The following is a 57,671-nucleotide window of genomic DNA, read 5'->3' as shown; positions in this document are numbered from 1 at the left end:
CCCGTCGACGACGTGGTCGGCGATCGCGTGCAGCACCGCCGAGGGGCCCTTGGAGAGCAGCTCGGGGTCGTCCTGGAGCCGGTGCCGCAGCGCGCGCAGCGAGCCCTGCCCGCCGTGCCGGACGGTGATGAAGAAGTCCCCTCCGGTGAAGCACATCACCTCACCGGTCTCGACGATCTCGCTGGTCGCGGTGAGCCGGTCGTGCTCGACGTAGTGGATGGTCTTGAACACGGTGAACAGGGAGTCGTCGTAGCGCTCCAGCTTGGGGCGCTGGTGGGCCTGGACGGCGTCCTCGACGGCCAGCGGGTGCAGGCCGAACTCCCGGGCGATACCGGCGAATTCGTCCTCGGTGGGCTCGTGCAGGCCGATCCACACGAACCCGCCGTCGCGGCGCACCTGGCGCATCGCCTCGTGCGGGGTGAGCGGCGTGCGCGTCTCGACGCGGGCACCGTCGCGGTAGACGGCGCAGTCGACCACGGCCGACGGGGTCCCGGGGTCACGGGTGGTGTCGTACGAGCCACTGTCCTTGCGCAGCGTGGGACGGGGGCGGACCGCGGCGCGCAGGTCACGGATCATCGACATGGCAGGCTCCTTTTCGCAACGGAGGCGGCCTGCGACGGTTGGAACTACCCGGAATGGGGACGTCCTGACTGCGGATGTTTGGCACGTCCACAAAGCGGGGAGCACCGCACCGTCGCGGTGGCAGCTTCGCTACTGATTCAGATCGGACAGATCAGGGGTTCAGATCGGACAGATCAGGCGGAAACGAAGCGCTCTTCCGTGGTGCACCGGGCAACGCTGACACGTATGCACACGATTGCCTGAGACGGCGGCCGGCGGGAGTGAAGAACCAGCGGGACCAGCTACGGACTCAGCGACAGGAAGAGCGGGTGGTACTGCACGATCGACTTCGATCCATTGCAGCCCCACCTCCTCCGGTCGGTCCCCCGTGAGGGACGAGCCATCCCCCGAAGGGGAGTCTGTCTCCCTCCGAAGGGGAGTCAGATCAGTCTCAGTGCGTCGGAGCCTTCGGAGCCAACTCCCGCAGCGCCATGAGGGCATGAGGGGTGCGTCCGATACCAGCTGCTCCGACCAGCGGCCAAGACTATCAGCGCCCCCATGTGTCAAGACGCCGCTTTGCGCGTTGTTGACCACGGGGTGCGGTGCCCGCCCTGGTGGGCGGCCCCGCCTATGCTCGGCCCATGGCAGATGTTCTTCCCCTGGTCGAGGCCCGTTTGCGCTCCGCGCTGGGCGAACCCGACGCGCGCGCCGCGGTCACCTTCCTCGGCACCGACCGCGTCGAGGTGGTGCGCTTCACGGAGGGCGACGTCGTCCGCTACGCCACGCTCGGCATGTCCGCCCGGCCGATGGCGGACCCCACCGAGGCGCTCGCCGACCCGGTGAAGGGCCCGCGCGCCGAGCTGATCCTCTCGGTCCGCCCCGCCGGGGCCGACACCGACAAGGTGCTCCGCCCACTGGCCGTGCTCGCCGCCTCGCCGCAGGTCGAGGGCCTGATCGTGGCTCCCGGTGCCTCCCTGGACGTGGGGGAGCCCCTGTGGCCCGGCGCGCCGTTCACCTCCGTCCTGGTCGCGGAGTCCGGCGGACTGGTGGAGGACCTGGAGCTCGACGAGCCGGCCGACCCCGTACGGTTCCTGCCGCTGCTCCCCATGACCCCCAACGAGGCGGCCTGGAAGCGCGTGCACGGCGCCGCGGCACTTCAGGAGCGCTGGCTGAACGGCGGAACGGACCTGCGCGATCCGCTGCGCAAGTCCGTTCCGCTCGACTGATCCCGGAGGCTGACAGGACGTCAACTGTCCTGTTCCTCAAGTGAGTCGGCGGTCCCGGATAGGTCCGTACCGGCCGGACCCGCCCGGCCGGATCAGTTCGCGAAGACGGTGACGCCGTCCTCGGTGGCGTGGGCCGGCTCCAGTTCCTGCGCCCGGTGGGTGAGGGCGTGCCGCCGGACGAGGACCACCACGGCACCCAGCAGCGCGGTGACGGCGGCCACCACGAACGGGATGCGGATGTTCGTCCACTCCTCGATCTTCGGAGCGAAGAACGGCGCCGCGGCCGCCGCGAACCAGCGCACGAAGTTGTAGCCGGCGCTCGCCACCGGTCGCGGCGCGTCGGAGACCCCGAGGGCCAGTTCCGTGTAGACGGTGTTGTTCACGCCGATGAAGGCGCCGGACAGGACGGTGCAGACGATCGCGGTGGTGTGGTCGCCGTACCCGAGGGCCAGGACGTCGGCCGCGAGCAGCACCAGCGAGCCGCCGAGCACCTTGAGCGAGCCGAACCGCGCCTGCAGGCGCGGCGCCACGATGACGGAGAAGACCGCGAGCAGCACCCCCCAGCAGAAGAACACCGCGCCCGACTTGTAGGGCGTCATGTTCAGCACGAACGGGGTGAAGGCCAGCACGGTGAAGAACGTGTAGTTGTAGAAGAACGCCGACGTCGCCGCCGAGGCGAGACCGCCGTGTCCGAGGGCGCGCAGCGGGTCGAGCAGGGAGGTCTTGCGCGCGGGCTTCGGCTGCTCCTTGAGGAACACCGTGATGCACAGGAAGCCGATCGCCATCAGGAACGCGGTGCCGAAGAACGGGTAGCGCCAGCTGGCGTCACCGAGCAGGGCGCCGAGCAGGGGGCCGCAGGCCATGCCGAGACCGAGCGCGGACTCGTAGAGCAGGATCGCCGCCGCGCTGCCGCCTGCCGCGGCGCCGACGATGACGGCGAGGGCGGTGGAGACGAACAGCGCGTTGCCGAGGCCCCAGCCGGCCCGGAAGCCGACCAGTTCGCCGACCGACCCCGAGGTGCCCGCGAGTCCGGCGAAGACCACGACGAGCGCGAGGCCGAGCAGCAGGGTCTTCTTGCCGCCGATGCGGCTGGAGACGAAGCCGGTCACCAGCATGGCGACGGCGGTGATCAGGAAGTACGAGGTGAAGAGGAGCGACACCTGGCTCGGGGTGGCGTCGAGCCCCTTGGCGATGGACGGCAGGATCGGGTCGACGAGCCCGATGCCCATGAAGGCGACGACGGACGCGCCGGCGGTCGCCCAGACGGCCCTGGGCTGACGCAGGAGGCCGCCCGCACCCGCGTCGAACGTGTCCCCTTCGGCGGGGGCTTCCGTGCTGCTGATCATGCCCGCTCCTTCACTGCGTGCCGTCAGATCGTTGTGCAATACACATAATAAGTTAGGTGAGCTAATTAATGCAAGGTACACGCAGTTTTGCCGTGTCAGGCACACGCCGGACGGGTGATCGTCCTTGACGCGACGGGGGACGGGGAGGACCGTTGGACCCTATGAGGGGCGAACCCAGTTGCCCGAAGTGTGGTGGCCGGGTCAGGGCTCCCGGCCTCTTTGCCGACTCGTGGCAGTGTGATGTGCACGGCACGGTGCATCCGCTGCAGCCCGTGATCCCGCCCAGCGTCGAGGCCCTCGGTGTGGTCGTGCACCGCGCCCGGGTGCCGGTGTGGATGCCCTGGCCGCTGCCCGTCGGCTGGCTGTTCACCGGCGCCTCCTTCGCCGGGGACGACCGCAGCGGAGGCCGGGCCACCGCCGTCGCCTGCTCGGGCCCCGGACCGCTCGGCGGCATGGGTGAGCTGATCCTGGTCGCGGAGGAACTCGGCGTCGGCCTCGGCGCCCGGTACGCGGGCGTCGACGGACCGGACCCCGGCCCCTACATGAACGTCGAGAAGCCCCCGCAGGCCAAGGTCCTGGCGGCCGGCCGCCCCACCCCCCTCTGGCACGTGCCCAGCGCCCCCGACGACCGCGCCGTCTTCGCGGGCGAGGCCCTCGGGCTGTGGCTGTGGGCCGTCGTCTGGCCCGAACAGACCGGGCTGCTGATGTACGACGAACTGGTGCTGACGGATCTGCGGGACGCCGGCGCGGAGGTCGACCTGCTGCCCTGCGGGGCGCTGTCCCCGCGGATCCTGGAGCCCTAGGGCCCGCCTCCAGGGCTTTCCGCTGCGGACCGCGATGTCTGGGGCCCTGTTCCCGCCCGGAACACGGGCCGGGACGGTAGGGGGCACTCGGGCGGTTCGGGTGTGACAGGAGTGCCTCGGAATCCCGTTATCCTTGAGCGTCCCCGTCCGTCCCGTCACCGCTTGGAGCCCGCGTAGTGCGCATCGACCTGCACGCCCACTCCACCGCGTCCGACGGCACGGACACCCCGGCCGAGCTGGTGCGCAACGCCGCCGCCGCCGGACTGGACGTCGTCGCGCTGACCGACCACGACACCACCCGCGGATACGCCGAGGCCGTCGCCGCGCTGCCCGAGGGGCTCACCCTCGTCACCGGCGCCGAACTCTCCTGCCGCGTCGACGGCATCAGCATCCACATGCTGGCCTACCTCTTCGATCCCGCGGAGCCCGCCCTGCTCGCCGAGCGCGAACTCGTGCGGGACGACCGGGTGCCGCGCGCCCAGGCCATGATCGCCAGGCTCCGGGACGTGGGCGTGCCGATCAGCTGGGAGCAGGTGGCGCGCATCGCGGGCGACGGGTCCGTCGGCCGCCCGCACATCGCCTCCGCGCTCGTCGAACTGGGCGTGGTCGACACCGTCTCCGACGCCTTCACCGAGGAGTGGCTCGCCGACGGCGGCCGCGCCTACGTCCCCAAGCACGAGACCGACCCCTTCGAGGCGATCCGGCTCGTCAAGGGAGCGGGAGGCGTCACGGTCTTCGCGCACCCCGCGGCCGCCAAGCGGGGCCGCACGGTGCCCGAGCCGGTGATCGCCGAACTCGCCACGGCCGGCCTCGACGGCATCGAGGTCGACCACATGGACCACGAGCCGTCCACCCGCGCCCGGCTGCGCGGCCTGGCCGCCGAACTGGGGCTGCTCACCACCGGCTCGTCCGACTACCACGGCAGCCGCAAGACCTGCGTGCTCGGCGAGTTCACCACCGACCCCGAGGTCTACGGAGAGATCACCCGCCGCTCCACCGGGGCGTTCCCCGTCCCGGGCGCCGGCGGAGCCTGACCCCGGACGCCCGGCTCCGGGTCCGTAGCGGCGGGCCGACACCCGCCCGCCACCGGTCGCCGACGCGCGGCCGGAGTGATCCGGATCCCCGCCGGTGCGGCGCATCCGCCGTACCGGACGGTCCTTCCCCCGAGGCTCCCCGTCGGGTCCCGACGGTCCGTGCCGCCCCGCCGCACGCCCGGCCCTCCGGCCGGTCTCGTGCCGTCGAGGCGCACAGACCTCCGGTGCCCGGTCCGGTCCAGCCGCCCTGTGCTCGTACGCGGCCCGTACGAGCACGGTCCCGTCCCGCCCGCGGGACGCCCGCCCACCCCGGCGGACGGAACATCCGTCCGCCCCCGCTCACCACCCGCAAGGCTCTTCCTCACCATGTTCGACGTCGCCGTCTTCGGCTCCCTGTTCCTCACGCTCTTCGTCATCATGGATCCCCCCGGGATCACCCCGATCTTCCTGGCGCTCACCGCGGGGCGCCCCGCCAAGGTGCAGCGGCGGATGGCCTTCCAGGCCGTCTGCGTCGCCGGCGGTGTCATCACCGTCTTCGGGCTCCTCGGCCACCAGATCCTGAACTACCTGCACGTCTCCGTACCCGCGCTGATGATCGCGGGCGGACTGCTGCTCCTGCTCATCGCGCTCGACCTGCTGACCGGCAAGACCGACGAGCCGAAGCAGACCAAGGACGTCAACGTCGCCCTCGTCCCCCTCGGCATGCCGCTGCTCGCCGGGCCCGGAGCGATCGTGTCCGTGATCCTCGCGGTGCAGAAGGCCGACACGGTCGCCACCCAGGTCTCGGTGTGGACCGCGATCCTCGCCATCCATGTCGTCCTGTGGATCGTGATGCGGTACTCGCTGCTGATCATCCGTGTCATCAAGGACGGCGGCGTGGTGCTCGTGACCCGGCTCGCGGGCATGATGCTCTCCGCGATCGCGGTGCAGCAGATCATCAACGGCGTCACCCAGGTGATCCAGGGGAGCTGACCCTCCGCCTCCCGGACACGCGGAACCCCGGACGCGCAGAACCCCGTACGGCATAGGTGCCGTACGGGGTTCTGAAGTCTCTACATCAATAGACGGCCGCGGTCCGCAGCGCCGCATCTCGGCGCCATCGGTCGCGTCCTCGCACTACGGGAAGTATTACGAAGCGGTCGAATCGGCGGGGCGGATCCACAGGCGCTGTCCGATGGCGGCGGCCTGCTGAACGATCCTGTTGACGGAGGCGGCATCCACGACAGTGCTGTCCACGGGGGTTCCGTCGACATCGTCGAGTCGCATGATTTCGAAGCGCATGGGCTTCTCCCTTCGTCTGGTCATCCTCCTGAGGAGAACTACTTGTATGGCGGGGCCGCGGCATCTCTGCCCCGGCCTCTGTGTGTATCCAACGGGATGCTTGTTACAAACATTCCCTACGCTAAGGAAATTTTTCGAGAACCTAATTACTGAGTGGTAAGTAAGGTGGCGGAGACTGACCGCCGCCGGTTGTGTTCGCAGCGTGACCGCCAGGACAATGGACGTGATGAACGACGACCACGCGGCGCTCGCCGCCCGCATCGACCGCACGAACGAGCTGCTCCAGCGCATGCTCGCCGAGGTGGCGAAGACTCCCTCCACGCACGCGATCTTCGTCGACGCCGGCTATCTGTACGCGGCGGCGGGACGGCTCGTCGCCGGGACCGAGGACCGCCGCTCGTTCGACCTGGACACCGAGGGCCTCATCGAGGCACTCATCGACCGGGCCCGCACGATCTTCGCCGACAGCCGGCTGCTCCGCGTCTACTGGTACGACGGCGCCCGGCGCCGCATCCACACCTCGGAGCAGCAGTCGATCGCCGAACTCCCGGACGTGAAGGTCCGGTTGGGCAACCTGAACGCCAACAACCAGCAGAAGGGCGTCGATTCACTCATCAGGTCCGACCTGGAATCCCTCGCCCGGCACCGAGCCATCAGTGACGCGGCCCTGCTCGGCGGCGACGAGGACCTGGTCTCCGCGGTCGAGGCGGCGCAGGGGTACGGGGCCCGGGTCCACCTCTGGGGCATCGAGGCACCCGAGGGCCGCAACCAGGCGGAGCCGCTGCTCTGGGAGGTCGACAGCCAGCGCACGTTCGACCTCGACTTCTTCAAGCCGTACGTGGCGCGCCGGACCGCCCAGTCGTACGACCCGACGGCTGCGGCGCGGCCCAGCCGGGACGACGTGCGTTTCGTGGGCGCCCAGATCGCCGCGAAGTGGCTCGCCGCGCGAGGCCGGGAGTCCCTCGTGGACCTGCTGCCCGGTCATCCCTACCTCCCCGGATCGGTCGACCAGGATCTGCTGGTCGAGGCCGAGGGGCTGCTCCAGTACTCGTTGCGCGGACAGTCGGACCTGCGCCGCGCCCTGCGGGACGGCTTCTGGGAGCACCTTCAGGCGCAGTACTAGACGGGTCCGGGCGCGCGGTACGGGCACGGACCTCGGTCAGGCGTGCGTCGCGTCCGGTCGGTCGTGCGTCGCGTCCCAGAAGGTGGCCAGGGCGCGGGCGGTCTCCAGCGGCTGATCCGTGTTGGGGGAGTGCTCCGCGCCTTCCACGACCGTGCGCCGGGCGTCGAGCCGTACGGCCATCTCGTCCAGGAGGTGCACCGGCCAGGCGTCGTCGTGCTCGCCGGACACCACGTGCCGGGGCAGCGACAGGGCGGCCAGTTCGGCGACGCGGTCGGGCTCCGTGCAGAGCTGGCGGCCCGTGGCGACGAGCTGGGCCGGGCTGTTGGCGAGCCAGCGGCGGCGCAGGGCGGCGAGGTCGTCGAGCCCCGCGTCGAGCCCGCCGGTGTCGGTCTCCTCGGGCGGCTCCATCGCCCGGATCGCCTCCCACACCTCGTCCATGCCCATCACGGCGAGCGCGTCCCGCAACAGCTTCACGCGCTGCTGCTGGGGCGTGGAGACCTGCGCGGGGCCGGAGGCCATGAGGGTCAGCGAGAGGAACGGCGACGGGTCGAGCAGCACCGCCGCCCGGGCGATGTGACCGCCCAGAGAGTGCCCCAGCAGGTGGAGGGGGGCGCCGACCGCTGCGGCCTGCGCGAGGACGTCCCGCGCCAACTCGTCCTGCGCGTAGGGAGTTTCGTCGTCCCGTGGCCCGCTGGTCTCGTACTGTCCGCGCCCGTCGACTGCCACCGTCCGGTAGCCCGCCGCGGAGAGCGGCGCGTGCAGCGCGATGAAGTCCTCCTTGCTGCCGGTGAACCCGGGCAGCAGCAGCGCGGTCCCCTTCAGCGGGCCGTCGGCCGCCGCGTCGAGCACGGCGAACTCACCGCGCGCGGTCGCCAGGGCGTATGCGCGGACACCTGCGGGCGGGACGAACGTGTGGGGCCTGCTCATGCACAGGAGGCTATAGGGCGCAGGTGAAGGCCGCCCGGGGAGGTGAGGGGCACCCGGTCCGGGCGCGGTGCCGCGAGGCGGCCCACGCCCGGACCGGGCCCCGTCCGTGGCCGGAGACGCCGACGGCCCGGTCCCACCGTGGGGTGGGACCGGGCCGTCGGGCAGGAGATCAGCTCTCCGAGGGCTCCGTGGCGACCGCCTTGCGGGTGCGGCGGCGGGTGGCCGGCTTGGCCTCCGCGTCGTCCGTGGCCTGGGCCGGGATCTCGGCGTCGGCGACGGCCTTGCGGGTGCGTCGGCGGACGGGCTTGGCCTCGGCCGTCTCGGCGGCCTCGGTCGTGTCCGCGTCGGTGCTCGCGGCCTTGGCGCGGGTGCGCCGCGGCTTGGTCTCGGCGACCGCCTCGGCGACCTCGGTTGCGGCGGCCTCGACGGTGTCGACGACGGCCTCCGCTGCCTTGCGGGTGCGGCGGCGGGTGGCCGGCTTGGCCTCCGCGTCGTCCGTGGCCTGGGCCGGGATCTCGGCGTCGGCGACGGCCTTGCGGGTGCGTCGGCGGACAGGCTTGGCCTCGGCCGTCTCGGCGGCCTCGGTCGTGTCCGCGTCGGTGCTCGCGGCCTTGGCGCGGGTGCGCCGCGGCTTGGTCTCGGCGACCGCCTCGGCGACCTCGGTTGCGGCGGCCTCGACGGTGTCGACGACGGCCTCCGCGGCCTTGCGGGTCCGGCGGCGGGTGGCCGGCTTGGCCGGCGCTTCGGTCACCTCGGCGGTCTCGACGACCGTCTCGGTGGCGGGCGCCGCCTCGGCGGCCTTGCGGGTCCGACGGCGGGCCGGCTTGGCCGGCGCCTCGACGGCGTCCGCGACGACCTCGGCGGCGACGTTCTCGACCACGGCCTCGGCCGCGGTCACCGCGGCCTCGGCGTTCTCGATCGCCTCGATGCTCTCAGCGGTCCTGCGGGCCCGGCGACGGCGCGGCTTGGCCGCCTCGTCGGTGACGCCCTCGGCCGTCGCCACGGCGGTCACCGCGGCCTCGGCCACCGGAGCGGCCGTGGCGGCCACCTGCTCGGAGCCCGATCCACCGCGCGTACGACGGCGGCGGCGCGGCGTCCGGGGCTCGGTGGCCCCTTCCGACGCGGGAGCCTCCGTGGTGCCCTCGGGGGCCGCGGTGGGCGCCGCGGACGGCTCGCCGTTGCGCGTACGGCGCCGGCGGCGCGGAGTGCGGTCCGAACGGTCGTGCTCGCGCTCGGTGGTGGGCGCCGGCGCGGCCGAACGGCCACCGCGGCCACGCGGACCGCCACGGCCACCGGTCTCGCCCAGGTCCTCGACCACTTCGGCCGCGAGACCCGCGCGGGTGCGCTCGGAACGCGGCAGCACACCCTTGGTGCCGGCCGGGATGCTCAGCTCCTCGAAGAAGTGAGGAGAGGTCGAGTAGGTCTCCGGCGGGGCCGGGAAACCGAGGTCCAGCGCCTTGTTGATCAGCTGCCAGCGCGGGATGTCGTCCCAGTCGACGAGGGTGATCGCGATGCCCTTGGCGCCCGCGCGGCCGGTGCGGCCGATGCGGTGCAGGTACGTCTTCTCGTCTTCGGGGGACTGGTAGTTGATGACGTGGGTCACGCCCTCGACGTCGATGCCGCGGGCGGCGACGTCGGTGCAGACCAGCACGTCGACCTTGCCGTTGCGGAAGGCGCGCAGCGCCTGCTCGCGGGCGCCCTGGCCGAGGTCGCCGTGGACCGCGCCGGACGCGAAACCGCGCTGCTGGAGCTGGTCGGCGAGGTCGGCCGCCGTGCGCTTGGTGCGGCAGAAGACCATTGCGAGACCGCGGCCGTCGGCCTGCAGGATCCGCGAGACCATCTCCGGCTTGTCCATGTTGTGGGCGCGGTAGACGAACTGCTTCGTGTTCGCGACCGTCGCGCCGACATCGTCCGGCTCCGAGGCGCGGATGTGCGTGGGCTGCGACATGTAGCGGCGCGCGAGTCCGATGACCGCGCCCGGCATGGTCGCCGAGAACAGCATCGTCTGACGGCGGGCCGGCAGCATGTTCATGATCTTCTCGACGTCGGGCAGGAAGCCCAGGTCGAGCATCTCGTCGGCCTCGTCCAGGACGAGCGCCCTGATGTGGCCGAGGTTGAGCTTCTTCTGGCCCGCGAGGTCCAGCAGACGGCCCGGGGTGCCGACGATGACGTCGACGCCCTTCTTCAGGGCCTCCACCTGGGGCTCGTAGGCGCGGCCGCCGTAGATGGCGAGGACGCGTACGTTGCGGACCTTGCCGGCGGTCAGCAGGTCGTTGGTCACCTGGGTGCACAGCTCACGCGTCGGGACGACCACGAGGGCCTGCGGGGCGTCGGTCAGCTGCTCGGGCGTCGCCCGGCCCGCCTCGACGTCCGCGGGGACGGTGACGCGCTCCAGGAGCGGGAGGCCGAAGCCCAGCGTCTTGCCGGTGCCGGTCTTGGCCTGGCCGATGACGTCGGAGCCGGAAAGGGCCACCGGGAGCGTCATCGCCTGGATGGGGAAGGGGTTGATGATGCCGACGGCCTCAAGGGCTTCGGCCGTCTCGGGAAGGATTCCGAGCTCTCGGAAAGTCGTAGTCAGGGTGCTGCCTCTTCTGTGTACGCGGTACGAGGCGAGCGCGGGGGTCGTGACGGGACCGTGCCGGGGACGTCGGCCGCTCTGTGAGGGGCGGGCCGAGTGGCATGGGACCACTGCCGACGCTCGAGCTCTCGTGCCGCTGAGGGTTCCCTCCGTATGTCGTACGCAAGGTGCCGTACCGACGAGGAGGGCTGTCGGGTCGGAGCCGATCGGGCCACCGACCGGGCATCCTCATTCGTGCGGCCCGACACGTACTCGCCGGGCGCATTACCACCATACCCCGGAATCGCGCATATGCGATGGCCGGTTTGGTCACGTAGTCGTCGTCACACTGGTTGACCAGGGACTTCCCCCGTGCGGTGAGAGGGCTATTGTGCGCTTCATGACGACGCCCGACAACGCCGCTGAGAAGTCCGCCGACGCCCCCGCAGTCACCGCTCCGACGGCCACCGGAGTCGCCGCGCAGAACTGGGACACGGCCTCCGTCGACCCGCAGTACCGCGCCGCAGTGGTGGACCTGCTCGGAGCGCTCGCGTACGGCGAGCTGGCGGCGTTCGAGCGGCTCGCGGAGGACGCCAAGCTGGCGCCCACGCTGAGCGACAAGGCGGAGCTGGCGAAGATGGCGTCGGCCGAGTTCCACCACTTCGAGCAGCTGTCGAACCGGCTCTCCGCGATCGGCGCCGACGCCGGACAGGCCATGGACCCCTTCGTCGCCGCCCTCGACGGCTTCCACAAGCAGACGGCTCCCTCGGACTGGCTGGAGGGTCTCGTCAAGGCGTACGTCGGCGACTCGATCGCCAGCGACTTCTACCGAGAGGTCGCCGCCCGCCTCGACTCGGACACCCGCGGGCTGGTCCTCGGCGTCCTCGACGACACCGGTCACGCGAGCTTCGCCATCGAGAAGGTGCGCGCCGCGATCGACGCCGACCCGCGCGTGGGCGGCCGGCTCGCGCTGTGGGCGCGACGGCTGATGGGCGAGGCCCTGTCGCAGTCGCAGCGTGTGGTCGCCGACCGCGACGCCCTGTCGACGATGCTCGTGGGCGGCGTGGCGGACGGGTTCGACCTCGCGGAGGTCGGCCGGATGTTCTCCCGCATCACCGAGGCGCACACCAAGCGGATGGCGGCGCTGGGACTGGCAGCCTAGGACCGGCACGTGGACAGGTCCTGGCCTCCTGGGCCACGGACCCGTCCCGGGTGCTGCGGACGGCTGCCGCGGCGGCTATCCGCGCGGTTGCCGCTCCCTGTCGCGTTCGCCGTGGCGCCCGCGTGAACGGAGAGCCGGGAACCTGCCGCGGATCCCGCGGAACGGACTAGGCGGTCGCCGAGCGTCGGCGAAAACGCTCCTCCGGCCGGAGCAGCAGCGAGAGCAGCGCCGCGGAGACGGCGACCGCTCCGGCGAGGATCACGAGGAAGTGGCCGGAGCCGAGCGCGGTGTGCGTCAGGAAGGCCCCGAAAAGGCCTCCCGCCACTCCCGTCGACAGAACCAGGCTGCGGGCCGGCAGACGGTGGGGCAGGCGGTACGAGGCCGCCCACGCCAGAGCCAGACCCAGCAGCGCGGAGCCGAGCGCTTCCAAGAACATGATGGGGTGTCCCTCCCTCACGGCCGGTGCAAATCGGTCGTAGCCGGTCCTACCCGTGGCGTGCGGAACGCAACCCTCCCCTGTGCTCGAACTGTGCTCCATCTGTGGAGGAGTTCGCGCGGGGCGGAATGCACGCGAAGGGTCCGGTGACCTCGCCACCGGACCCTTCGTGTACCTCCGTGCCGCTCTGCGAACCTCTTACAGAGCGCTGAATCCGACCTTGCGCTGCGTGGGCTCGCCGAGCTCCACGTAGGCCAGGCGGTCGGCCGGAACCAGGACCTTGCGGCCGTGGTCGTCCACGAGGCTGAGCAGCTGCGACTTGCCGGCCAGCGCCTCCGACACCGCGCGCTCGACCTCTTCCGGGGTCTGACCGCTCTCCAGAACGATCTCGCGGGGCGCGTGCTGCACGCCGATCTTGACCTCCACGGCTTTGTCCCTCCGACGGTCAGTCATGTGCGCGTTCGTACGCGCCGTACGCAGCACACATTAGCCCGGTGAGGGGACGTACACGCTCCGCCCGGGAACGCCAGGAGCGAACAGGGGACGGGAACAAAGAAGCGGCCGGGGGATGCACCCCCCGGCCGCTTCCGTGTGCTCCGTGATGATCGGTGCCGTGCCCGCTCAGTGGCTGTCGATGCCGTGCAGCGGGAAACCCGCGATGCCGCGCCAGGCGAGCGAGGTCAGCAGCTGCACCGCCTGGTCGCGCGGGACACTGCGGTCGCTGTGCAGCCAGGAACGGGCCACGACCTGTGCCAGGCCGCCCAGCCCGGACGCGAGGAGCATCGACTCGGCGCGCGAGAGGCCGGTGTCCTCCGCGATGACGTCGCAGATCGCCTCGGCGCACTCGTGCGTCACCTTGTCGACGCGCTCGCGGACCGCGGGCTCGTTGGTCAGGTCCGACTCGAAGACCAGCCGGAAGGCGCCGCCGTCGTCCTCGACGTACGCGAAGTAGGCGTCCATCGTGGCGCGGACGCGCAGGCTGTTGTCCGAGGTCGACGCGAGCGCGGTGCGGACCGCCTGGAGCAGGGACTCGCAGTGCTGGTCCAGCAGGGCGAGGTACAGATCGAGCTTTCCCGGGAAGTGCTGGTAGAGGACCGGCTTGCTGACGCCCGCGCGCTCGGCGATGTCGTCCATGGCGGCCGAGTGATACCCCTGCGCAACGAAGACTTCCTGGGCGGCGCCGAGGAGCTGGTTGCGTCGGGCACGGCGCGGCAGGCGAGTGCCCCGCGGGCGTGCTGCCTCTGTCTGCTCGATGGCTGTCACGCCGCCTCCCAAAATTGTCCACTGCGGTGTGCGCCGCGTCGCCATCGTACTTTTCGGTAACCGTGCTGTGTGCGGTGCGAGCGCAGAATTTCACGGACCGGACGCCGACGGCGGTGGCGCACAGGGGACCGAAGGGGACGAGCTGGGCGCCCGCCTCCCGCTACGGCCCTGATCAGCGGTGTCGTGTCACCTGTAGTCGTCCTCGTTCAGCCGGACGACCCGGGCCTGCTCGGCGCGGTCCGCCTCGTCGGCGCTGAGGGGATCCCCCGGGGGTTCCGGGTCCACGTCCTCGTCGGGATCCAGCTCGCTGGCCTGTTCGGCGGCGTCCGCCTCCGGGGCCTCCACGTCGAGGATCTCCCGGAACTGATCGTCGAACGGTGCGGGGTCTGTCGGGTCGACTGTCATGGTTCCTCTTCCCGAACGGTACGAGTGCGCTCCTGGCGTACCTACGAGTGCCCTCGTTCGAAGCCTAGGAGACACGCGATCGAGGCGCTATGCGATCCGCTCGCGATCTGTGACGGCGAACACATGAGCCCCGGCGTGATCGTCTCGTAACATTGCGGCATGTCTTCGACCGAACTCCCGTCCGCGCTGGCCTCCACCGTCACGCCCAGGGTCGGTGCCGTCAGGGTCGCGGAGGGCGAGCGGCTGCGGTCGGTCGGGCTTCCCGGGGTCACGCTGACCGTCCGGTCGAGGCCCCCGGCCCGCAAGGGCCTCCCGCCGGCCCTGTACGTGCACGGCCTGGGCGGCTCCTCGCAGAACTGGTCGGCGCTGATGTCGCTGCTCGACGGACTCGTCGACGGCGAGGCCCTCGACCTCCCGGGCTTCGGCGACTCGCCGCCGCCCGACGACGGCGACTACTCGGTCACCGGACACGCGCGCGCCGTCATCCGCTATCTCGACGCGTCCGGACGCGGACCGGTCCACCTCTTCGGCAACTCGCTCGGCGGTGCCGTCTCGACGCGTGTGGCCGCCGTCCGGCCGGACCTCGTCCGCACACTGACACTCGTCTCGCCCGCCCTGCCGGAGATCCGCGCGCAGCGCAGCGCGTGGCCCACCGCGTTGCTCGCGGTGCCCGGGGTGGCCGGTCTGTTCACCCGCCTGACCAGGGAGTGGAGCGCCGAGAGGCGCGTGCGCGGAGTGACGGCCCTCTGCTACGGCGATCCCACCATCGTGACCCCCGAGGGGTTCCGCGACGCGGTCGACGAGATGGAGCGGCGGCTCGCCCTGCCCTACTTCTGGGACGCGATGGCGCGTTCCGCGCGCGGGATCGTCAACGCGTACACGCTGGGCGGCCAGCACGGACTGTGGCGGCAGGCCGAGCGCGTGCTCGCTCCGACCCTGCTGGTCTATGGCGGCCGCGACCAGCTCGTCGGCTACCGTATGGCCCAGCGCGCGGCCCGTGCCTTCCGCGACTCCCGGCTGCTGACTCTGCCGGACGCGGGGCACGTCGCCATGATGGAGTATCCACAGACGGTGGCCACGGCCTTCCGTGAACTCCTCGCGGACCAGGGAGAGTTGACCTCCGAGGCGGCAACCGGCGCGGAGAGCTGAGGCGGGAAGTGGGACGACACAGTCGTCGGGGGCGGGCCGACAGGACGGAGCCCTCGCGGACGCGAGCGGTTCCCGAGGCGGAGCCGTCACCGGAGCCGGGCCCTGACCGGATCCGTCGAGCGCCGGCGCCCCGTCCCGGCGCCCTCGGGCCCTACCCGCCCGCGAGCGCGGCCCCGCCCCGCAGCGCGCCACCGCGTGCCGACGCGACTCCCGCCCACGGATTCCCGCAGGTCTTCGACGGCACCCCCGCGCGTGGGGTGCCGCGTTACGCGGACGGGACCCCGGCGCACGGGGTCCCGCGATTCCAGGACGGCACCCCCGCGCACGGGGTGCCGCGCCTCTTCGACGGGACACCCGCCCACGGCACGCCCCGACTTCCCGACGGAACGCCCGCCCAGGGGATGCCCCAGGTGCGGGGCGGCCACCCCGAGCAGCGTGAACAGGGCGGCGGCTGGGGGGAGTCCAGGGCCGGCGCGCCCGCGCGGGGAGTGCCTCCCGGGCCGATGGTCCCGCGCCCGCGCCAGGAGCACCCGAACGCCCCTCGGCAGGCGTACGTCGACGCGTTCGACGTCGCCACGGACGAGGACGACGACCTCTTCGCACCCCGCGCGGGGGGTCCCGGCCGGACGGCCGGTCCCCGGACCGACGACCCGTACGGCTCCGTCACGTCGTGGGACACGGAGGCCGACGGCGTCGGCGGGCCCGGTGAGCCACCGCTGCCGGGGGCCGGCGAACAGGAGAAGGGCCGAGGCAAGGGGCGGGCGTTCACCGGGATCGCGGCCGCCGCCGTGACCACCGTGCTGGCCGTCGTCGTCGCCGGTCAGGTCGCGACCGGGGAGCACGACGCCGATACCCGGACCCAGTCGGCCGCGGGCGGCCGGGTGACCCAGGATCCCGCCTCGCGCGGGGACGGCAGGCCGACCCAGGCGGGCCGTCCGAGCACGGCCGCGGTGGCCCTGACGTACGACCAGAAGATGGCCAGGACCTACCCGCTCGGCGCGAAGCTCAAGGCGTCGGGGAAGTTCGCCGCGGTGCCCGGGTTCGCCAAGGCGCCCGGCAAGGGGCACAAGTACTCCTACCGCGTCGACGTGGAGCAGGGGCTCGGCCTGGACGGCGCCCTCTTCGCCGAGGCCGTCCAGAAGACGCTGAACGACCGCCGGAGCTGGGCGCACGGCGGAGCCCGTACCTTCGAGCGGATCAGTTCGGGCAAACCGGACTTCGTCATCACGCTGGCGAGCCCGGGGACCACCGCCGAGTGGTGTGCCAAGTCGGGCCTCGACACCACCGAGGACAACGTCTCGTGCGACTCGGCGTCCACCGAGCGCGTCATGATCAACGCGTACCGCTGGGCCCAGGGCTCCACGACCTACGGTGACAAGATTCACTCGTACCGGCAGATGCTGATCAACCACGAGGTCGGCCACCGGCTCGGATACGGGCACGTCACCTGCGACAAGGACGGCGAGCTCGCCCCGGTCATGCAGCAGCAGACCAAGTTCCTCGACCACGACGGAATCCACTGCCGGGCCAACCCCTGGGCCTATCCCGGGAGTTGATGGGGGCCTCCAAGATCACGTTGACACCCGCCGAAAGTTCGTTCATATTTTGGCGCATGTCGCCCCGTCACGCCTCCGTCTGCGCCGCCATCGAGCTGGCGCTCATCGGCGTGACCGCGCTCTGCGTGGCCGACATCCTCTGTAGCTGACGCCCGCCCACGGCGAGTGCGTCGCATTCTTCTCCCGTTTCGATTCCGCGCCCCTGAACCCCTCCGGTTCGGCGTGCCCGTACCTCCTCCGGTCCGGTCGGACACCGACGCCTGACGCCCTGGGCGGGCCCCTGCGCCCCGCCGTCTCATTCCGCGTCAATCCGTCTCACTGTTCGAGCCATCCGAGAGGTCGTCTTCCGATGCGTCAACCGTCCCTCATAGCCCGCCGCGTGGCCGTGGCATCCGTCAGCCTGGTCGTGGCGGCGGGCGCCGCCGCCTGCGGCCCTGAGGACAACGATGCCAAGAGTTCCGGAGGCGGCGACTCCCAGGCGAAGAAGGGCGGCACGCTCACCGTCCTGAACTCCAACCCGCAGGGTGACTTCGACCCCGCGCGGCTCTACACCTCCGGCGGCGGCAACGTGCCCTCGCTCGTCTTCCGCACGCTCACCACCCGCAACCGCGAGAACGGCGCCGCCGGCTCCGAGGTCGTCCCCGACCTGGCCACCGACACGGGCCGCCCGAGCAAGAACGCGACGGTGTGGACGTACACCCTGAAGAAGGGGCTCAAGTACGAGGACGGCACGCCGATCACCTCCGCCGACATCAAGTACGGCATCGAGCGCTCCTTCGCCGCCGAACTCTCCGGTGGCGCCCCCTACCTGCGCGACTGGCTCATCGGCGGGGCCGACTACCAGGGTCCCTACAAGGACAAGAAGGGCCTCGACTCCATCGAGACGCCCGACGACCTGACGATCGTGTTCCACCTGAACAAGCCGGAGGGCGAGTTCCCCTACCTGGCCACGCAGACCCAGACGACACCGGTCCCGAAGGCCAAGGACACCGGTACCAAGTACGAGGAGCACCCCGTCTCCTCGGGCCCGTACAAGGTCGTCAAGAACGAGAACGACGGTGAGCGGCTCGTCCTGGAGCGCAACACCCACTGGTCCGCCTCGACCGACGCCGAGCGCAAGGCCTACCCGGACAGGATCGACGTGCGCTCCGGGCTGGACTCGTCCGTGATCAACCAGCGGCTGTCCGCCTCCCAGGGCACGGACGCCGCCGCCGTCACCACGGACACCAACCTCGGCCCGGCCGAACTCGCCAAGGTGTCCGGCGACAAGGAGCTGGCCTCCCGCGTCGGCACCGGCCACTTCGGCTACACCAACTACATCGCCTTCAACCCGAAGGTGAAGCCGTTCGACAACCCCAAGGTGCGCCAGGCGATCTCCTACGCCATCGACCGCAGCTCGGTCGTCAACGCGGCCGGCGGCTCCTCGCTCGCCGAGCCCGCGACCACGTACCTGCCGAACCAGAAGTCCTTCGGCTACACCCCGTACGACCACTTCCCGGCGGGCGCGTCGGGCAACGCGGCGAAGGCCAAGGAACTGCTGAAGGAGGCCGGCTACAAGAACGGCCTGACCGTGACGCTGACGCACTCCAACAGCAAGGACTTCGAGACCAGCCCCGAGATCGCCACCGCGATCCAGGACGCGCTCAAGAAGGCCGGCATCACCGTCAAGCTCCAGGGCCTGGAGTCGAACGACTACAGCGACAAGGTCCAGAGCGTCAAGACCGAGCCGGGCTTCTTCCTCGCCCACTGGGGTGCCGACTGGCCCTCCGGCGGTCCCTTCCTGGCCCCGATCTTCGACGGCCGGCAGATCGTCAAGGACGGCGCCAACTTCAACACGGGCTTCCTGGACGACAAGTCGGTCAACGACGAGATCGACGCGATCAACAAGCTGACCGACCTCGACCAGGCCGCCGCCCGCTGGGGCGCCCTGGACAAGAAGATCGGCGAGCAGGCGCTCACCGTGCCGCTGTTCCACCCCGTCTACAAGCGCCTGTACGGCAAGGACGTCAAGAACATCGTGATCAGCGACTGGACCGGCGTTCTGGACATCTCCCAGGTCGCGGTGAAGTAGCACCGTGAGCGAGGCACTTGTCGCCTCCTCGGCCCCCGTGACGGACCTGTCCGTCACGGGGGCCTCGGGGGCCCGTCAGTTCTGGCGGCGGCTGCGCGCGCAGCGGGCCGCCCTCGTCGCGGCGGCCGTCGTCGCCCTCCTCGTCCTGGTCGCGATCGCCGCACCGCTGCTCACCGCCATCGAGGGCCAGGACCCCACCACCTACCACCCCTCGCTGGTGGACTCCGCACGCGGCGGTGTCCCCGTGGGGCCGCTCGGCGGCATCGGCGCCGACCACTGGCTCGGCGTCGAACCGCAGACCGGCCGCGACCTCTTCGCGCGTCTCGTGTACGGCGCCCGGGTCTCCCTCGGGGTCGCTCTCGGAGCGACCGTCGTCCAGGTCCTCATCGGCGTCGTGGTCGGTGTCGCCGCCGCGCTCGGCGCGCGCTGGGTCGACCAGCTGCTCAGCCGCTTCACCGAGATCATCATCGCGATGCCGCTCATGATCATGTCGCTGGCGCTGCTGGCGATCGTGCCCAGCGGCTTCCCCCGCCCCCTGCTGGTCGCCCTCGTCATCGGCCTGATCGCCTGGGGCAACGTCGCCAAGATCGTGCGAGCCCAGACCCTGACCCTCAAGGGACTCGACTACGTCGCCGCCGCCCGGCTCAGCGGCTGGGGCACCTGGCGGATCGCCCGCCGCGAACTGCTGCCGGGGCTCGCCGCGCCGGTCATCACGTACGCCGCGCTCCTCGTCCCGATGAACATCAGCGTGGAAGCCGCGCTCTCCTTCCTGGGCGTCGGAGTGAAGCCCCCGACACCCTCCTGGGGACAGATGCTCACCGCCGCCGACGTCTGGTACCAGGCCGCCCCGCAGTACCTGCTGCTGCCCGCCGGCGCGCTCTTCGTGACCGTCCTGGCGCTGACCGTCCTGGGCGACGGCATCCGCACGGCCCTCGACCCGCGCGCGGCCTCCCGCCTGAGCATCGGCACCGGCCGCAGGCGTGAGGCCAAGGCGGACGCGGACGCCGGGAAGGCCAGCGCGGACGCGAACACCGAGGCGAACGGCACCGGCCGGAAGGAGGAGCGGGCATGAGCGGCTTCGGCGGGTTCGTCCTGCGCCGCCTCGTCGGCACCGTGATCACCCTGCTCGCCATCTCGGTGATCGTCTACGTCGTCTTCTTCGTCACTCCGGGCAACGTCGCCCAGATCACCTGCGGCCCCCGCTGTTCTCCGGAACAAGTACACCAGGTGGCGCAGCAGTTGAGGCTCGACGACCCTCTCTACGTGCGCTACTGGCACTTCCTCCAGGGCATCCTCGTCGGCCAGGACTACTCCACGGGCACGTCCGTGGAGCACTGCTCGGCGCCCTGCCTCGGCCTGTCGTACCAGGGCGGCCGGCAGGTGACCCAGCTGATCTTCGCGAAGCTGCCGGTCAGTCTGTCGCTCGTGTTCGGCGCGATGATCCTCTGGCTGATCCTCGGCGTCGGCACCGGCGTCCTGTCCGCATGGCGGCGAGGCCGGATCAGCGAGCGCGTGCTGACCGGCGTGACGCTCGCGGGCGTGGCCACCCCCGTCTTCGTCATCGGTCTCGTCCTGATGATCATCGTGTGCGGGCAACTGAGGCTGCTGCCCTTCCCGCAGTACGTCGCTCTCACCGACGACCCCGAACAGTGGGCCTGGAACCTGCTGTTGCCCTGGCTCTCCCTCGCCCTCATCGAGGCCGCCACGTTCGCCCGGCTCACCCGGGCGTCGATGCTGGAGACCCTCGCCGAGGACCACATCCGTACCTTCCGCGCGTACGGCGTCGGTGAGCGGTCGATCATCGGGCGGCACGCGCTGCGCGGGGCGTTCGCGCCGATCATCGCGCTCAACGCCAACAACGTCGGCGGAGCCATCGGCGGCGCGGTCCTCACCGAGACGCTCTTCGGACTGCCGGGCATCGGCCAGGAACTGGTCCACGCGGTGAACGTCGTCGACCTTCCCGTGGTCGTCGGCATGGTCCTGGTGGTCGGCTTCTTCGTGGTCATCGCCAACGCCGTCGCGGACGTGCTGTACGCGGTGGCCGACCGACGGGTGGTGCTCGCATGAGTGACTCTTCCACGACCGAGTCCGCGCCCTCTTCGGGCGCGGCGGTCTCCACGAACGCGGCGGTCTCCACGAACGCCGGTACCGCGGCCCCGCTGGTCGAAGTGGACGGCCTGTCCGTCGACTTCGGAGACCTGCGGGCCGTCGACGGGCTCTCCTTCCGGCTGGACAAGGGTGCCGCCCTCGGCCTGGTCGGCGAGTCCGGCTCGGGCAAGTCCACCGTGGCCTCCGCCCTGCTGGCGCTGCACCGCGGCACCGGAGCGCGGGTCACGGGCACGGTCCGCGTCGCCGGCCTGGACGTCCAGCGGGCGTCCGACGACGAGCTGGGCCGGCTGCGCGGCGGGAAGGCCGCGATGGTCTTCCAGGACCCGCTCTCCTCCCTGGACCCGTACTACGCCGTCGGCGACCAGATCGCCGAGGTCCACCGGGTGCACACGAAGGCCTCGAGACGTGCCGCACGCGCGCGTGCCGTGGAGGTGCTGGACCGGGTCGGCATCCCCGACGCGGTACGCCGGTCCCGTTCGCGCCCGCACGAGTTCAGCGGCGGCATGCGCCAGCGTGCTCTCATCGCCATGGCGCTGGCCTGCGAACCCGAGCTGCTGATTGCCGACGAGCCGACCACCGCCCTCGACGTGACCGTCCAGGCCCAGATCCTCGACCTGCTGCACACCCTGCGCCACGAGACCGGGATGGGGCTGCTGCTGGTCACCCACGACGTCGGCGTCGCCGCCGAGAGCGTCGACGAGATCCTCGTGATGCGTCACGGCCGCGCGGTCGAGCACGGGCCGGTCACCGCCGTTCTCGGCGCGCCCCGGGAGCCGTACACCCGCGAACTCCTCGGCGCCGTGCCGCGCGTGGACACCGCCCGCACGACCGGCGTGGCCGGCGGGACCGGACCGGCTGCCGTTCCGGGTCGCGCCGAGGCGGCCGGTTCCGTGGAGGGGCCCGGTCCCGCGGCGGAGACCGGATCTGGCGCCGTCTTGGAGACGGTCGGCTCGGACAGCGGTGGTTCGGAGACCGTCGGTTCGGACAGCGGTGGTTCGGCGAGCGGTGTTTCGGAGGACCGCGGCTCGGCCACGGTTCCGTCGAACGAGGTGGTGCTCGAAGCGGTCGGGCTGCGGCGCGAGTTCGGGCGCGGGAAGCAGCGGTTCGCGGCCGTCGACGACGTGTCGCTGACCGTCCGCAGAGGCGAGACCCTCGGTGTCGTCGGCGAGAGCGGCAGCGGGAAGACCACCCTGGGAAGAATGCTGGTGGGACTCCTGGAGCCCACGAGCGGAACGATCCGCTACGAGGGGCGCGAACAGTCCGGCGTGCGCCCCTCCGTGCAGATGGTCTTCCAGGACCCGGTCTCCTCCCTCAACCCCCGGCGCACTGTGGGCGAGTCCATCGCGGACCCGCTGCGGGCGCGCGGCGAGCGGGACGAGGGGCGCATCCGGGGGCGGGTCAGGGAACTGCTCGAACGTGTCGGGCTCGAAGCGGCGCACTACGACCGCTACCCGCACGAGTTCAGCGGCGGACAGCGCCAGCGCGTGGGCATCGCACGGGCACTGGCCGCGGAGCCGCGTGTCATCGTGTGCGACGAACCGGTCTCCGCGCTGGACGTCACCACGCAGGCCCAGGTCGTCGCCCTGCTCGGCGAGCTGCAGCGGGAACTCGGGCTCGCCCTGGTGTTCGTGGCGCACGATCTCGCGGTCGTCCGCCAGGTCAGCGACCGGGTGGCCGTGATGCGGAGCGGCAAGCTCGTCGAGTACGGCCCCGCCGACGACGTGTACGAGCGTCCCGGCGACCCGTACACCCGGCAACTGCTGGCCGCCGTACCGGCGCTCGACCCGGAGGTCGCGGCACGCCGTCGCGCGGCCCGCGGGAAGCCGGCCGACGGCAAGGAGCTGACGCCGGCGTGACGGCGCGAGGCCCGCGGGCGGCAGCCCGGTTCGCGGGCTTTCGGTCAGCGAAAAGTGACTGCTTGATGTCTTAGCGCGACGGAACGCGTCCTGCGCGGGAAAGTTACGACCGTTCACCCCTTTTGGTGGCGCGATGGACAACCGTCCGTCGCGCCACCGCCTTGTCCGCATACGTTCGTCCCGCTGCGAGCCGCCGGGTCAACGGCGGCTCCCCATACGGGAGATCGGGGGTGTGCTCGTGCGCATCGGACTGCTGACGGAGGGTGGCTATCCGTATGTGAGCGGTGACGCCAGACTCTGGTGCGACCGGCTCGTGCGCGGGCTCGGGCAGCACGAGTTCGACATCTACGCGCTCAGCCGCACCGAGCGCCAGGAGGACGAGGGCTGGATCCAACTTCCGTCCCAGGTCAGCCGCGTCCGCACGGCACCGCTGTGGACGGCGGAGGACGACGGCGTGGTCCACGGGCGCCGCGCACGACGCCGCTTCGCCGAGGCGTACGGGGAACTCGCGGCGGCCGTCTGCTCGGGACCGGTGGCACCCGGCGCGACGGAATCCTCGGAGGGGGAGGCGGATTCCTCCGGCGTAGAGGCGGACCGTTTCGCCAGCGCGCTCTACGGTCTCGCCGAACTCGCCCGCGACGAAGGCGGCCTGGTCGGCGCCCTCCGTTCGGAAGGAGCGGTCCGCGCCCTGGAGCGCGCCTGCCGCGCGCCCGGCGCGCTGCGGACCGCCCGCGCGGCGCGCGTACCCGACCTGCTCGCCGTCGCCGGCCACATCGAGCGCGCCCTGCGCCCCCTCTCGCTGGACTGGTACGAGGACGACGGCCTCGGCTCGGTCGACCTCTGTCACGCCGCGGCCGGCGGAGCGGCTGCCCTGCCCGGCCTCCTCACCCGGCACTTCTACGGAGTCCCGCTGCTCGTCACTGAGTACGGCGTGCAGCTGCGGGCGCACTACCTGTCCTCCACCACCGTCACGGAGGCCCCCGCCGTCCGCGCCCTGCTCGCCGCGTTCCACGGCGCGGTCGCCGCCGAGGTGTACGGCGCGGCCACCCTCATCACGCCCGGGAACGCCCACGCCCGTCGCTGGCAGGAGCGCTGCGGTGCCGACCGCGCCAAGCTGCGCACGGTCTACCCCGGTATGGAGGCCGACCGCTTCGCCGAGGTCGGGGAGGGCGCCGAGGGCAGCCGGTGCGCGGACCCCGACACGCTGGTGTGGGTCGGCCGCATCGAACCCGCGAAGGACCTCATCTCCCTGCTGCACTCCTTCGCGGAGGTCCGCAAGGAGGAGCCGAAGACCCGGCTGAGGATCGTCGGCGCCCCCGCCGACGGTCCGGACGGCGCGACCTACCTGACGCACTGCAAGGCGCTCGCCGCGCAGCTCTTCCCCGACGAGGCCGAGGGCGTGCACGCGGTCGGCGACAACCCGGTGTCCTTCGAGGAGATCGGCGGACCGGAGGTCCCGAGCCTCGCCGAGGCCTACGCCTCCGGCGCCCTGGTCGTCCTCTCCAGCGTCGTCGAGGGCTTCCCGATCAGCCTCGTCGAGGCGATGTTCTGCGGCCGGGCCACCGTCTCCACCGACGTGGGCGCGGTCGTCGAGGTCATCGGCGGTACGGGGCTGGTGGTCCCGCCGCGCAACCCGCGGGCGCTCGCCGAGGCGTGCGTGGCGCTGCTGCGCGACCCCGAGCGCCGCGAGCGCCTGGGCGCCGCCGCCCGCGCCCGCGCCCTCGAACTCTTCACCGTCGAGCAGAACATCGCGGCATTTCACGGCATTTACCTGGAGATCGTCTCGCACTCCCCGATACGCCGTCCGGTCGTGAACAACGCGGGGGAGCCGTTGCCGTTCGGCGTACCCGCCGAGGCCCACCTTCCGGGCCGCTGGACCGAGGCCCGCCTCCTGGCCGCGGGCCGGCCACGCTGGGGCGACGGGGCACCGGTGCGTGCCACGGCCACCGTTCCGGCGGGGGAGGGCGCATGACCGGCGACACCCCAGGACCGGGCCCCCGCGGCGGCGTCGGCGACCTGACCGAACTCGACCCCGACGGTTTCCGAGGGCCGGGCGGCACGAACCTCGACGGCACGAACTTCGACGGCACGAACCTCGACGGCACGGGAACTCCGGACGCGGGCGAGAGCGCGTCGGGCGGCGGTTTGCCGTGTGGGGGTGCGTCGGGGGGCGGTGCGGGTGTATCGGGCAGGGATGCGTCGGGCGAGAACGCGCGGGGCGTGGACAGCGACGGTGACGCGGGGCGCGTTCGTGACGTTGGCCGTGTCGTGAGATCTGATGCCGGATCCTGTGGCGGACCCAATGCCGGATTCGGTGGCCGACCGGGCGGCGGCGGGCGCGGGAGCGGGAGCGTGGAGGACGCGGGCCTGGCGGCCTGGGCCGTCGGCACACGAGCCGAGGCCGAGGACGGGGGGCTCATGCTCTCCGACACCGGTGCGGAGGGCGCGAGTTCCGGGGCTGCCGGAACGGGGAGCGGTCTTCCCGGCATGGCGAGCAGTCTTCCCGACATGGGCGCGGAGGGTGTTTACGGCCGGCGCGGGTTTCCCGGCCCCAGCCTCAGCCCTGGCGCCGGTGCTGGTACGGGTGCCGGCACTGAGGGCGCCGACGGTGCGCGCAGGAACGCTGGGCGGCGAGGCGCCGCGGACCCGGTGAAGGCGCTGATGCACCGGCACCGCGAACTCTGCGAACGGGCCGTCGACCCGCTGGAGATCGCCGCGGGTCTGGAGGCCCACGGCGTGACCGACCGGACCGCCGCTCGCTTCCGTCACCGGGACGTGTTCTCGCTCGCCGAGGAGATGTACGCACGCGTGGCGCGCGACGGCGAGGCCGTGGCGCCCGACGCGGAGCGACCCGCACCGCCCGGGGCGCGAGCCTACTGGGCCGTCCTCGCCCTGGTGCCGGGAATCCTCGGCGCGGGCGTCGTCGCCGGGCTGCGGCTCACGCACGGTCAACCGCGCCTCGCCATCGCCGCGTTCGGCGCCCTCGCCGTCGCGTTCGGCCTCCGCCTCGCGCTGCGCCGCGGCCCGCTGAGCAGCAGCCACGGCATGACCGGCGCCACCATCGCGTGGACGTGCTGGCTCGTCGCGTACGCCCTCCTCGGCGACGGCCTGCTGAACGCCGGCCTCGACGGCGGCCCGGACGGAAACTGGCCCCTGGCCACCGCCCCCGTACTGGCCCTCCTACTCGCCTGCGCCCCCGCCGCCTGGTGCGCCCACCTGTTCGTCGGCCGCGCTCGCCGCCGGCTCACGACGAGCCGGGGTCTGGAGGAGTTCGCCGCCTCCGTACAGCCCCTGCTCCTCGGCGCGTTCGGCCTGTTCGTGTGCGCGCTGCTCGGACTGCTCGCCCTGTGCGGCGAGGTGCTCGACGAGCCGCCCGCCTACGCCGGAGCCGGTACCCTCGGCGCCCTCCTCCTGCTCGCCCGGCTCCTGGCGACTCGCGGCTTCACCCACGCCCCGGCCCTGGCACTCGCCGGCGCGGGCTTGATGGAAGCCGCGGCCCTGGCCAGCGTCTACGCGGCCCGCCTCCCCGGCCTCTCGTTCCTGGCCACCCCCGCCGACACCCTTGTCCACACCTGGGGATCCGGCGCCGTACCCGCCCTGGTGTGCGGGGCGGGCGCCGTCGTCCTGCTCCTCCACGCCTCCCGCACGCTGACCCGCGCCTCGGCCCACGCCCGGACCGGCGAGGCCCCGTGAACGCCGGCGACGAGACCCGGCGAACGGGCCGAAGCCGGCCGCCGGTTCTCGACGTCCTCGACCGCGGGACCCGGGCAGCGTCGAGGCCCCACGCCCTGCACGGAGCGAGGCAGCCGGCGCACAGCGACCCGACTACCCGTGCCCGAGGCGGCTCGAAGCGCTCTGACCTGGGGAGGGTGACGGTCCGTGCCGTGGGCGGGGTGACGGTCCGTGCCATGGGCGGGGTGACGGTCCGTGCCATGCGCGGGGTGACGGCCTGTGCCGTGGGCGGGGTGACGGTCCGTGGCGTGGGTGGCCCGCCGCCTTCCGGGCAGGGCCGACTGAGCCGCAGCCCCCAGAGTGGCCTCAACCGCGGTGCCCGGGAGGGATCGAGGCCCTCTGTCCTCGCCCCCGGACCCCACCCCGGCATGCCGAACGGCCGGGGCCGGGGCCGGGGCCGCTTTCCGAGCCTCGTCGCCCTCCACAGGTCGCGGCCCCTGGCCGACCCCACCACGACGCGCTGTCCGTCTCCTCATACGGCGTGTCCTGCCCGGCCCATGGCACCCGACGCCCTGAGCCCCCCCCGGCGCCCGGGACCACGCCCCGGAGCCGGGCCCTCTTCTCCCGCGGGGCCGACACCGCGGGCCCTCTCCCCGACCTACGGCACGACCTCGAAGGAGACAGCCAGATGATCACCTCCCGAACCGGAGAATCCGCCCCGGGAGCCGCCCGATGAGGGTCCTGCTGATCGGAGCCAACGGCTATCTCGGCCGTTTCGTCGCCGACAGACTGCTCGCCGATCCGGCCGTGCAGTTGACCGCGCTCGGCCGGGGCGACGACGCCGACGTACGGTTCGACCTCGCCTCGGGCAGCCCCGGCGCGCTCACCCGCTTCCTGGACGCGGTGCACCCCGGAGTCGTCATCAACTGCGCGGGCACCACACGCGGCGGCGCCCGCGACCTCACCCGGCACAACACCGTCGCCGTCGCCACCGTCTGCGAGGCCCTGCGGCGCAGCGGCTGCGGTGCCCGGCTCGTGCAGCTCGGCTGCGGAGCCGAGTACGGGCCCAGCCAGCCCGGCTCCTCCACCGCCGAGGACGCCGTGCCGCGCCCGGGCGGCCCGTACGGCGTGAGCAAGCTCGCGGCCACCGAACTCGTCCTCGGCTCCGGCCTGGACGCCGTCGTGCTCCGCGTCTTCTCGCCCGCCGGACCCGGAACACCCGCCGGCTCCCCGCTCGGCCGGCTCGCCGAGGCCCTGCGCCGCGCCATGCAGTCCGGCGACGGCGAACTGAAGCTCGGCGGGCTGGGCGTGCAACGCGACTTCATCGACGTCCGTGACGTCGCCCGCGCCGTGCACGCCGCCTCCCTCTCCGCCGCACAGGGCGTCATCAACATCGGCTCGGGCCGTGCCGTCCGGCTCCGCGACGCCGCCTCCGTCCTCGCCCGCGTGGCCGGTTACGGAGGCACCCTCCACGAACTCGACGGGCCGCCCGGCCCGGCCGGTCCCGCGCTGCGGGCCACCATCGGCCACCCCCGCCCGGAACCCGACCACGTGGCCCCCCTCGCCCACCCCTACCCGGACGGCTGCGGCGGCTGGCAGCAGGCCGACGTGCGCACCGCCCGCGACCGGCTCGGCTGGCGGCCCCGGATCAACCTCGAAGAGTCCCTCGCGGACATCTGGATGGAGGCGGCATGCCGCATCTGACCAGCATCGCCACCGGCACGGCCGGCACCGACCGGTCCGGGGTCGGCTTCGGCGTCCCCGGCTATGCCCACCCCCTGGTCGCCCCTGCGGAATGGGACGGCCTCACCCGCCCCGGCACCCCCTTGCACTGGGTCGTCCTGAACGTCGACAACGGTCCCGGCGACCGCCCCGACCCGCGCTGCCTGGACGCCTCCGGACGGCTGCGCAACGCCGGTGTCCGAGTGCTCGGACACCTGGACACCGCCTACGGGGCCCGCCCGTTCGACGACGTGGTCTCCGACGCGCAGCGCTATCTCGACTGGTACCAGGCCGACGGGTTCCTGCTCGACCGCTGCCCCGCCGACCGCTCCGCGCTGCCCGAGATCCGCCGCACGATCGGGTCGCTGCGCGCGCTCCGCGACGGCGCGCACATAGTGCTGGGCCACGGCACCCATCCGTATCCCGGGTACGCGGAGAACGCCGACCAACTGGTCACCTTCTCCGGGCCCTGGAGCGACTACCGCTGGTCGCAGGTCGCCGAGTGGACCGCCGACTATCCGCCCGAGCGCTTCTGCCACTTCGTGCACGGTGTGCCGCGCGGTCATCTGGAGGAGGCGCTGCGCGTCGCGCGCTGGCAGGGCGCCTCCACGATCTACTTCACCGACCGCTCCGACCACGGGGGGAGGGTCGACCCCTGGGAGACGATGCCCGGCTACTGGGACGAAATCGTCTCGCGGATCGGAACGGGTGTCTCGGAATGAAGAAGGGCGTGGCAGTGTTACGGAGAGAACAACTGTAGTGATTGACCGACCAACGGAGTCCCCGTGTCGCTGCCACCCCTGGTCGAGCCAGCCTCTGAGCTCACCGTAGACGAGGTCCGCAGGTACTCCCGCCACCTGATCATCCCCGATGTGGGCATGGACGGGCAGAAGCGGCTGAAGAACGCCAAGGTGCTCTGTGTGGGCGCCGGCGGCCTCGGATCGCCGGCGCTGATGTACCTGGCCGCCGCGGGCGTCGGCACGCTCGGCATCGTGGAGTTCGACGAGGTCGACGAGTCGAACCTGCAGCGCCAGATCATCCACAGCCAGGCGGACATCGGCCGGTCCAAGGCCGCCTCCGCCCGCGATTCCGTGCTGGGCATCAACCCGTACGTGAACGTGATCGTTCACGAAGAGCGGCTCGAGGCCGAGAACGTGATGGACATCTTCAGCCAGTACGACCTGATCGTCGACGGCACGGACAACTTCGCGACCCGCTACCTGGTCAACGACGCGTGCGTGCTGCTCAACAAGCCGTACGTGTGGGGCTCGATCTACCGCTTCGACGGCCAGGCCTCGGTCTTCTGGTCCGAGCACGGCCCCTGCTACCGCTGCCTCTACCCGGAGCCCCCGCCCCCCGGCATGGTCCCCTCCTGCGCCGAGGGCGGTGTCCTGGGCGTGCTGTGCGCGTCCATCGGCTCCATCCAGGTCACCGAGGCGATCAAGGTCCTGACCGGCATCGGCGACCCGCTCGTCGGCCGTCTCATGATCTATGACGCCCTGGAGATGCAGTACCGGCAGGTCAAGGTCCGCAAGGACCCGAACTGCGCGGTCTGCGGCGAGAACCCGACCGTCACGGAACTCATCGACTACGAGGCCTTCTGCGGCGTCGTGTCCGAGGAGGCCCAGGAGGCGGCGGCCGGCTCGACGATCACTCCCAAGCAGCTCAAGGAGTGGATCGACGACGGCGAGAACATCGAGATCATCGACGTCCGCGAGATCAACGAGTACGAGATCGTCTCGATCCCCGGCGCCAAGCTGATCCCGAAGAACGAGTTCCTGATGGGCACCGCCCTGGCGACCCTGCCCCAGGACAAGAAGATCGTCCTGCACTGCAAGACGGGTGTCCGCAGTGCGGAGGTCCTCGCCGTCCTGAAGTCCGCGGGCTTCTCGGACGCGGTGCACGTCGGTGGCGGTGTCATCGGCTGGGTCAACCAGATCGAGCCCGACAAGCCGGTGTACTGACCGGCGGCACGTCCCACTCTTTCGATGGCGGGGGTTCCGCGGACCGGGTGTCCGCGGAACCCCCGCCATCGTCATGAACAGACCTTGCCGTCCTTCGGCACCGTCCCGTCCAGCAGATAGCTGTTCACGGTCGAGTCGACACAGTCGCTCCCACTGCCGTAGGCGCCGTGGCCCTCGCCCTTCCAGGTCAGCTCCACGCCCACGCCCCGGCCGAGCTCGTCCGCCATCCTGCGGGCACCCTCGTAGGGGGTGGCCGGGTCCCCGGTGTTGCCGACGACCAGGACCGGATGGGCGCCCGGAGCGCTCACCTCGGGGGTGTCGTGCTGCCCGGCCACCGGCCAGTCGTGGCACCAGCCCGCCGTGTCCCACCCCATGAAGTCCCCGAACACGGGCGAGATCTTCTCGAACTCGGCCAGCCGCTTCCTCGTCTCCTCCGGAGTCGGGCGCTGCTTGTCGTCCAAGCACGATATGACCCGTTGTGAATGCGTCGTCGTGCCGTAGTGCCCCGAGGCGTCGCGTTCGTTGTATCCGTCGGCGAGGTCCAGCAGGGCCGAACCGTCCCCGTCCTCGGCGTCCTTCAGGGCTTCGGTGAGCGTCGGCCAGCCCTGCTTGCTGTAGAGCGGCAGCACGATGCCGGTGAGGGCCAGCGTCTGGCTGAGCTTGCGCCCACCGGAGGTGGACAGCGGCTTCGCGTCGATCCGCTTCAGCAGATCCGCGATCTTCCGCGAGCCCTGCCGGGGGTCCTGGCCGGTGGACTTCAGGTAGTCGTCCAGGGCGCGCTGGAAACCCAGCGTCTGGTTCTTGGCGTGGCCCACGGTGTCGGCGCTCGGGTCGACCACGGCGTCCAGGATCAGGCGCCCCACGTTCTTCGGGAACAAGTGGGCGTACACGCCGCCCAGTTCCGTTCCGTACGAGATGCCGAAGTAGTGCATGCTGCGGTCGCCGAGGACCTGACGCATCAGATCCATGTCCTTGGCCGTGTCGGTCGTCGACACGTGGGACAGCAGCTTCCCGGCCGCCTTGGCGCAGCCCTTGCCGAAGTCCTCCGCGTCCTGGAAGTACGCCGCTTCCTCCGCCGCGTCGTCCGGCGTGGCGTCCACGGACTCGGACGCCTGGATCGCCTTGTCCGTGCGGCACCGCACGCCTTCGCTGGCGGCCACCCCGCGCGGGTCCCAGCTCACCAGGTCGTACCGCTCGTGCAGCGGTCCGACGAGGCTTCCGTACGACGGCATGGTGGAGACGCCCGAGCCGCCGGGGCCGCCGAAGTTGAACAACAGCGAGCCGATCCGCTTGCTCTGTCCGCCGGTCGACTTCGAGCGGATGAGCGCGAGTCCGATCGTCCGGCCGCCCGGCTTCGCGTAGTCGAGCGGCGCCTTGAGCGTGGCGCACTGCCAGCCGCTTCCCGGCGCGGGCCCGTCCGAAGTGGCCTTGCAGCGGCCCCAGTCGAGCTTCTGCGCGGTCAAGGAGGCGGGCAGCCCCGGTGACCCGGTTGAGGACGGTGCCGCGGCCGACGGTCCGTCGCTGTTCTTTCCCTCGTCCTTGCCGTCACCGGACGAGCCCCCGCCGCAGCCGGCCACCAGCAACGCGGCGGCGGCAGCGGCCGTCCACCGTGCGAAACGTGTCATGAGCGTCCCCCCTTGCCCGTGCCCCGCCCGAATTCGCGGATCACATGCAGGCAATAGTAGGCGCCGGCCGCCGACCGCGCCGAGACCTGTGGATAACGCTCTGACCTGCGGTTACCTATGAGCAAACGGTGCCGGCCGCGGGCACGGTGCCCTGCAGCAGATAGCCGTTCACCGCGCCCTGCACGCACTTGTTCTTGCTGTCGTACGCCCCGTGCCCCTGGCCCTTGTACGTGAGCTGGACGCCCACGCCCTTGCCGAGCGCGTCCACCATCTTTCGCGCGCCCTCGTACGGGGTGGCCGGGTCACCGGTGTTGCCCACCACGAGGATCGGGGCCGCGCCGGGAGCGCTGACGTCCGGGTGGTCGGCGGCGCCCGGCACCGCCCAGTCGGTGCAGCTGACCATGCCCCAGGCCAGGTAGTCCCCGAACAGCGGGGAGGCGGCCCGGAACTCCGGGAGCCTCGACCGCACGAAGTCCGCGGTGTAACGCGGCTTGTCGTCGGCGCAGTTGATGGAGATGTTCGCCGCCGTGATGTTGCTGTACGTGCCGTTCTCGTTGCGCCCGTTCATCGAGTCGGACAGCAGCATCAGGACCTTGCCGTCACCGTCGTACGCCTGCTGGAGTCCCTCGGTCAGGTACTCCCAGAAGTCCTTCGAGTAGAGCGACTGCGCGATGCCGTTGGTCGCCGCGGTCTGGGTCAGTTCGCGCGGGAAGATTCCGGGGATCGGCTTGGTCTCGAGGTCCTTCAGCAGTTTGGCGATGCGGTCCTTGACGTCCTGAGCGGTGTCGCCGATGGGGCAGTCCTCGACCTTCGAGGTGCAGTCGTCGGCGAAGTTGTCGAGCGCGAGCTGGAAGCCCTTGGCCTGGCCGAGCGAACTCTGCTCCGGGTTCTGTGTCGGGTCGACGACCCCGTCGAACACGGCGCGACCCACATTCTTGGGGAACAAGTGGGCGTACACCCCGCCCAGTTCGGTGCCGTACGAGATGCCGAAGTAGTGCAGCTTGTCGTCGCCGAGCACCTGGCGCATGAGGTCCATGTCGCGTGCGGCGTCGGTGGTGCGCACATGGGGGAGGACCTTGCCGGAGTTTTTCTCGCACGCCGCGTTGAACGACTTGGTGTTCCGCAGAAGGTCCTGCGTCTCGGCGGCGTCGTCCGGTGTCGCGTCCTGCTGGAAGTACTTGTCCAGCTGCTGGTCGTCCTCGCATTCCACGCCCGCGCTGCGGCCGACGCCGCGCGGGTCGAAGCTGACCAGGTCGTAGCGGGTGCGCAGGGCGGCGTAGTCCTTGCCGAACGCGGGCAGGGTGGTGACGCCCGAGCCGCCGGGGCCGCCGAAGTTGAAGACGAGCGAGCCGATGCGTTTGCTCGCGTCGCCGCTCGTCTTCGCGCGGATCAGTGCGAGCCCGATCGTGTCGCCCTTGGGGTCGGCCCAGTCGAGGGGGGCCTTCAAGGTGGCGCACTGCCACTCCATGCCGCCCGGCAGGGGCGAGGGGGCGCTGCCGCCGCCCTCGGACTCGGACGGGGCCGGGCACTCCTTCCAGCTGAGCTTCTGTGCCGTCAGATCCTCGTTCGTGGTGTCGCTGCTGCAGCCGGTCGACCATGTGGCCAGCAGGACGGCGGTGACGGTCAGGGCAGCGGCGCGCAGCTGGGACGGGTTCGGCATGTTCCCCATCCTGAGGGCCCGCGCGACGGCGCGCTCGGGGCGCGAGCCGTGTGGGTGAGGGCGCTCCGCGAACCCCGTACGAGGGGGTTTTCGCGGGTGTCCTAGAGCGCGCCCTTGCGGGTCAGGTGGTTGAAGAACAGCCAGCCGGGCAGCACCGGGATCCACAGCGTGAGCAGGCGGTACAGGAGCACCGCGGGGGCCGCGACCTCCTTGGGGAGACCGACGGCGATCAGACCGACCGTCAGGGTCGCCTCGACCGCGCCGACGCCACCGGGGGTCGGCGCCGCGGAGCCCAGTGCGTTGCCGGCGAGGAAGACGACGGCGACGCTGGCGAGGCTGAGTGTGGTCGGCTCCTCGTGGCCGAAGGCGCGGATCGACGCGTCCAGGCACATCACGAAGCAGGCCGTGAGGAGCAGCATGCCGCCGATGCCGGTGACCAGTTTCTGCGGCCGCTGGAGCACGTCGAGCATGCGCGGGACGACACCGGCGAAGAGTGACCGCACGCGCGTGGCGACGAACTTGCGCAGGAACGGCACCGACGTCACCACGAGGACGAGCACGGCGACCGTCAGCAGGCCCGCGATGACCGTGCGGGACGGCGACAGGGACGGCGTCTTCTCCGTACCGGTCAGATAGCCGAAGGACAGCAGCATCAGGATGTGGCAGCCGAGGCCGAACAGCTGGGAGGCGCCGACGCTCGCGACGGCGAGCCCGGGCCGGACACCGGCACGTTGCAGGAAGCGCGTGTTCAGGGCCACACCGCCGACCGCCGCGGGGGCGACGATCTTCACGAACGAGCCGGCGACCTGAGCCGCCACCGTCCGCATGAAGGGGACCCGTTCCGGTACGAAGCCGAGCAGGCTCATCGCCGCCGCGAAGTAGCTCAGCGCGGAGAACAGCACGGCCGCCGCGACCCAGCCCCACTCGGCGTTGTCGAAGAGTGTCCCGAACTCGATGTGGGTGAGCTGGGTCAGCAGGAAGTACGCGCCGATGGCCCCGGCGATGAAACTGATCAGGGTGCGCGGCCGGACGCGCTCCAGGCGAGCGGGTTCGACGGGTGCCTGCGGCCTGATCAGCAGCACCTGGTGGCGGATCTGGGTGAGCAGATCCTCCTCGCGCGCCTCGTCGAGGGCTTCGTCCAGGGCCCGCTTCTCGGCGCGCTGTTCGGCGCGGACGGCCTTCTTGGCTGTCTTCTCGGAGACGGGTGCGGCCGCCTCCGCCGCTTCCTCGGCGCGGGCGAGTTTGGCTTGCCGGGAGGCCTCGAGGACCGCGTCCCGCTCGCGTTGCGAGCGTTCCCTGGCCAGTTTCCGCAGCGTCGCACGCGTGCTGCGGGTCAGCGCGATCGGCTGGAGCATGGGCAGGCAGTCCGCGACCGCGTCGGGACCGAGCACTCCGACCGCCGACGCGACCGCGCGCTCGGCGCCCACGCGCAGTCCCACGGTGGTCACCAGCTGGGCGATGTCCATCCGCAGAAGGAGATCACCGGCCGCGATCTCACCGCCGCGCAGGTCGGTGAGGATCACCTTGCCGGAACGATCCACCAGAATCGCGTCGCCCGCGAGCCTGCGGTGCGCGATGCGCCGGGACTGAAGGGCCTGCACCTGGTGCCAGGTGTCGCGCAGGAGGTCGTCCGTGACGTACTCGTCGGGCAGCGAGTCGAGGGTGCGGCCGCCGGTGTGCTCGTAGACGAGCATCACGGCGTCGGGACCCAGTTCGGAGGTGGCGATCAGCTTGGGCGCGTTGGCTCCGGCCGCGATCGCCGCGTACGCGAGGAGAGCCTCCTGTTCCAGCGCCTGGCGCAGTGACTGGAGGCTGCGGCGTGTGGTGATGCCGCGCAGTGTCAGACGGCGCCACACGCGGTAGAAGAAGCCCTGGGCCTGCTGTTCACGGTCGACGACCGTGACGTCCAGGGGTGGGCCGTCCTCCAGGGTGACGAAGTAGCGGCGGCCGCGGTCGCCGTTCTCCGAGGTCTCCGGCGTCTCCTCGCGGGCCGCGCTGACCGGGTGGAAGCCGACGTGCCGCAGGCCCGCCATGAGGGTCCGTCCGGTGGGCCGCACGTTCGGGGAACCGACCGCGTACAGCGTCCCGTAGGCGACCGTCCAGCCGATGAGCACGGTCAGGATGATCGAGAACGGTGTCGTGTAGCCGGTCACCAGCATGGAGAAGGCGTCGAGCAGGAGCACCACCCAGAGCACCGCGCGCCAGCGTGGTCTGCGGGACATCCCGACGGCCGTCATATAGGCGATGACCGGGGCGAGATAGCCGTGGACCGGGTCGGTGAGGGCGTGGATGTCACCGGGGGAGGGCTGGGTGAGCGCCTCCTGGATGGACCCGGGGGCGCCCTTCGCGACCCACAGGTCCGTGGCGAGCGTCACCCCGTGGGCGAGGACCGCGGCGAGCACGCCGTCGGCGATGCGCAGTCCGTCCCGCTTGATCAGCCGTTCGATCGCGAATGCGACGGGTACCAGGAGGATCGCGATGCTCGACGCGAGCCCCGCGATCTTGATCAGTAGATCGGGTGCCTGGCCGGTGCCCTTGTTGATGTCCTGTTCGAGACCCGAGGTGGTGCCGTGCGCGAACGCGGCGATGGCGAGCAGCACCACGATGGCGAGCACGCCGACCAGGAGCCGCATGAGGTCGGAGGGGCGGTGCACGCGCGCGGGGAGGAGGGGTTCGTCACCCTCGACCTCGTCCGCGTGGGCCTCGTCGATGTCCTCGCAGTCCTGCCTGGCCTGGCGCTTGTCCGGTCCGAGGGGGCCCGGAGCGGTCTCGTCGGCCTCGGAAGAGGTCTCCTCGGCCGAGCTGTCACTCGGCTCGGCCGCACCGGTCGCGGACTTCTCGGACGAGCTGCTCGTGCCCTTCTCGTCCGTCCCGCCGTCGCCGCTGGTGTCCGGGCGTGACGAGGCATCGGAGGTGCCCTCCGCGTCTTCGGGGTGCACGCCCTGCTGCCTCATGGTCTCTTCTTGATCTCGTATCACCAGTCACCGCCCGCACGATGGTGGCATGCCCGACTGACACACGGGGGCATCAGGGTGCAAATGCGGGGTCGCACAGTCTGCCTCAAGCGTCACCCCTGAGCGAGGCATACGCACAGTCGCCGCCGCGTCACATTGTCGGTGGGGTGGTGCAGGATGGGGCGGATGAGCGAGGAGAGCCTTCCGGCGGACGCCCTGCCGGAGTACGCGGAGCGGGTCCTTGAGGTCGCCGAGCTGATCCCGCCCGGGCGCGTCATGACGTACGGCGACATCGCCGAATGGCTGGAGGAGGGCGGCCCGCGCCAGGTGGGCCGGGTGATGGCCCTCTATGGCGGGGCGGTGCCGTGGTGGCGGGTCACCCGCGCCGACGGGACCCTGCTGCCCGGCCACGAACTGGACGCGCTGGCCCACTACCGCTCGGAGGGCACGCCCCTGAAGGAGGCGAGCCGTTCCGCCGAGGGGCATCTGCCACGCGTCGACATGAGACGAGCGCGATGGGACGGCGGCGAGCGGGCGGAAGGTCACACCTGACAGCTTCCGGCATTGGCGGGACGGAAGGGGAACCTGAGGCCCGTACGAGGGAACCGAGGCACATCCGTGACATGCCGTACGTTCGTGAGGCGAGGGACGCACGTGGCGTGAGGGAAGAAGCGGAAGCCCTGCTTCCGTGAACCTCACCGGCGTACCGTCGTCGGCGCGCATCCCCCTCACCCCGCGGCCACCGCCTCCCCTGCGCGACGGCCCGCCAACCAGTACGACCACCAGGACCGGCGAACCACGTGAGCTCCACTTCTTCCACCAGGCACCCGGCGCACCCTCAGGTGCGCCAGGGGACCCGCGGTGCGTACCGACTGGTGCGCACCGCTCCGGTCCGGGTGGATCCCCCTCGTCTTGACGCAGGGCAGCGCGCGGTGGTTGAGCACGGCGGCGGACCGCTCCTCGTGCTCGCGGGTCCCGGCACAGGCAAGACGACCACGCTGGTGGAGTCCGTCGCCGCACGGATCGCCCGGGGCGGCGATCCGGCGCGCATCCTGGTGCTCACGTTCAGCCGGAAGGCGGCCGTCGAACTGCGCGACCGGATGGCCCTGCGCATAGGGGCCGCCCGCGCTCCCCAGGCCACCACCTTCCACTCCTTCTGCTACGCCCTGGTCCGTGCCCACCAGGACGCCGACCTCTTCGTGGAACCGCTGCGGCTGCTGTCCGGCCCGGAACAGGACGTGGCGGTGCGCGGCCTGCTCGCGGGCCAGCCCGACCTGGAGCGGCTCGGCCTCGCCTCCGTGCGCTGGCCCGACGAGCTGCGCGCCTGCCTGACCACGCGTGGCTTCGCCGACGAGGTCCGCGCGGTCCTCGCCCGCAGCCGTGAACTCGGCCTCGGCCCCGACGCCCTGGAGGCATTCGCCCGCCGCATCGGCCGCCCGGACTGGAGCGCCGCGGCAGCCTTCCTCGCCGAGTACCTCGACGTGCTCGACATGCAGGGAGTGCTCGACTACGCGGAACTGGTGCACCGCGCGGTGCTCCTCGCCCGCCGCCCCGACGTCCTCGGGCGGCTGGCCGCGCAGTACGACGCCGTCTACGTGGACGAGTACCAGGACACCGACCCCGCCCAGGTACGGCTGCTGCACGCCCTCGCCGGCGGTGGCCGCACCCTCGTCGCCTTCGGGGACCCGGACCAGTCGATCTACGCGTTCCGGGGCGCCGACGTGAACGGCATCCTGGACTTCCCGGACGCCTTCCCGCGCGCGAACGGCCGCCCGGCGCCGGTCGAGGTCCTCAGGACGTCGCGCCGCTCGGGCTCCCGCCTGCTCGCCGCCACCCGTCTGCTCACCCAGCGCATGCCGCTCACCCGCCTGCCGGGCGAGAAGGTGCGCGCCCACCGCGAGCTGTCCCCGGTGCGGGACGGGGGCGGCGCCGAGGTGTACACGTACCCGACGGCCGGCACGGAGCTCGACAACATCGCGGACATCCTGCGTCGCGCCCACCTGGAGGACGGCGTCCCCTGGGGCGAGATGGCCGTCCTGGTGCGTGCGGGCTCCCGCTCGATCCCCACGGTCCGGCGGGCGCTCACCGTCGCCGGCGTACCCCTCGACATCGACGGCGACGACCTGCCCCTGCGCCACGAGCCGGCGGTGGCTCCGCTGCTGACGGCCCTGCGGGCGGTGGCCCGGGCGGAGTCGGACACCAACACGGACCGGAGGCCCGACGAGGGCGCTGGCTCCGAGGACGTCGGCCCGCCCGGGGAGGCCGACGCGCCCGAGGACGCTGCCGGCACCGGGGAGACCGACGACACCGAGGGCGCCCAGGACACCGGCAGCACCGCGGAAGAGTCCCAGGAGGCAGCCGGGGACGCCGAGGGCATACGGGACTCCGAGAGCACGGACGGTTCGGCCGACGGGCCGGTCGGCGGGCAGATCGTCGCCGCCTGGCTCGGCACCGAGACCGCGCTCACCCTCCTCGCCTCGCCGCTCGCCAGCATGGACGCGGCGGATCTGCGACGCCTGGGCCGGGCGCTTCGCGAGGAGGAGCGCGCCGCCGGGAACCTCGTACCGCCGCCGTCCGACGAACTGCTGGCCCGCGCGCTGGCCGAGCCGGAGCGGCTCGTTGCGCACGATCCGGCGTACGCCCGAGGGGCCCAGCGCCTCGGCGCACTGCTCCGCAAGGCCCGCGAGCGTCTCGCGGGCGGCGGGAGCGCCGAGGAGGCTCTCTGGGACCTCTGGCAGGGCACGCCGTGGCCCCAGCGCCTGGAGCGGGCCGCGCGCCGCGGTGGCGCGGCCGGGCGCAACGCCGACCGGGACCTCGACGCGGTGTGCGCGCTGTTCGCGACCGCCGCGCGCGCGGAGGAGCGCACCGGAGGCCGGGGCGCCCTGAACTTCCTGGAGGAGATCGACGCCGAGGACATCGCGGCCGACACCCTGACCCGCCGTGCCGTCCGGCCCGACGCCGTGCGCCTGATGACGGCGCACCGCTCCAAGGGACTGGAGTGGCATCTCGTCGTCGTCGCGGGAGTCCAGGAGGGACTGTGGCCGGACCTGCGCCGGCGCGGCTCCCTGCTGGAGGCGGACCGCATCGGCCGGGACGGCCTGGCCGAACCCCTCACTCCCGGTGCCCTCCTCGCCGAGGAGCGCAGGCTCTTCTACGTGGCGGCGACCCGCGCGCGTGAACGCCTCGTCGTGACCGCCGTGAAGGCACCGGCCGACGACGGCGACCAGCCGTCCCGCTTCCTCACCGAGCTGGGCGTCGAGCCCAAGGACGTGACCGGCCGTCCGCGCCGCCCCCTGTCCGTCGCCGCGCTCGTCGCCGAACTGCGCGCCACGACGGTCGACCCGCTCGTCTCGGACCGGCTCAGGGAAGCGGCCGCCCACCGTCTCGCCCGCCTCGCCGCCCTCGCCGACGAGGACGGCCGGCCGCTGGTCCCCTCCGCGCACCCCTACCGCTGGTGGGGCGTGTACGAGCCGACCGAGAGCAAGGTCCCGCTGCGCGACCGCGACCAGCCCGTCGTGCTGTCCGGCAGCGCCCTCGACCAACTCGCCAACACCTGCGCCCTCCAGTGGTTCCTCGGGCGTGAGGTGAAGGCCGACGCGCCCGCCACCGCCGCCCAGGGCTTCGGCAACGTGGTGCACGTCCTCGCCGACGAGGTCGCCTCCGGACGCACCCCCGCCGACCTCGCCGTCCTCATGGAGCGTCTCGACTCCGTGTGGAACGCGCTCGCCTTCGACGCGCCCTGGAAGTCGGCGCAGGAGAAGGAGCACGCGCGCGTGGCGCTCGAACGCTTCCTGAAGTGGCACGTCATGGACCGCACCGGGCGGACCCCGGTGGCCAGCGAGCACGACTTCGACGTGACCCTCGAAGCGGGTTCCTACGAAGTGCGCATCCGCGGCTCCATGGACCGCGTCGAGGCGGACACCGACGGCCGCGCCTACGTGGTCGACTTCAAGACCGGCAAACAGGCGCCCAGCGCCGCCGAGGTGACCCAGCACCCGCAGCTCGCCGTGTACCAGCTCGCCGTCCGCGAAGGCGCCGTCGACGACGTCTTCGACGGCGAACGCCCCGACCCCGGCGGCGCCGAACTCGTCCAGCTGCGCCAGGGCGCGGCGAAGAAGAACGGCGGCGAGACCCTCCCCAAGGTGCAGGCCCAGGAGCCGCTGGAGGGCGAGTGGGTCGGCGACCTCCTGGCGAACGCCGCGGGCAAGGTCCTCGACGAACGGTTCTCGCCCACGACCGGACAACACTGCACACACTGCGCGTTCCGGGCGTCGTGCAGCGCGCGGCCGGAGGGACGGCAGGTCATCGAATGACGTGTCCGGAGACGGGCACGAGGTTGCCGGGCCGGACGCCGCGAGAGACTGTGCGTCACCTACGTGACGTACGGCACCACGTGGGCTGACCAGCGGTTCTCCCGACCCTGGCGTCGATGTGGCCCCCACTGTCAGCGGGCGCCGCTAGCCTCTCGGACATGCCCGCCCGTATCACCCATCCCGATCAGCTCAAGGAGCTCCTCGGGATCCCGTTCACCCCGGAGCAGACGGAGTGCATCACCGCGCCGCCGGCCCCGCAGGTGATCGTGGCCGGGGCCGGTTCGGGCAAGACCACGGTGATGGCGGCACGCGTGGTGTGGCTGGTCGGCACCGGACGGGTCGCCCCCGAGCAGGTCCTCGGCCTGACGTTCACCAACAAGGCGGCCGGTGAACTCGCCGAGCGGGTCCGCAAGGCCCTCGTCAAGGCGGGCGTCACGGACCCGGACGTCATCGACCCCGACAACCCGCCGGGCGAGCCGGTCATCTCGACCTACCACGCCTTCGCGGGCCGCCTGCTCACCGACCACGGCCTGCGCATCGGACTCGAACCGACGTCACGGCTCCTCGCCGACGCCACCCGCTACCAGCTCGCCGCCCGCGTGCTGCGCGAAGCGCCGGGCCCCTACCCGGCGCTGACCCGCTCCTTCCCCGACCTGGTCGGCGACCTCCTCACCCTCGACTCCGAGCTGTCCGAACACCTCGTACGAGCCGAGGACCTGCGCGCCCACGACGCCGAACTGCTGCGCACCCTCGAAGGCGCGAAACTCAGCAACGCCGACCTGCGCAAGGTCCCCGAGGCCGCCGCCGCCCGCCGGGAACTCGCCGAGCTGGTCGGCCGCTACCGAGCCGCCAAACGCGAACGGGACCTCCTCGACTTCGGCGACCAGATCGCCCTCTCCGCCGCCCTCGCCCGCACCCACCCCGAGGTCGGAGAGATCCTCCGCGACGAGTTCCGGGTCGTCCTCCTGGACGAGTACCAGGACACCTCGGTCGCCCAACGCGTGCTGCTCGCCGGACTCTTCGGCCACGGCACCGGGCACCCCGTGACGGCGGTCGGCGACCCCTGCCAGGCGATCTACGGCTGGCGCGGCGCCTCCGTGGCCAACCTCGACGACTTCCCCGAGCACTTCGCGCGCCCCGACGGCCGTCCCGCCACCCGCCAGTCGCTCAGCGAGAACCGCCGCAGCGGCGGCCGCCTCCTCGACCTCGCCAACGGCCTCGCCGAACCGCTGCGCGCCATGCACGCGGGCGTGGAGGCCCTGCGGCCCGCCCCCGGGGCCGAGCGCGACGGCCTCGTGCGCTGCGCGCTGCTGCGCACCCACGCCGAGGAGATCGACTGGCTCGCCGAATCCATCGCGCATCTCGTCCGCACCGGGAAGGTACCCGGCGAGATCGCCGTCCTGTGCCGTACCGCCACCGACTTCGCGGAGATCCAGGGAGCTCTCGTCGCCCGCGACATCCCCGTCGAGGTGGTGGGCCTCTCCGGGCTGCTGCACCTGCCCGAGGTGGCCGATCTCGTCGCCGTCTGCGAGGTCCTGCAGGACCCGGGGGCCAACGCCTCCCTCGTCCGTCTGCTCACCGGACCGCGCTGGCGGATCGGCCCGCGCGACCTGGCCCTCCTCGGACGCCGGGCACGGCTGCTCGTGTCCCACACGCGCGTGGGGGCCGACGAGGACCCGGACCGCCGGCTCGCCGCCGCCGTCGAGGGGGTCGACCCGGCCGAGGTGATATCGCTCGCGGACGCCCTCGACACCTTCCTGGAGACCCCCATCGAGACCCCGGGGGACGACGACGGGCTGCCCTTCTCGCCGGACGCGCGCGTGCGGTTCGCGCGCCTCGCCGCCGAACTGCGCGACCTGCGGCGCTCGCTCGCCGACCCGCTGATGGACGTCCTGCACCGGGTCCTCGCCGTCACCGGTCTTGAGGTCGAGCTCTCCGCGTCCCCGCACGCCCTGGCCGCCCGCCGCCGCGAGACCCTGTCGAACTTCCTGGACGTCGCCGCCTCCTTCGCGTCCGGTGACGGCGAGGCGAGCCTGCTGGCCTTCCTCGGCTTCCTGCGCACCGCGGCGCAGTACGAGAAGGGCCTCGACAACGCCCTGCCCGGCGGCGAGAACACCGTCAAGGTCCTCACAGCGCACAAGTCCAAGGGCCTGGAGTGGGACGTCGTCGCCGTGCCCGGCCTCGTCAACGGCACCTTCCCCAGCAGCCAGGGCCGCGAGAAGTGGACCGCCCAGGGCAAGGTCCTGCCGCACACCCTGCGCGGCGACGCCGACACGCTGCCCGACATCGAGGCATGGGACGCCCGGGGCATCAAGGCCTTCCACGAAGCCATGAAGGACCACCAGCACACCGAGGAACTCCGCCTCGGCTACGTCACGTTCACCCGCCCCCGATCGCTGCTGCTCGGCTCGGGCCACTGGTGGGGCCCCTCCCAGAAGCGCCCCCGCGGCCCGTCCGACTTCCTGCACGCCCTCTACGAGCACTGCGCGGCCGGACACGGCGAGATCGAGGCCTGGGCGGACGAACCGGCGGAGGACGAGGAGAACCCGGCCCTGCACGAGGCGTCCGCCGATCACGCCTGGCCGCTCCCGCTGGACGACGCGGCCCTCGCCAGGCGGCGTGCCGCGGCGGAGACCGTCCTCGCCCACCTGGAGCGTGTCGCGTCCCACGACGACGCCCATCCCGCCACCGCCGGGCACCGCCCGACGGCCACCCACGACCCCGCCTCCCACGAGGATCCGGAATGGCCGCCCCCGCGCGAGGACGAAGAGGAGCCCGATCCGTTCGCCTACGAAGAGGGCGACCTCCCCGAGGACGACCACACGCGGGACGACCTTCCCGAGGGTCCCTTCCCCGAGAGCGACGACTCCGACTCCGACTGGGACTCCTGGGCGACGGACCGTCCCGGCGAACGCCCGGCCGGGCACGGGACGAGCCGCCCGACCGTCCCGCACCAGGGCCACGCCCCTTCCGCCGGTGCGCGGCGGCACCCCGAGGACCCCGGCACCGAACGCCTCACACCCGAGGAGGCCCGCACCCTCGCCTCCTGGGACCGCGACCTGGACGCGCTCACCGGGGAACTCCTGCGCGCCCGCGCGAGCGTCACCGACGTACCACTGCCCGCCTCGCTCACCGCCTCCCAGCTGCTGCGCCTCGCCGCCGACCCGGACGGCTTCGCGCAGGAACTCGCGCGCCCCATGCCGCGCCCGCCGCAGCCCGCCGCCCGCCGGGGCACGCGCTTCCACGCGTGGGTGGAGTCCCGGTTCGAAGAGCTGCGGCTGCCGATGCTGGAGCCCGACGAGTTGCCCGGCAGTGATGCCGAGATCGCCGACGAGCGCGATCTGGAAGCCCTGAAGGACGCCTTCGAGCGCACCCCCTACGCCCACCGCACGCCCTACCGCGTCGAGGCACCCTTCCAGCTCGCCATCGCGGGGCGCGTGGTGCGCGGACGCATCGACGCCGTCTACAAGGACGGCGACGGCGACGGCGACGGGACGACGTACGAGATCGTCGACTGGAAGACCAGCCGGGAGCGGACCGCCGACCCGCTCCAGCTCGCGGTGTACCGCCTCGCCTGGGCCGAGCGCCAGGGCGTGCCCCTGGAATCCGTCACGGCCGCGTTCGTGTACGTCCGCGGCGGCGAGGTCGTCCGCCCGCACGACCTCCCGGACCGTGCCGCTCTGGAGCGGCTGCTCACCGAGGACCCCGCGGACCCGTCGGACGGGGTCCCCGGAGAACCGCCGGACGAACACGCCTCCGTGGGCCGCTAGGCTCGTGAACATGAGCAAGCCCGTTGACGACGCCGTCAGCACCGTCCGCACGTACATCGAGGCCCACCGCGCCGCCTTCCTCGACGACCTCATGGAATGGCTGCGCATCCCCTCGGTCTCGGCCCAGCCCGACCACGCCGCGGACGTGGCACGCAGCGCCGACTGGCTCGCCGCCAAACTCAGGGACACCGGCTTCCCGACCTGCGAGATCTGGCCCACCGCGGGGGCCCCGGCGGTCTTCGCCGAGTGGCCCTCCGAGGACCCCGACGCCCCCACCGTCCTCGTCTACGGACACCACGACGTGCAGCCGGCCGCCCGCGAGGACGGCTGGGACACCGACCCCTTCGAACCGGTGATCCGCGGCAACCGTCTCCACGCGCGCGGGGCCGCCGACGACAAGGGCCAGGTGTTCTTCCACACACTCGGCGTCCGGGCCCACCTCGCCGCCACCGGCCGCACCGCTCCGGCCGTACACCTGAAACTGCTCGTCGAGGGCGAGGAGGAATCCGGCTCCCCGCACTTCCGCCGGCTCGTCGAAGAGCGTGCGGAGCGGCTCGCCGCCGACGCGGTGATCGTCTCCGACACCGGCATGTGGTCCGAGGACACCCCAACGGTCTGCACCGGCATGCGCGGCCTCGCCGAATGCGAGATCGAGCTGCACGGGCCCGGCCAGGACATCCACTCCGGATCGTTCGGCGGCGCCGTGCCCAACCCGGCGACCGCCGCCGCCCGGCTGGTCGCGGCCCTGCACGATGAGCACGCACGCGTGGCCGTACCCGGCTTCTACGAAGGCGTCACCGAACTCACCGACCGCGAGCGCGAACTCTTCGCCGAGCTGCCCTTCGACGAGGAGCGGTGGCTGCGTACCGCCAGGTCGACGGCCACCCACGGAGAGGCCGGTCACACCACCCTGGAGCGCGTCTGGGCCCGCCCGACCGCCGAGGTCAACGGCATCGGCGGCGGCTACCAGGGCCCCGGCAGCAAGACGATCATCCCGTCCTCGGCCCTGGTGAAGCTCTCCTTCCGGCTGGTCGCGGGACAGGACCCCGACCACGTCGAGAAGGCCGTCCGCGCCTGGGCGGCCGACCAGGTGCCCGCCGGCATCCGGCACGAGATCACCTTCGGCCCGGCCACCCGCCCGTGCCTCACCCCGCTGGACCACCCCGCCCTGCAGTCCGTCGTGCGCGCCATGGGCCGTGCCTTCGAGCAGCCGATCCGCTACACCCGGGAGGGCGGCTCCGGGCCCGCCGCCGACCTCCAGGAAGTCCTCGATGCCCCGGTGCTCTTCCTGGGTATCTCCGTTCCCTCCGACGGCTGGCACGCCCCCAACGAGAAGGTCGAACTCGACCTCCTCATGAAGGGCGTCGAGACGGCCGCCCATCTGTGGGGCGACCTGGCCGAGAACTGGCGCGAGGCACACTGAACAAGCCGATCCCCACCCTCATGGGCGCTGCACACGCCCGTCCCGCTGAACCGCCCGCCGAAATAACCGTTCCACCGGGGGAGTTGGAAGCACCCGTGACCACCTGGACCGACCACAGCGCCGACCGTCCCATCTCGCTCACGGCGCCGAGCGGCATCGACCGCGCCGCCCACCACCGGCTCGACGAGGCCTGGCTCGCGGCGGCCTGGAGCCACCCCACCACCCGCGTCTTCGTGGTCTCCGGCGGTCAGGTGCTCATCGACGAGACGGCCGACGGCACCACCGAGCTCCTGATGACGCCCTCCTTCGAGGCCCCGCTCACCGAGGCGCACCGCTACTTCCTGGGCACGGACGACGACGGGGTGAGCTACTTCGCGCTCCAGAAGGACGCGCTGCCCGGCCGTATCGACCAGTCGGCCCGCCCTGCCGGGCTGCGCGAGGCGGGACTCCTGCTCTCTCCCCGCGACGCGGGACTGATGGTGCACGCCGTCGCGCTGGAGAACTGGCAGCGACTGCACCGCTTCTGCTCCCGCTGCGGCGAGCGCACGGTCATCGCCGCCGCCGGTCACATCCGCCGCTGCCCGGCCTGCGGCGCCGAGCACTACCCGCGCACCGACCCGGCCGTGATCATGGCCGTCACGGACGACGAGGACCGCATTCTGCTCGGCCGCCAGGTGCACTGGCCCGAGGGCCGCTTCTCCACGCTCGCGGGCTTCGTCGAGCCGGGTGAGTCGATCGAGCAGTCCGTGCGCCGCGAGGTCTTCGAAGAGGCGGGTATCACGGTCGGCGACGTCGAGTACGTCGCCAGCCAGCCCTGGCCGTTCCCCTCCAGCCTCATGCTGGGCTTCCTCGCCCGCGCCACCTCGTTCGAGATCAACGTCGACGGCGAGGAGATCGAAGAGGCCCGCTGGTTCTCCAGGGAAGACCTGCGGGCCGCCTTCGAGTCCGGAGAGGTCCTGCCTCCCTACGGAATCTCGATTGCGGCCCGCCTGATCGAGCTCTGGTACGGCAAGCCCCTGCCGATGCGGGGGACCGCCGTCTGACGTCTCTCAGACGCCGATCTTCTGCTTGACCTGGGCCAGCGAAGGGTTCGTCAGCGTCGAACCGTCCGGGAAGAGAACGGTGGGGACCGTCTGGTTCCCGCCGTTCGCCTTCTCCACGAACGCCGCGGACTGCGGGTCCTGCTCGATGTTGATCTCGTTGTACGTGATGCCCTCGCGGTCCATCTGGCTCTTCAGCCGACGGCAGTAACCGCACCACGTGGTGCTGTACATCGTCACAGTGCCCTGCATGTCCAACGGCTCCTTCACGGCTTCGGGTGCTTGCTCGCTGCCAGTGGAACGCAAGCGGCCGGGCCGCCATTCCCGCCGGGGGTATCCCCACACCCGACTCCCGTCCGGGCTCCCGCCCGCCCGTCGACCCGGCCCGTGCAGTGACGCCTGTCGCATTCGTACGACTGCGGGTGCCTCCCTGTGGACAACCGGCTCACCCGTCTCTGTGGACCTGGCAGCATGGCGGGGTGACAGCAGCAACGCACTCCACCCTCTTCCCGCAGGTTCCGGACACGGCCGACGCGGTGCTCGACGGGCTCGACCCCGAGCAGCGCGAGGTCGCCACCGCCCTGCACGGTCCGGTGTGCGTCCTGGCGGGCGCCGGCACGGGCAAGACCCGGGCGATCACCCACCGCATCGCCTACGGAGTGCGCGCCGGAATCCTCCAGCCCTCCAGCGTGCTCGCCGTCACCTTCACCAACCGGGCCGCCGGCGAGATGCGCGGACGGCTGCGCCAGCTCGGCGCCGGGGGAGTGCAGGCGAGGACCTTCCACTCCGCCGCGCTGCGCCAGCTCCAGTACTTCTGGCCGAAAGCGGTCGGCGGCAGCCTGCCCCGGCTCGTGGACCGCAAGATCCAGCTCGTCGCGGAGGCGGCGGCCGCCTGCCGCATCCGCCTCGACCGAGGAGAGCTGCGGGACGTCACGGGCGAGATCGAGTGGTCCAAGGTCACCCAGACCATCCCCGCCGACTATGCGGCGGCCGCCGCCAAGGCCGGCCGCGAAGCCCCCAGGGACCCGGCCGAGATCGCCCAGATCTACTCCGCGTACGAGGACCTGAAGCGCGACCGCGCCGTCATCGACTTCGAGGACGTCCTGCTGCTGACGGTCGCCGTCCTGCAGGACCGCCACGACATCGCCGAACAGGTCCGCTCCCAGTACCAGCACTTCGTCGTCGACGAGTACCAGGACGTCAGCCCGCTCCAGCAGCGGCTCCTGGAGCTGTGGCTCGGCGAGCGGGACAGCCTCTGCGTGGTCGGTGACGCCAGCCAGACGATCTACTCGTTCACCGGTGCAACTCCTGACCACCTGCTCGACTTCCGTACCCGTCACCCCGGAGCCACCGTCGTCAAGCTGGTCCGCGACTACCGCTCCTCGCCCCAGGTCGTCCACCTTGCCAACGGGCTGCTCTCCCAGGCCCACGGCCGGGCGGCCGAGCACCGCCTCGAACTGATCTCCCAGCGACCGCCGGGAGCCGAACCCGTCTACGCCGAGTACACGGACGAGCCCGCCGAGGCCGAGGGCGCCGCCCGGCGGATCCGCGACCTCATCGCCTCCGGCGTCCCCGCCGCCGAGATCGCCATCCTGTTCCGGACGAACTCCCAGTCCGAGACCTACGAACAGGCGCTGGCCGACGCCGGTGTCCCCTACCAGCTGCGGGGCGCCGAGCGTTTCTTCGACCGCCCCGAAGTGCGCAAAGCGGGATCGGCCCTGCGCGCCGCGGCCCGCTTCGGCGGCAACGACGCACTGCTCGACGACGCCGACGACCTGCCGTCGCAGGTGCGGGCGGTGCTCTCCGGCGAAGGCTGGACGACCCGGCCCCCGGCCGGCTCCGGTGCGGTCAGAGAGCGCTGGGAGTCGCTGGCCGCCCTGGTGAACCTCGCGCAGGACTTCGCGACCGCCAAGGCAGGTGCGACCCTCTCCGACCTGGTGGCCGAGCTCGACGAACGGGCGAACGCCCAGCACGCCCCGACCGTTCAGGGCGTCACCCTCGCCTCCCTCCACTCCGCCAAGGGGCTGGAGTGGGACGTGGTCTTCCTGGTCGGTGTGGCCGAGGGCATGATGCCGATCACCTATGCAAAGACCGATGAGCAGGTCGAGGAGGAACGCCGCCTCCTGTACGTGGGGGTGACCCGGGCCCGCGAGCACCTCTTCGTCTCCTGGGCGCTGGCCCGATCACCGGGTGGCCGTGCGGGCAGACGCCCCAGCCGGTTCCTGGACGGTCTGCGTCCGGGCTCCGTCGCCACGGCCGGACGGGGCGGCGGCGGTGGGGCCGGAGGCATCGAGCGCGGAGTCCGTGGTGGAGGCGCCACCGCCGTCGGGCGCAGAAGCCGCACCCCGGCGCGCTGCCGGGTCTGCGGGCGGACACTCACCGATGCCGGTGAGATGAAGCTGATGCGCTGTGAGGGCTGCCCCTCCGACATGGACGAGGGGCTCTACGAGCGGCTGCGCGAGTGGCGTGCGGTGCAGGCGGAGCGCAGTGGACAGCCGGCGTTCTGCGTCTTCACCGACAAGACGCTGATGGCGATCGCCGAGACCGCGCCGGACGACGCGGGAGAGCTCGCCCGGATCCCTGGCGTCGGTGTGCGCAAGCTCAACCGCTTCGGGGCCGATGTTCTGGCCATCTGCGCAGGTCGTGAGGTCGGGGAGGAGCACGAGAGTGACTGATTCAAACTCGTCGAAAAAATAGTTTGCGCATGCCCCAGCAATCCCCATAGGTTCTTAACCACGGCAGCAGCGGCCTTCTCCGAGGCCCTGGTTCCGTGCTGTACTTAATAACCGTCGGGTCGGCTCACGCCGATCCCCCAAGACGCCGAGAGGAGGCGATTCCAGTGATCAGCATCAACACCAGCTTCATCAGGACCGTGAAAATGACCGATCTCTCGGCCGTCGTCTCCACCTGCTCGCTCGGCGTCTCGAACGTGGCCACCGGTCTGTCCGGCATCAGTGCCGGCCGTCCCGTGTCCTCCGTGTCTCTCGCGGGTCTTCCCATCCGTGAGCGCAATGAGCGACCGACGCAGGCACTGGAAGCGGCAGTAGTGGCAGAGGCGCATGCCTATGCCTTTGCGGCAGCCGGTGCCGGATCCCTGAAGCAGACGCAGCAGCACCACACGATGTGGGCCTTCCGTGGGCCTGAACCCTGGAGTGATCCAGCCTGATTCGATCAGGCCGGCGCCTTCAGGGCCGCGGAACCCCACCCGGGATCCGCGGCCCTTCTGTTTGTCCCCGACCGGGGACGACAGAGCGAAGGGGCCTCGGGACAAGAGAACCCGGTACCAGCCGCCAACCGGCCGACCCGGCCGGCACGACCAGACGAGGAAAACCAACCGTGCAACTCGAAGCGCACGCCCCGTCCGTACCGCCTTCCGACACGATCCCCCCGCCCGGCTCCACGGAGGACTCCACCTTGATCCCGCTCACTGCGCTCACCGCGCTCGACGACGCCATCGAGAACCTCGGCGTACCCGTCCCCTGCCGTTCGTACGACCCGGAGGTCTTCTTCGCCGAGTCGCCGGCCGATGTCGAGTACGCCAAGTCGCTCTGCCGTACCTGCCCGCTGATGGAGGCTTGCCTCGCCGGCGCCAAGGAGCGGCGTGAGCCCTGGGGCGTCTGGGGTGGCGAGCTCTTCGTCCAGGGTGTTGTCGTGGCCCGCAAGCGGCCGCGTGGCCGCCCGCGCAAGAACCCGGTTGCGGCATGAACATCCGAGGAACGATCGACCGCCCCCTGACGAACGACCCCAAGAAACAGGCCCCGATGAAGCCGTCCACGAGCGAGCCCGCCGGCTCCGCGACCCCAGACTTCACTTCTCACGGCGCGAACGCCTCGCGTCAGAACAGGACCCGAGAGATGCAACTCATCCCAGAAGCCCTGGCTCGTGCGCATATGCACGAGCAACTGCACCAGGCTGAGCAGGAACGCCGGGCCGTGCGCCTGGCGACCGCTCGCCGCATGCAGCGCCGGGCCGAGCGCGCTTCGCTGCGTGCCCGCCGTGCGCTGGCCATGGCGGTCATGCAGTAGTCGACCCCGGTCGCTCTGACAGCCGCAGCAGTTGCAGGCACATCCACATCCTCGCGGGGGCCGGTCCGGTCGGACCGGCCCCCGCGGTGCGTTGTGCGAGGCGATCCGCGGACCGCGGGGATATCGTCGCCGGGTGACGAGTCTTCCCGGGGACAGTGACAGCACAGGTCCGGCACCGCGGTCCGACGCGGGCGGGGACCACAGAATCGTGTGCGCCCGCTGCGGCACCGGGGCCGACGGCCCCCGGCCGACGTGGAGCTGCTCCGTCGAGAACGGCACCCGCCACTACTTCTGCGACACCTGCTCGCGCAGCAACCTCAGAGCGATCGAGGGCCGCCTCGACTCGGCCTGGTGGTAGCCCGGCCGGCTCAGGCCTCGGCGGCAGGCAACTCCTCGTCCAACTCCTCGGCGGCCTCGTCGTCGTCCGCGTCCTCTGTCTGCTCCGCGTCCTCATCCACCGGAACGAATCCCGGCAGCCACTCCTCCAGTTCGTCGCGCAGCCGCACCGTCGCGCCGAGCTGACACAGGACGCCGATGGTGCTGAGCGTCACCCGGTGTATCAGGAGGTACGACGGCGGCAGGTTCAGCTGCCGGCCCAACTGGTGGGCGGGGGACCGCGGATCGGCGATCCGGGCGGCCTGACTGCGCATCCAGCCGCGGGTGAAGGTGAACGCGTCGACCTGCGCCGGTTCGATGATCGGCACGAGGTAGTCCAGGACCGCGTCCGGGTCGAGGTCTATCGACTCCTTGACGAAGCCGTCCTCGCGGAGCAGTTCGTAGACCCCCTCCGCGTCGCCGTCCAATGTCATTCGGAGGGAGTCGCCGATCGTCTGCGGCAGGCCACCCGGGAGCCGGTCCACCGTGCCGAAGTCCAGGACGCCCAGACGCCAGCCACTCTCCTCGTCCGGCAACAGACGGAAGTTCCCCGGGTGCGGGTCGGCGTGCAGCAGACCCGTGCGGGCGGGGCCGGAGAAGAGGAAGCGGGCCAGCAACTGGCCGGCGCGGTCGCGCTGCTCCTCGGTGCCGTCGGTGATCACCTCCGACAGCGGTACGCCGTCGATCCACTCGGTCACCAGAACCTGGTCGCACTGGTGGACCACCGCGGGCACCAGCACGTCCGGATCGTCCGCGAACTCCTCCGCGTGCGCCGCCTGGGCCTGCGCCTCCAGGCCGTAGTCGAGCTCTTCGGAGACCCGGTCGCGCAGCTCCGCGATGAGCGGCTTGATGTCCATGCCGGGGATCAGCGGTCCGAGCAGCCGGGCGAACCGGCTGAGCTGGGTCAGATCGGAGAGCAGGGCGTCCCCCGCTCCCGGGTACTGCACCTTGACGGCGACCTCGCGCCCGTCGTGCCACACCGCCCGGTGCACCTGGCCGATCGAGGCCGCCGCGGACGGCTTGTCCTCGAACTCCAGGAACAGCTCGCCCCAGTCCGCGCCGAGCCGCTCCTCCAGCACGGAGTGGACCGTGCGCGTCGGCATCGGGGGCGCCGCCTCCTGGAGTTTCGTCAGCGCCGCCCGGTACGGGCCCGCGACCTCCTCCGGGAGTGCCGACTCGAAGACGGACAGTGCCTGCCCGAACTTCATCGCGCCGCCCTTGAGCTCCCCGAGGACCTTGAAGAGCTGCTCAGCGGTGCGCTGCTGGAGCTCGCGGCCCACGAGCTCCGCGGACGCCCCGCCGATGCGCTTGCCGAGTCCCCAAGTCGCACGCCCGGCGAAGCCGAGCGGCAGCGCGGCGAGTTTGGCAGTACGGGTTACTGCCTTCCGGGGAAGATCAGACATGCGCCCTCCAGGTCCCAGCAAGCCCTGCCGCGTGCGACTGTTGCCCTGCCATTGTCGCGTGCGGCTCCTCGTCCTCGGAGGCCCGCTCCCCTTTTGTTTTCTCAGCGGCTCCGCAAGGGCATCCGGGATGGGCCCAGATCGGCTTCGCATGCCAGTCGCAGCCCGGTAGAGACGCCTCCCAGCGGACCCCTGCGGCGGAGGGCGCATCCCCGTCCAGGAAGGCGAGCGCATGGCTCGCGGCCAGTCCGGCGACCGCCGCGGCCAAGGCCAGATCACACGCGGGCACCCGGCGCTGCCGCCCGGAGCGCCACTGCGCCACCAGACGCGGCCAGGTCGGATCCCGGTCGGTGCGCACCTGGTCCAGGCAGCCCGCACAGCCGGTGTCACCGGGCAGCACCAGGGGCCCCACGACCCCGGTCGCCTCGACGACCCCGGCGTACAGATGAGGTGTTCCCGAGGAGATCAGAGGCTCGGCGGAGACCGGATCGGGTGCGTGCACGGACAGGGCGTCCCGGGGAGCGAGGATCACCAGGGACAGTCCGCGGGTCGCTTCCCCCTCCCGCTCCCTGGAGGTCGACCGGGGCGAACGGTCCGGGGCCGCACGCCGCACCGCCCGCCGGGCGGCGTCCTCACGGCGCTCACCGATCGACTCGACGGGCAACCCGCCCGGCGAGACGTCCCCCGGCTCGACCCGGCCCAGGTCGCGCACCTGCACCTCGCCCACCCCGGCGCCCGCGAGCAGCGCGGCCAGGACGACCCCCACCCGGCCGGCGCCCCGCACCTGGACCCGTAGGGCACGGCGGGCCGCGAGGCGCTCGACGGCCCCGCCCGGCTCGCGAGCGACGAGGGAGAGCGAGGCGAGATCGGGCCGTATCCGCTCCATGACCTCCTTCTTCTCCCGCAGCGCGGCCGCGGCCGCGCCGCCTCCGGTCGCGTCGTCCAGCAGCCCCGAACGGGCCAGCCGGTCCACCAGACCGTCGACATGTCCGTCCGGCAGGCCCATCTCTCGTCCCTGCTCGCGCAACAGCGGCATCCCGCGCGTTCCGTCGAGCAGGTCGAGGAAGCTGCCGGTCGCCGTGTCCATCGGGCCCAGCACCATCGCGTGCGCCGGCGCCATGCCGAACTGCACCGTGTTGAGATCCCGCCAGGCGCGCCGCAGCGCGGGCTTCACGATCGGATGCATGACCTACCCCCGTAGACCGTAGTACGTCCCCGAATGTCCGCCGGGTGCTCCCGCAGCGCGGACCGAATGCCAGCATGCCGGGCCCGTCCGGACGCCGCCGAAAGTTGTCCACAGGCGGCATCGTTCGTCGTACAAATCGAACACGGGGGGTGTGGATCTACACCGAACCGTCCCGGGGACGGGACTTCCCCCATGTGCAGCGGGTAACGTCGGGGCGTGCCCGCCGACCCACTGCACCGCGCCGCAAAACCACAGCGCAGCACGACGAGCCCGCCGCCGAGCGGTTCGGGGGCGAGCGCGATCGAGGTCCGCAGGAGCGCCCGTCGGCGCAGAACGGTTTCCGCGTACCGCGAGGGCGATCGCACCGTCGTGCTCATCCCCGCCCGCATGTCCGAGGCGGAGGAGCAACGCTGGGTGACCGTCATGCTCGACAAGCTGGCCGCGCAGGAGAGTAAACGGGTGCTCGGCGACACCGAGCTGTCCGAACGCGCCGAGCGGCTGTCGGCGCAGTACTTCGATGGCCGCGCGCGCCCCTCGTCGGTCCGCTGGGTCACCAACCAGAACACACGCTGGGGCTCGTGCACCCCCTCCGAGGGCAGCATCCGGCTGTCGCACCGGCTCCAGGGCATGCCCGAGTACGTCGTCGACTACGTCCTTCTGCACGAGCTCGCCCACCTGCTCGTTCCCGGCCACGGGCCGCGCTTCTGGCGTCTTCTGGAGGCCTACCCGCGCACCGAGCGGGCCCGCGGCTATCTCGAAGGGGTCGTCGCGGCGGACCGGCTGCCCCGGATGCCGGCCACGGGCGACGAATAGGGCCGTCCGTCCTTCGGCGGAGACCGGACGGCACCCCGCGGCGGGGGCGATTGTGTACCGGGTCTGTACCGGCTGAGTCCAGTCCAAGATTTTGCCGTTAGCCTGACGCGACGCACTCGTATCGGGATGGGGGACGGTCGTTACGCATGGCCAGGGAATTCCAACGCGGCCACAAGGCCAAGATCACTGACCTCACCGCGGGCACCGATCTGTACGTAGGTGTGCAGATCGCCGGCCCCGGACTGACCTTCGACATCAGCTGCTTCGGGCTCGACGCCGACGAGCAGCTGTCCGACGACCGGTACTTCGTCTTCTTCAACCAGCCGAAGTCCCCCGAGGAGTCCATTCAGCTGCTCGGCGCCCAGTCGGGTGACACCGAGTCCTTCCGTGTCACCCTCGACCGGATCCCGGCGCAGATCCAGAAGCTGTCGTTCACGGCGACCCTCGACGGCGCCGGACAGATGTCGCAGATCGCCCCCGGGTACCTGCGCATCGTCGCGGGCGGTGAAGAGGTGGCCCGGTACGCGTTCAGCGGCGCCGAGTTCTCCACCGAGCGCGCCGTGATGCTGGGCGACTTCTACCTGAAGGACGTATGGCGGTTCGCCGCCGTGGGACAGGGCTTCGACGGCGGCCTCGACGCGCTGCTGAAGAACTTCGGCGGCGAGGTCGCCGAGGAGGAGCCCGCCGCGCAGCAGCCGCAGTCCGGCGCCGCTCCGTCCTTCGCACCGCCCGCCTTCGGGGCACCCGCACAGGCCCCGGCCCAGGGGTTCGCGCCGCCGCCCGGTGCCACTCCGCCGGCCCCGGCGCCCGCGCCCTCCGTGCACCACGCGCCCACCATCGTGGCGCCGCTGCACGCCCCGGGCGGAGCCACGGTGCCGCCGCCGGGACCCGCTCCGTACGCGCAGCCCCCCGGCCCTCCCGGTCCGCCCGGCCCGCCGCCGGGCTACGGCCAGCAGCCGCCCGGCCAGACGGCCCCGATGCCTCCGGGCTACGGGCAGCAGGCGCCGAGCGCGCCTCCCGGATACGGCCAGCAGCCTCCGTCGGCACCGCCCGGCTACGGTCAGCAGCCGCAGTACGGGCAGATTCCGGGCCAGGCGCCCGGACCGCACCCGGGGCAGCCCGGCGCGCCCTCCCCCTACGGCGTTCCCCAGGGATCTCCGCAGGTCGGAGCAGGGGTGGCCGCGGCGCTCGGTGCCTTCAAGGAGACGCCGACCGGTCAGCGCTGGACTCCGCAGAACAAGAAGCTCATCCGTGTCGACCTCGGCGTCGGCGGTCAGCCCGTGCTGGCCCGGCAGGGCAGCATGGTGCTCTATCAGGGCAAGGTCGACTTCAGCTACAAGGGCGCCGGATTCGCCGGTCGGCTCGTGGGCAACGCGACCGGCCAGGAGATGCAGCTGATGCGCTGCACCGGTCAGGGCCAGGTGTTCTTCGCCGAGAACGCCACCCATGTGCACCCGATCGAACTCCAGGGTGACGCGATCTGTGTCTCCGCGGAGAACGTGCTCGCCTTCGACGAGTCCCTGCAGTACGAGGTCCGTCGCATCGAGGGGCACGGCATTCCCGGTGGCGCGCTGTTCACGATGCAGTTCCAGGGGACCGGCACCATCGTCGTCAAGACGCACGGCGCGCCCGTCGTCCTGCCGGTGACGCCCACGACCTTCGCCGACTGCAACGCCGTCGTCGCCTGGTCCGCGGCCGCCCAGGTGATCGTCTCCAGCCAGGTGCGGATGCGCCGGAACGCCTACCCGGGCGACACCGGCGAGAGCGTGAACCTCCAGTTCCGTGCCGCGCCCGGCAGTTTCGTCGTCGTCCAGCCGTACGAGGTCTGAGGGAGCCCGTCATGAACCAGCCATTCGCGGGCTTCGCCCCTGCACCCGTCACCGCGCGCATGGAGAACCACGGCAGCCACATGCTGAAGGTCGCCATGCAGAGCGGAAACGACCTCTTCGCGCGCGTGGGCTCGATGGTCGCCTACGAAGGGTTCGTCCAGTACGAGCCCAACCCGCCCGCCGTACGCCAGATCGCGCGCGACTGGATGACCGGCGAGGGCGCGCCCCTCATGAAGTGCTCCGGCGACGGCCTGCTCTACCTGGCCGACTACGGGGCGGACGTCGTCGTCATCAACCTCAACGGCGACGCGATCTCCGTCAACGCCACCAACCTGCTCGCCTTCGACACGCAGCTCACCTGGGGCGTGGAGCGGGTCAAGGGGCTCGCCAAGTTCGCCGGACAGGGTCTGTGGAACACCAAGATCTCCGGCCAGGGCTGGGTCGCGCTGACCTCCCGGGGCAAGCCCATCGTCGTCGACTGCGGCGGCGGTGAGGACGAGACGTACGTCGACCCGGACGCGCTCGTCGCGTGGTCCCCGAACCTCAAGGTGAAGGGCAAGCGCAGCTTCAAGGCGCAGTCGCTGATCGGCCGCGGCAGCGGCGAGGCGTACCAGATGGCGTTCTCCGGTACCGGCATCGTCGTCGTGCAGCCCAGCGAGGACAGCACCGACCGCCTCCGAGTCCGGGGCTGAGGGGGAACAGGACACCATGCAGAGCCCGATTTTCGGCTACAACGACCAGCAGACCCAGGACCGCTACAGCCTGCAGAACTCGCAGATGCTCCGCGTCGTCCTGGAGGGGCACGACGACATCCTCGCCCGCAAGGGCACCATGGTCGCCTACCAGGGACTCGTCGAGTTCGACGCCGAGTACCAGAACAGCGGCCAGCACCGCGCGCGTGCCTACACCGGCGAGGGGCTCGACCTGATGCGCTGCCACGGGCAGGGCACGGTCTACTTCGCCAACCTCGCCCAGCACGTGCACGTCGTCGACGTGGACCAGGACGGTCTCACCGTCGACAGCAGCTATGTGCTC

Annotated in this window: 47 protein-coding genes (2 of these 47 only partly in view); 32 read left to right on the top strand and 15 right to left on the bottom strand. The window is 71.8% G+C overall.

The annotated features are described in order from the left end of the window. On the bottom strand, positions 1-582 hold the 5' portion of the coding sequence (locus ABZT74_RS12195) for a magnesium and cobalt transport protein CorA (protein WP_355865005.1). Its footprint begins 531 nt before the window's first position; the window shows 582 of its 1,113 coding nt (coding positions 1-582); its start codon is at positions 580-582; its stop codon lies beyond the left edge, outside the window. Positions 583-1,202: 620 nt separating this feature from the next. On the opposite strand from ABZT74_RS12195, the gene ABZT74_RS12190 reads away from it, so the two are divergent. Next, a complete protein-coding gene (locus ABZT74_RS12190) occupies positions 1,203-1,787 on the top strand; it encodes a suppressor of fused domain protein (RefSeq protein ID WP_356178192.1) in 585 nt (194 codons plus the stop codon). 92 nt (positions 1,788-1,879) lie between these two features. Here the strand turns inward: ABZT74_RS12190 and ABZT74_RS12185 are convergent, their stop codons facing one another. Next, complete coding sequence (locus tag ABZT74_RS12185) at positions 1,880-3,133, bottom strand: MFS transporter (protein ID WP_356178195.1); 1,254 nt, start codon at positions 3,131-3,133, stop codon at positions 1,880-1,882. 161 nt (positions 3,134-3,294) lie between these two features. Here ABZT74_RS12185 and ABZT74_RS12180 point away from each other — a divergent pair, with 161 nt between their 5' ends. The 3 genes from ABZT74_RS12180 to ABZT74_RS12170 all read left to right on the top strand — a co-directional run bounded on the left by ABZT74_RS12180 (position 3,295) and on the right by ABZT74_RS12170 (position 5,942). Next, the gene (locus ABZT74_RS12180) at positions 3,295-3,936 is read left to right on the top strand and encodes a DUF6758 family protein (protein ID WP_355864996.1); all 642 of its coding nucleotides are present in this window, start codon (positions 3,295-3,297) and stop codon (positions 3,934-3,936) included. Positions 3,937-4,112: 176 nt separating this feature from the next. Beyond that, on the top strand, positions 4,113-4,970 hold the full coding sequence (locus tag ABZT74_RS12175) for a PHP domain-containing protein (protein WP_356178197.1): 858 nt from the start codon (positions 4,113-4,115) through the stop codon (positions 4,968-4,970). Between the two features lie 366 nt (positions 4,971-5,336). Beyond that, on the top strand, positions 5,337-5,942 hold the full coding sequence (locus tag ABZT74_RS12170) for a MarC family protein (RefSeq protein ID WP_164371912.1): 606 nt from the start codon (positions 5,337-5,339) through the stop codon (positions 5,940-5,942). Between the two features lie 156 nt (positions 5,943-6,098). On the opposite strand, the gene ABZT74_RS12165 is transcribed toward ABZT74_RS12170, so the two are convergent. After that, entirely contained in the window at positions 6,099-6,251 is a 153-nt protein-coding gene (locus ABZT74_RS12165; protein ID WP_106983652.1) for a hypothetical protein, read from the bottom strand. A 226-nt stretch (positions 6,252-6,477) separates the two neighbouring features. On the opposite strand from ABZT74_RS12165, the gene ABZT74_RS12160 reads away from it, so the two are divergent. Then, positions 6,478-7,374, top strand: a complete 897-nt coding sequence (locus ABZT74_RS12160) for an NYN domain-containing protein (RefSeq protein WP_356178200.1) — start codon at positions 6,478-6,480, stop codon at positions 7,372-7,374. Between the two features lie 36 nt (positions 7,375-7,410). Here ABZT74_RS12160 and ABZT74_RS12155 read toward each other — a convergent pair whose 3' ends face one another. After that, entirely contained in the window at positions 7,411-8,301 is an 891-nt protein-coding gene (locus ABZT74_RS12155) for an alpha/beta fold hydrolase (protein WP_356178203.1), read from the bottom strand. 169 nt (positions 8,302-8,470) lie between these two features. Continuing rightward, positions 8,471-10,786, bottom strand: coding sequence for a DEAD/DEAH box helicase (locus ABZT74_RS12150; protein ID WP_356434378.1), 2,316 nt, complete (start codon positions 10,784-10,786; stop codon positions 8,471-8,473). Between the two features lie 472 nt (positions 10,787-11,258). On the opposite strand from ABZT74_RS12150, the gene ABZT74_RS12145 reads away from it, so the two are divergent. Further along, entirely contained in the window at positions 11,259-12,020 is a 762-nt protein-coding gene (locus tag ABZT74_RS12145) for a ferritin-like fold-containing protein (RefSeq protein WP_356178206.1), read from the top strand. Positions 12,021-12,186: 166 nt separating this feature from the next. Here the strand turns inward: ABZT74_RS12145 and ABZT74_RS12140 are convergent, their stop codons facing one another. The 4 genes from ABZT74_RS12140 to ABZT74_RS12125 form a co-directional block, all read right to left on the bottom strand. Further along, entirely contained in the window at positions 12,187-12,456 is a 270-nt protein-coding gene (locus ABZT74_RS12140) for a hypothetical protein (protein ID WP_081219276.1), read from the bottom strand. 198 nt (positions 12,457-12,654) lie between these two features. Further along, positions 12,655-12,882, bottom strand: coding sequence for a DUF3107 domain-containing protein (locus tag ABZT74_RS12135; protein WP_028801993.1), 228 nt, complete (start codon positions 12,880-12,882; stop codon positions 12,655-12,657). A 195-nt stretch (positions 12,883-13,077) separates the two neighbouring features. After that, entirely contained in the window at positions 13,078-13,719 is a 642-nt protein-coding gene (locus ABZT74_RS12130) for a TetR/AcrR family transcriptional regulator (RefSeq protein WP_355864978.1), read from the bottom strand. A 186-nt stretch (positions 13,720-13,905) separates the two neighbouring features. Further along, positions 13,906-14,124 (bottom strand): hypothetical protein, encoded by a 219-nt coding sequence (locus tag ABZT74_RS12125; protein ID WP_356166442.1) that lies wholly within the window; start codon positions 14,122-14,124, stop codon positions 13,906-13,908. Between the two features lie 159 nt (positions 14,125-14,283). On the opposite strand from ABZT74_RS12125, the gene ABZT74_RS12120 reads away from it, so the two are divergent. The 12 genes from ABZT74_RS12120 (at position 14,284) to moeZ (ending at position 30,223) form a co-directional block, all read left to right on the top strand. Next, positions 14,284-15,273, top strand: coding sequence for an alpha/beta hydrolase (locus ABZT74_RS12120; protein ID WP_355864973.1), 990 nt, complete (start codon positions 14,284-14,286; stop codon positions 15,271-15,273). A gap of 8 nt (positions 15,274-15,281) precedes the next feature. Further along, positions 15,282-16,829 carry a DUF3152 domain-containing protein gene (locus ABZT74_RS12115; RefSeq protein ID WP_356434375.1) on the top strand — a complete coding sequence of 516 codons (1,548 nt, stop codon included), beginning with the start codon at positions 15,282-15,284 and terminating at the stop codon, positions 16,827-16,829. A gap of 56 nt (positions 16,830-16,885) precedes the next feature. Next, positions 16,886-16,978, top strand: coding sequence for an Ms4533A family Cys-rich leader peptide (locus tag ABZT74_RS12110; RefSeq protein ID WP_355864967.1), 93 nt, complete (start codon positions 16,886-16,888; stop codon positions 16,976-16,978). Positions 16,979-17,178: 200 nt separating this feature from the next. Next, positions 17,179-18,900, top strand: coding sequence for an ABC transporter substrate-binding protein (locus ABZT74_RS12105; protein WP_356434372.1), 1,722 nt, complete (start codon positions 17,179-17,181; stop codon positions 18,898-18,900). A 4-nt stretch (positions 18,901-18,904) separates the two neighbouring features. Further along, on the top strand, positions 18,905-19,972 hold the full coding sequence (locus ABZT74_RS12100) for an ABC transporter permease (protein WP_356434369.1): 1,068 nt from the start codon (positions 18,905-18,907) through the stop codon (positions 19,970-19,972). After that, a complete protein-coding gene (locus ABZT74_RS12095; protein WP_356166457.1) occupies positions 19,969-20,967 on the top strand; it encodes an ABC transporter permease in 999 nt (332 codons plus the stop codon). Before ABZT74_RS12100 ends, ABZT74_RS12095 begins: the two co-directional genes overlap by 4 nt. Continuing rightward, positions 20,964-22,865, top strand: a complete 1,902-nt coding sequence (locus tag ABZT74_RS12090; protein ID WP_356434366.1) for an ABC transporter ATP-binding protein — start codon at positions 20,964-20,966, stop codon at positions 22,863-22,865. Before ABZT74_RS12095 ends, ABZT74_RS12090 begins: the two co-directional genes overlap by 4 nt. A 238-nt stretch (positions 22,866-23,103) precedes the next feature. After that, a complete protein-coding gene (locus ABZT74_RS12085; RefSeq protein ID WP_356434363.1) occupies positions 23,104-24,837 on the top strand; it encodes a DUF3492 domain-containing protein in 1,734 nt (577 codons plus the stop codon). 536 nt (positions 24,838-25,373) lie between these two features. Then, positions 25,374-26,558, top strand: coding sequence for a hypothetical protein (locus ABZT74_RS12080; protein WP_356434467.1), 1,185 nt, complete (start codon positions 25,374-25,376; stop codon positions 26,556-26,558). 711 nt (positions 26,559-27,269) lie between these two features. After that, entirely contained in the window at positions 27,270-28,241 is a 972-nt protein-coding gene (locus ABZT74_RS12075) for an NAD-dependent epimerase/dehydratase family protein (protein WP_355864950.1), read from the top strand. Continuing rightward, positions 28,229-28,981, top strand: a complete 753-nt coding sequence (locus ABZT74_RS12070) for a spherulation-specific family 4 protein (RefSeq protein WP_355864947.1) — start codon at positions 28,229-28,231, stop codon at positions 28,979-28,981. The genes ABZT74_RS12075 and ABZT74_RS12070 overlap by 13 nt, the downstream gene beginning before the upstream one ends. A gap of 63 nt (positions 28,982-29,044) precedes the next feature. Beyond that, positions 29,045-30,223 (top strand): adenylyltransferase/sulfurtransferase MoeZ, encoded by a 1,179-nt coding sequence (gene moeZ, locus ABZT74_RS12065; protein WP_356434360.1) that lies wholly within the window; start codon positions 29,045-29,047, stop codon positions 30,221-30,223. A gap of 71 nt (positions 30,224-30,294) precedes the next feature. Here moeZ and ABZT74_RS12060 read toward each other — a convergent pair whose 3' ends face one another. The 3 genes from ABZT74_RS12060 to ABZT74_RS12050 all read right to left on the bottom strand — a co-directional run bounded on the left by ABZT74_RS12060 (position 30,295) and on the right by ABZT74_RS12050 (position 36,462). Next, on the bottom strand, positions 30,295-31,848 hold the full coding sequence (locus ABZT74_RS12060) for an alpha/beta hydrolase (RefSeq protein ID WP_356434357.1): 1,554 nt from the start codon (positions 31,846-31,848) through the stop codon (positions 30,295-30,297). 115 nt (positions 31,849-31,963) lie between these two features. Beyond that, on the bottom strand, positions 31,964-33,508 hold the full coding sequence (locus ABZT74_RS12055) for an alpha/beta hydrolase (protein ID WP_356434354.1): 1,545 nt from the start codon (positions 33,506-33,508) through the stop codon (positions 31,964-31,966). A gap of 101 nt (positions 33,509-33,609) precedes the next feature. Next, complete coding sequence (locus ABZT74_RS12050) at positions 33,610-36,462, bottom strand: lysylphosphatidylglycerol synthase domain-containing protein (protein ID WP_356434351.1); 2,853 nt, start codon at positions 36,460-36,462, stop codon at positions 33,610-33,612. 186 nt (positions 36,463-36,648) lie between these two features. On the opposite strand from ABZT74_RS12050, the gene ABZT74_RS12045 reads away from it, so the two are divergent. The 5 genes from ABZT74_RS12045 to nudC all read left to right on the top strand — a co-directional run bounded on the left by ABZT74_RS12045 (position 36,649) and on the right by nudC (position 47,011). After that, on the top strand, positions 36,649-37,014 hold the full coding sequence (locus tag ABZT74_RS12045; RefSeq protein WP_356166478.1) for an MGMT family protein: 366 nt from the start codon (positions 36,649-36,651) through the stop codon (positions 37,012-37,014). A gap of 248 nt (positions 37,015-37,262) precedes the next feature. Next, complete coding sequence (locus ABZT74_RS12040; protein ID WP_356434347.1) at positions 37,263-40,775, top strand: ATP-dependent DNA helicase; 3,513 nt, start codon at positions 37,263-37,265, stop codon at positions 40,773-40,775. A 158-nt stretch (positions 40,776-40,933) separates the two neighbouring features. Further along, on the top strand, positions 40,934-44,545 hold the full coding sequence (locus ABZT74_RS12035; RefSeq protein ID WP_356434344.1) for an ATP-dependent DNA helicase: 3,612 nt from the start codon (positions 40,934-40,936) through the stop codon (positions 44,543-44,545). A 10-nt stretch (positions 44,546-44,555) separates the two neighbouring features. Then, positions 44,556-45,968: a dipeptidase gene (locus ABZT74_RS12030; RefSeq protein WP_356434342.1), complete on the top strand. Its 1,413-nt coding sequence runs from the start codon at positions 44,556-44,558 to the stop codon at positions 45,966-45,968. Positions 45,969-46,063: 95 nt separating this feature from the next. Further along, the gene (nudC, locus tag ABZT74_RS12025) at positions 46,064-47,011 is read left to right on the top strand and encodes an NAD(+) diphosphatase (protein WP_355864921.1); all 948 of its coding nucleotides are present in this window, start codon (positions 46,064-46,066) and stop codon (positions 47,009-47,011) included. A 6-nt stretch (positions 47,012-47,017) separates the two neighbouring features. Here nudC and ABZT74_RS12020 read toward each other — a convergent pair whose 3' ends face one another. Next, on the bottom strand, positions 47,018-47,260 hold the full coding sequence (locus tag ABZT74_RS12020; RefSeq protein ID WP_081219297.1) for a mycoredoxin: 243 nt from the start codon (positions 47,258-47,260) through the stop codon (positions 47,018-47,020). 170 nt (positions 47,261-47,430) lie between these two features. On the opposite strand from ABZT74_RS12020, the gene ABZT74_RS12015 reads away from it, so the two are divergent. The 5 genes from ABZT74_RS12015 (at position 47,431) to ABZT74_RS11995 (ending at position 51,391) form a co-directional block, all read left to right on the top strand. After that, positions 47,431-49,683, top strand: a complete 2,253-nt coding sequence (locus tag ABZT74_RS12015) for an ATP-dependent DNA helicase UvrD2 (RefSeq protein ID WP_356434464.1) — start codon at positions 47,431-47,433, stop codon at positions 49,681-49,683. 164 nt (positions 49,684-49,847) lie between these two features. Then, on the top strand, positions 49,848-50,174 hold the full coding sequence (locus ABZT74_RS12010; RefSeq protein ID WP_356166491.1) for a hypothetical protein: 327 nt from the start codon (positions 49,848-49,850) through the stop codon (positions 50,172-50,174). Positions 50,175-50,344: 170 nt separating this feature from the next. Then, positions 50,345-50,713, top strand: a complete 369-nt coding sequence (locus ABZT74_RS12005; protein WP_355864832.1) for a WhiB family transcriptional regulator — start codon at positions 50,345-50,347, stop codon at positions 50,711-50,713. After that, positions 50,710-51,033, top strand: a complete 324-nt coding sequence (locus ABZT74_RS12000) for a hypothetical protein (protein WP_355864829.1) — start codon at positions 50,710-50,712, stop codon at positions 51,031-51,033. The genes ABZT74_RS12005 and ABZT74_RS12000 overlap by 4 nt, the downstream gene beginning before the upstream one ends. Before the next feature lie 133 nt (positions 51,034-51,166). Further along, positions 51,167-51,391, top strand: a complete 225-nt coding sequence (locus tag ABZT74_RS11995; protein WP_356166494.1) for a hypothetical protein — start codon at positions 51,167-51,169, stop codon at positions 51,389-51,391. Positions 51,392-51,401: 10 nt separating this feature from the next. On the opposite strand, the gene ABZT74_RS11990 is transcribed toward ABZT74_RS11995, so the two are convergent. Both ABZT74_RS11990 and ABZT74_RS11985 read right to left on the bottom strand, forming a co-directional pair. Next, the gene (locus ABZT74_RS11990; RefSeq protein WP_356166497.1) at positions 51,402-52,811 is read right to left on the bottom strand and encodes an AarF/UbiB family protein; all 1,410 of its coding nucleotides are present in this window, start codon (positions 52,809-52,811) and stop codon (positions 51,402-51,404) included. Further along, positions 52,804-53,994: a TOMM precursor leader peptide-binding protein gene (locus ABZT74_RS11985; RefSeq protein ID WP_356166500.1), complete on the bottom strand. Its 1,191-nt coding sequence runs from the start codon at positions 53,992-53,994 to the stop codon at positions 52,804-52,806. Before ABZT74_RS11985 ends, ABZT74_RS11990 begins: the two co-directional genes overlap by 8 nt. A gap of 216 nt (positions 53,995-54,210) precedes the next feature. Between ABZT74_RS11985 and ABZT74_RS11980 the strand changes: the two genes are divergently transcribed. The 4 genes from ABZT74_RS11980 to ABZT74_RS11965 all read left to right on the top strand — a co-directional run. Continuing rightward, positions 54,211-54,807 (top strand): M48 family metallopeptidase, encoded by a 597-nt coding sequence (locus tag ABZT74_RS11980; RefSeq protein WP_356166503.1) that lies wholly within the window; start codon positions 54,211-54,213, stop codon positions 54,805-54,807. Between the two features lie 146 nt (positions 54,808-54,953). Continuing rightward, on the top strand, positions 54,954-56,636 hold the full coding sequence (locus tag ABZT74_RS11975; RefSeq protein WP_356434338.1) for a TerD family protein: 1,683 nt from the start codon (positions 54,954-54,956) through the stop codon (positions 56,634-56,636). Between the two features lie 11 nt (positions 56,637-56,647). Beyond that, a complete protein-coding gene (locus tag ABZT74_RS11970) occupies positions 56,648-57,328 on the top strand; it encodes an AIM24 family protein (protein WP_355864811.1) in 681 nt (226 codons plus the stop codon). 16 nt (positions 57,329-57,344) lie between these two features. Further along, on the top strand, positions 57,345-57,671 hold the start of the coding sequence (locus ABZT74_RS11965) for an AIM24 family protein (RefSeq protein ID WP_355864808.1). The gene runs 429 nt beyond the window's last position; 327 of the gene's 756 nt are visible here — the first part of the coding sequence; the start codon lies at positions 57,345-57,347; its stop codon lies off the right edge, out of view.

This window comes from Streptomyces sp. NPDC005302 (genome assembly GCF_040607345.1).
GTDB lineage: Bacteria > Actinomycetota > Actinomycetes > Streptomycetales > Streptomycetaceae > Streptomyces.
The sequence above is the reverse complement of the archived record's forward strand: the minus strand, read 5'-3'. Positions and strand labels throughout refer to the sequence as shown.

What these genes read in the sequence shown, in the direction of transcription:
- ABZT74_RS12165 (WP_106983652.1), bottom strand. Translation starts at nt 6,251, where the DNA reads ATGCGCTTCGAAATCATGCGACTCGACGATGTCGACGGAACCCCCGTG.
- ABZT74_RS12155 (WP_356178203.1), bottom strand. Translation starts at nt 8,301, where the DNA reads ATGAGCAGGCCCCACACGTTCGTCCCGCCCGCAGGTGTCCGCGCATAC.
- ABZT74_RS12090 (WP_356434366.1), top strand. Translation starts at nt 20,964, where the DNA reads ATGAGTGACTCTTCCACGACCGAGTCCGCGCCCTCTTCGGGCGCGGCG.
- ABZT74_RS11990 (WP_356166497.1), bottom strand. Translation starts at nt 52,811, where the DNA reads ATGTCTGATCTTCCCCGGAAGGCAGTAACCCGTACTGCCAAACTCGCC.
- ABZT74_RS12045 (WP_356166478.1), top strand. Translation starts at nt 36,649, where the DNA reads ATGAGCGAGGAGAGCCTTCCGGCGGACGCCCTGCCGGAGTACGCGGAG.
- ABZT74_RS12105 (WP_356434372.1), top strand. Translation starts at nt 17,179, where the DNA reads ATGCGTCAACCGTCCCTCATAGCCCGCCGCGTGGCCGTGGCATCCGTC.
- ABZT74_RS12190 (WP_356178192.1), top strand. Translation starts at nt 1,203, where the DNA reads ATGGCAGATGTTCTTCCCCTGGTCGAGGCCCGTTTGCGCTCCGCGCTG.
- ABZT74_RS12125 (WP_356166442.1), bottom strand. Translation starts at nt 14,124, where the DNA reads ATGACAGTCGACCCGACAGACCCCGCACCGTTCGACGATCAGTTCCGG.
- ABZT74_RS12080 (WP_356434467.1), top strand. Translation starts at nt 25,374, where the DNA reads ATGGGCGCGGAGGGTGTTTACGGCCGGCGCGGGTTTCCCGGCCCCAGC.
- ABZT74_RS12020 (WP_081219297.1), bottom strand. Translation starts at nt 47,260, where the DNA reads ATGCAGGGCACTGTGACGATGTACAGCACCACGTGGTGCGGTTACTGC.
- ABZT74_RS12160 (WP_356178200.1), top strand. Translation starts at nt 6,478, where the DNA reads ATGAACGACGACCACGCGGCGCTCGCCGCCCGCATCGACCGCACGAAC.
- ABZT74_RS12150 (WP_356434378.1), bottom strand. Translation starts at nt 10,786, where the DNA reads ATGACGCTCCCGGTGGCCCTTTCCGGCTCCGACGTCATCGGCCAGGCC.
- ABZT74_RS12180 (WP_355864996.1), top strand. Translation starts at nt 3,295, where the DNA reads ATGAGGGGCGAACCCAGTTGCCCGAAGTGTGGTGGCCGGGTCAGGGCT.
- ABZT74_RS12075 (WP_355864950.1), top strand. Translation starts at nt 27,270, where the DNA reads ATGAGGGTCCTGCTGATCGGAGCCAACGGCTATCTCGGCCGTTTCGTC.
- ABZT74_RS12050 (WP_356434351.1), bottom strand. Translation starts at nt 36,462, where the DNA reads ATGAGGCAGCAGGGCGTGCACCCCGAAGACGCGGAGGGCACCTCCGAT.
- ABZT74_RS12170 (WP_164371912.1), top strand. Translation starts at nt 5,337, where the DNA reads ATGTTCGACGTCGCCGTCTTCGGCTCCCTGTTCCTCACGCTCTTCGTC.
- ABZT74_RS12140 (WP_081219276.1), bottom strand. Translation starts at nt 12,456, where the DNA reads ATGTTCTTGGAAGCGCTCGGCTCCGCGCTGCTGGGTCTGGCTCTGGCG.
- ABZT74_RS12120 (WP_355864973.1), top strand. Translation starts at nt 14,284, where the DNA reads ATGTCTTCGACCGAACTCCCGTCCGCGCTGGCCTCCACCGTCACGCCC.
- ABZT74_RS11970 (WP_355864811.1), top strand. Translation starts at nt 56,648, where the DNA reads ATGAACCAGCCATTCGCGGGCTTCGCCCCTGCACCCGTCACCGCGCGC.
- ABZT74_RS12145 (WP_356178206.1), top strand. Translation starts at nt 11,259, where the DNA reads ATGACGACGCCCGACAACGCCGCTGAGAAGTCCGCCGACGCCCCCGCA.
- ABZT74_RS12055 (WP_356434354.1), bottom strand. Translation starts at nt 33,508, where the DNA reads ATGCCGAACCCGTCCCAGCTGCGCGCCGCTGCCCTGACCGTCACCGCC.
- ABZT74_RS12110 (WP_355864967.1), top strand. Translation starts at nt 16,886, where the DNA reads ATGTCGCCCCGTCACGCCTCCGTCTGCGCCGCCATCGAGCTGGCGCTC.
- ABZT74_RS12030 (WP_356434342.1), top strand. Translation starts at nt 44,556, where the DNA reads ATGAGCAAGCCCGTTGACGACGCCGTCAGCACCGTCCGCACGTACATC.
- ABZT74_RS12060 (WP_356434357.1), bottom strand. Translation starts at nt 31,848, where the DNA reads ATGACACGTTTCGCACGGTGGACGGCCGCTGCCGCCGCCGCGTTGCTG.
- ABZT74_RS11985 (WP_356166500.1), bottom strand. Translation starts at nt 53,994, where the DNA reads ATGCATCCGATCGTGAAGCCCGCGCTGCGGCGCGCCTGGCGGGATCTC.
- ABZT74_RS12035 (WP_356434344.1), top strand. Translation starts at nt 40,934, where the DNA reads ATGCCCGCCCGTATCACCCATCCCGATCAGCTCAAGGAGCTCCTCGGG.
- ABZT74_RS11975 (WP_356434338.1), top strand. Translation starts at nt 54,954, where the DNA reads ATGGCCAGGGAATTCCAACGCGGCCACAAGGCCAAGATCACTGACCTC.
- ABZT74_RS12000 (WP_355864829.1), top strand. Translation starts at nt 50,710, where the DNA reads ATGAACATCCGAGGAACGATCGACCGCCCCCTGACGAACGACCCCAAG.
- ABZT74_RS12095 (WP_356166457.1), top strand. Translation starts at nt 19,969, where the DNA reads ATGAGCGGCTTCGGCGGGTTCGTCCTGCGCCGCCTCGTCGGCACCGTG.
- ABZT74_RS12070 (WP_355864947.1), top strand. Translation starts at nt 28,229, where the DNA reads ATGCCGCATCTGACCAGCATCGCCACCGGCACGGCCGGCACCGACCGG.
- ABZT74_RS12185 (WP_356178195.1), bottom strand. Translation starts at nt 3,133, where the DNA reads ATGATCAGCAGCACGGAAGCCCCCGCCGAAGGGGACACGTTCGACGCG.